We start from the raw sequence: 57671 nt of genomic DNA, 5'->3' as shown, positions 1-57671 counted from the left end.
TAGGGACAGCGCTTCCTCGGTTCACGTCAAAGCGCCGAGTCACGTGCAGCTATCTACTGTGGGTCCGAATGGGCGGTGACAATCAACACTCGAAATCTTCGGCAGATCACAGCCCTGCGGTCGCAAGCGCTTGAGGTGCTTGCAGCCAATCAGGCCCGGGCCGCCGATCAGTCTTTGAGCCCGGCAGATCGCCAAGTCGCGACGTTTGATGCCGAGGAGGCTCAGGCAGTGTTGGGCATACTCGATAGCGTGAAACTCAACCTGGGCCGAAGGAGGCAGGCAAGATCGCTGCACGCATACGCGCTCTTCTAGAGGGCGTCTCGTGGGCGCTGGCGTGTTTGGTGCCTGATCATGATTCGGTTCCCCGTCAAACCAAAACTCAGATACTACAGTGGCGTGAACCGAAAGTTGCAGCGCAAAAAAAGCGGGTTTATAACGCGGTTGCGCATCGCGCCGCCAATCACCTTAATACCCAGATCGCGAACAATGAGAGCGACACCCAGCAATATATGTTCGCTAACATCGCTTACGATATCGGCGCTTCGACGGATGACGTGCGATCTGCCCTTTCAAACGGCGGGTACAACGGCGTAACATTCATGGGCATTAGCGCAGAGGAGCGGACAGCACTGGCTCGATACAGACGAGAGGGGAGCTGAAGTGTCGCAGAAGTTTGCTAACCGGTGATTGTGATTAAATGCTTTTCAATCCGCTGGAATCGCTTCTCGCTTCTCTTCGAACATATGCCATCGCGCATAGACGCATGAACGATGGTCGCGGCTGTACGCCTGAGGTCATGGGGCGTAAAGGCTACCAGCTCATTGTCTTCCAACAAGCGCCGCACAGCCTGGCTCATACAGTGGCTCGCAAGCACCCCAACGCTTTCGAAGCGACTGGCAACGACGGGTCTGTTGCCTTGGTCCTCTCCCTTCTCTGGCTTGCCGATCTCCAAGGCCGCCTCGATCAACTTGACGGCAGTCGGGAAGAGCGGGACTGTGTGCTCCGCTTTCTTGTTCTTCGTCCGTACAGCGGGAATGATCCAGTGGGGCTTTTCCCCGTGTAGGCCGTGAAGCTCGGAACGCATCATGCTCGCGACTTCGCCCCGGCGCTGGGCTGTCAGCAATACGGACTTTCAGCGCCAAGCGCGTTCCATCCGTGATGCCCGCTTCCTCATCGTTGAGGATCGCAAAGAAGGCTTCAGTTCGTCGAGTGTTAGAACGCGGTCCTTCTCGACTTCCTTGCCACCAACTTTCTTCATGCCGTGCAGGAAATTCTCAGTCAAATCTCGCGGTCGTTCGCATACCCCGCAAATGGTGCGGATATCCGCTTAAGCAATCCCGATGAGCAAGTGCTACCAAATGAGATAGGTTCGACATGTTGCCGGTTGTGGTACTTTCCGAAGCTCTTGGTCGGATCTAGACCACGCAGCGAGCTGCGATCCTGTTTAGACGGAGAGACGTTGAATGACCGCGAGAAGTCCCGAATACGAGAAACGCGAACGGAAGACCCATCCAGAGCCCGAACGGGCCGCCCAGGCTTCAGCCTCTGAAGCGGGAGGCACCACGCACGATGTTGGAGAATCAGCGAGGGCTGCATCAAGCCATTCATTTGCGTCTCCGGAATGGAAAAAATCCCTCGAAGAGACAACAGACCTGTTCGCTGCGGCGTTGAAGGACGGGTCAAAGCTGGCTGCTTCCTCTCTGCACGCTCAGGTCAATCTTCTGAAGAATCTTGCCAATTCCAAAACTCCCTCGGACGTGATGAAGTGCCATCTGGATTTCGCGGAGCAGTTCTGGTCGAAATCGTTCAGCAAAGGCTGAGAGATAAGATCATTTAGAGCGGGCCGTCATCTGCGGCTAGCTGAGCAATTCGCCAAGCGTGAAATAGGGTCGATGGCGCTCTATTACCTCCGAGGTGAACGCACCTTTGGCAAGCCTGACAATCACCCCAGTCCAGCTTCGCTACTTGCTCGACTACCCATGCGAATGCTCCTCCTCGTGAGGCTCAGTGATTCTGAGATGGAGATGGTCGAGCTCGTGATTGCGTAGTTTTCGAGCCTCAATCGCGCACGGCGTGTTGGAGAACGGGTGCGCGTCCGAAGGGAGACGATCGATTAAAAGGCCCGCTTGCCTGCTGTTCAATACGCCAGCGAAATTTCTGTGTGCTTAGCAGGTCGGATGAATGCCGCCATCGCGTACAGGCCGGGCGTGCAAGAGAATGCGCTGGGCCGTGATGGGCAGCACGTTGTCGGGGCAATTTGGCGGCGCGAGCGTGAGCCTGCAGTCCGAAGTTCGGCGGGACCAACTGGGACGGACAGTGCCCCCGTCGGCCATCAGTTTTCAGACCAAAGCGAACACCTTGACCCTGTAGCCCGCCACGAAGCGCCTGCAGAATCTCCGATTCTCGATTCGGCACGACCCTTGCTCGGTCCTGGGCAGCATCACCGAGTCTCCAGATGCGGTAATGTTAGGGGCGGGCTCGTCGCTTCTAGCGCCTGGTCCGCCCCGCCGGTTTGCTGTGAGGCGAGGTGAGTCAGGATGTTTCAAGTGGTGGCGCTCATCTTCGCTCGCGCTCGTCGCCGCCGAGTTAGGAACGGAAAGTGCACCCGCAGCTCCGGAGTAGTAGGCGGCGATATCGAGCCGCAAGACCGTGGAACAAACATGCGCACCGGAACAGTAGTGTCGTACAGCGTTGAAAAGGGCTGGGGGTTCATTCGGCCTGACTATGGCGACGGCAAGGATTTGTTCGTGCACATATCGGACCTTCGCGGCTGCGCAGGGGCTGATCTGGTGTCCGGCACGCGCGTGACTTTCGGTATTCGTTTCAATAAACAGCGCTCGAAGTACAGAGCCGTCGAAGTCAGGCTGCGCGCTCCGGGGCATGGCGACCAGTGAATCCGATTGATGGCGACCACCATTTCCGATCGATGACGACCACCTGTTCCGGTCGATGGCGACCAGGGCAACAGGGCTGTGGACGGGCGTGATGAACGCCGTCCCAGTCGTGCAACATCCCGGATCGCCCCTAGGCTAGTCGATTCTGCTATACGAGGCTGATGGCAGCATCAGCTAAGTTCACCAAAACCGCACGACAGCTACGAGCGACCCGGATTGGGAACTTGTCGGATTCCGTCCCCGCAGAACCTAGGCCACCAAACCCGCGCCGAATGGCTCGAGGCCGAGACCTCAATGCTTTGATACTAACTTCTCCAGCCTCATTCCACCGTGACCGATTTTGCAAGATTACGCGGCTGATCCACGTCCGCCCCCCTTGCGACCGCGGTATGGTAAGCCAAGAGCTGGACCGGAATGGCATAGACCAGCGGCGTAAAGCTTGCGACCATTGCCGGCAGCACGATGGTCAGGAGCGTGTCTACCATCGCTTCAGACGCACCCTTCGCATCGGTGATCAGGATGATCTTGCCGCCCCGAGCGGCCACCTCTTGCATGTTAGAGACGGTCTTCTCGAAGACCTCGTCGTAAGGCGCGATCACCACCACAGGCACAGCCTCATCGATCAGTGCGATCGGGCCGTGCTTGAGCTCGCCGGCGGCGTAGCCCTCTGAGTGGATATAGGAAATTTCCTTCAACTTGAGCGCGCCCTCCAAGGCCAAGGGGGCCGATGTGCCACGACCGAGATAGAGTACTGTCCTCGCGCCGGCGATATAACGCGCGAGCTTCTCAATCTGGGGCTCGACCAACAGGGCCGCAGCAATCAATCGCGGCACCTCAATGAGCTCGCGCACGAGCTGCGATTCATCGATTTCAGACAGCTTACCCCGCTCCTTAGCTGCTCTGACGGCAAGCACCCCCAATACCATCAGCTGGCAGATAAATGCCTTGGTGGAAGCGACGCCGATTTCTGGCCCTGCCAGGGTAGGCAAAACGGATTCGCTCTCGCGCGCAATCGTCGACGTCGGTACATTAACCACAGATATCGTATGCAAGCCCTTGCCCTTGGCGTATCGCAAGGCAGCTAATGTGTCAGCGGTTTCGCCCGATTGCGAGATGACTATTGCGAGATCGCCTCGGCGCAAAGGCGCCTCCCTGTAGCGGAATTCAGAGGCTACATCGACGTCGCAAGGCAAACGCGCGAGCCTCTCGAACCAGTATTTGGCGATGTGCCCAGCGTAGCTAGCCGTGCCGCACGCAGTAATTGAAATGCGCTGAATGCAATTAAAGTCGAAGGGCAACGCGAGCGGCAGGGCGACGCGTTTGGCCGCAACATCGAGATAATGCGCCAATGTCTTGCCGGCCACTGTCGGCTGCTCGTGAATTTCTTTGGCCATGAAGTGGCGGTAATTCGCTTTGTCCACAAGGAGCGCTGATACGCCAGATTTTGATGTTTCCCGCTGGACGATAGAGCCGTCTGCACCATAAATCACGCACGTTGCGCGCGTAAGCACGGCCCAGTCGCCGTCTTCAAGGTAGGTGACGGTGTCGGTCAAAGGTGCGAGCGCAATTGCGTCCGAGCCTAGATACACTTCGCCGCGACCATGTCCGATCGCGAGCGGCGAGCCCTTGCAAGCACCGATCAAAAGATCGTCGTTCGCTTTGAAAAGGAATGCCAACGCGAAGGCACCACGCAGTCGCGGCAGTGACGCCTGTACCGCATCCTGCGGCGAGTAGCCATTCTTGAGATAGGAATCGACGAGATGCGCCACTACCTCGGTGTCCGTCTCCGAGTTAAAGCCGGCTCCATTCCGCTCCAACTCGGCTCGCAGCTCGCGGAAATTCTCAATGATCCCGTTATGAACGACCGCGACATTCTCCGTCGCATGCGGATGAGCATTGCTTTCGGTCGGCTTTCCATGAGTCGCCCAGCGGGTGTGACCGATGCCAGCATGCCCCGACGGCGGACAATAGCGCAGCTGCTCCTCAAGGTTCCTCAGCTTACCTTCGGCGCGGCGGCGCTCGATCCGGACTCCTTCGAGAGTTGCGAGGCCCGCGGAATCGTAGCCACGATATTCCAATCGCCTGAGCGACGCGACCAACTTATCAACGACCGGACCACGGCCCAAAATGCCAACAATTCCACACATATCAATCCATGCAGCCCAGCTTCAAGAAGTCTGACGTTCCTCCAACAGGAGCACCGTCGCAAACTTCGTTTGCCCAAAGGTAACAGGTTTAGGTTCGGGATTTTCAGCGGGCGCCGTTATCACCGCCGCATTCTCTGGCCTCATTTAGATCTCCCGGCCATCATCGCTTCGCCCAGCTAGATTCCGCTTTTGGCTGGCCGATCGAAGAAACACTGCGATGCCATCGCCATTGGCGTGACTGCCTGAAGCAGAATCAGATGCGCTAGTGCGCCTGCACGGCGCATCCAAGTCCGCCCAAACAGGCTCGCTCGACGGCCTCACTAACTGTCGCCGGCGCAACAAGCCGCTGCCAAGATGTATCAAATAGTCTCGCTCCATAGATTGAGGGCATTCGAACAGAACGGAAAGCCAATTATCCTACGGTGAAGCAGGTTATCTTGCTTGGCTCACTCTCACCGAGGAGCCATTTCAGGACGCAGTTTGTGTTCTCAGAAGAAGCGAGAAGCGATGCCAGCTTGCCGGGCACGGTCAATATGGCAACAACTGAGTCCTCGCGTCTCACTAATCATTCTCCCGGGCGAGTGACGCTTCGTCTGGGCTTCGCTCCATTTCAGACAGAAAGATGAGATCTGCCCACGTTCCGCATAGTCCCTGCTCATCTCTTTGCGCAGCTGCTCCCGACTTGCTGGAAACACACTTGCGATGAGGGTTTAAGAGACTTTTCATGATTGGACAGAGGCAACTTATGCCCGGTCAAGTTAGAGGACTGGCATCAAAGCTCCATTGTACGAACGTAAGATTTCGATATCGAAACGTTACAAAGTCTATACCAACGTTTGCCTTTCTTTCTCATTCTGTTTTGCATCAGGCCGTCCATTGCCTACCCGCAATTAGCAAAGCGGCGCTGATTATGAGCCGCGAAGGCTACGTCTTCTAGTCGGAAGTCTCACCACGTCACTCTTCCGCGCCATGAGGGACCAAACGGAAAACATACCTGCGCGCGTGGAAAGATAAGGACCCCAGAAATATCGCGAGGAGGCAAAGCGCCCCCGAGCGCGTCTAACAGGGCCTACCATCCATCCCGCCTGCTTGGGATCGTCGCCGTTGCGAGGGTTCGCTCGACTTTCATCTTTGAAGCTCATGCGCCGGCATCATTCAGTCCACCTAAATCAATGTATATGGTGTGTTTTCCTGAGTCCGGTGTATGACTTGGCTTGCCGAGCGTATCCTTTAATTGCGATGGAGCGCGCATCCGCATATCGATCTTTTCGAGAAGCGGCTTCGCAATGATTTCTCAGAGTGCAGCTCTTTCCGGTGCAACTAAGGAAGACCATGACGGTTCGCAACTCAAAGGGGCGTGTCGCTCTCATCACCGGCGTGACCGGTCAGGACGGCGCCTATCTCGCCGAATATTTGCTGTCGCTCGGCTATGTCGTGCACGGCATCAAGCGGCGCTCGTCCTCGTTCAACACCGCGCGCGTCGATCACCTCTATCAGGACCCGCATGTCGGCAACGTTCCGTTCCTGATGCACTATGGCGACATGACGGATTCGACCAATCTGATCCGCCTGGTGCAGCAGATCCGGCCGACCGAGATCTACAATCTCGCAGCTCAAAGCCACGTCGCCGTCAGCTTCGAGAGCCCGGAATACACCGCCAATGCCGACGCCATCGGCGTGCTGCGCCTGTTGGAAGCGATCCGCATCCTCGGCATGGAGAAGGAGACGCGGTTCTACCAGGCCTCGACCTCCGAGCTCTACGGCCTGGTGCAGGAGATCCCGCAGAAGGAGACGACGCCGTTCTATCCGCGCTCGCCCTACGGCGTTGCCAAGCTCTACGGCTACTGGATCACGGTGAACTACCGCGAAGCCTACGGCATGTTCGCGTCGAACGGCATCCTGTTCAACCATGAGAGCCCGATCCGCGGCGAGACCTTCGTGACCCGCAAGATCACCCGCGGCGTCGCGCGTATCGAGGTCGGGCTGGAACAGACGCTCTATCTCGGCAATCTCGAAGCCAAGCGCGACTGGGGCCATGCCAGGGACTATGTCGAGGGCATGCACAAGATCCTGCAGGCCGACAAACCCGACGACTTCGTGCTCGCCACCGGCGAGATGCGCTCGGTGCGCGAGATGGTCGAGCTGTCCTTTGCCCATGTCGGCCGTCGCATCGCCTGGCGCGGCAAGGGCGTCGAGGAGACCGGCGTCGACGAGACGAGCGGCAAGATTGTGGTGAAGATCGATCCGACCTATTTCCGTCCGACCGAGGTCGATCTTCTCGTCGGCGACGCCAGCAAGGCGCGCGAGGTGCTCGGCTGGACGCCGAAGCGCAGCTTTGCCCAGCTCGTCGAGGAGATGATGACGAGCGATCTGGCGGAGACAAAACGGGATGCGGCCAGTGGCAAACGCACCGTTTGAGCTGAGGGGCAAGAGCGTCTACGTCGCCGGCCATCGCGGCATGGTCGGAGCCGCGCTGGTGCGCCGGCTGGCACGGGAGGAGGTGCGGCTCGTCACGGTCGACCGGCGCGAGGTCGATCTCTGCAACCAGGCCGCCGTGTTCGACTGGTTCGCCAGGACGCGGCCGCAAGTGATCTTCCTCGCCGCGGCCAAGGTCGGCGGCATCGTCGCCAACAACACGCTGCGCGCCGAGTTCATCTACGACAACATCGCGATTGCGGCGAACGTGATCCAGGCCGCGCATCAGAACGGCGCCGAGAAGCTAATGTTTCTGGGCTCGTCCTGCATCTATCCGAAGCTGGCGCCGCAGCCGCTGCGCGAGGATTCCGTGCTCACCGGTCCGCTGGAGCCGACCAACGAGCCCTATGCGATCGCCAAGATCGCCGGCATCAAGATGGCGGAGGCCTATCGCAGCCAGTATGGCAGCGACTTCATCAGCGTGATGCCGACCAATCTGTACGGCCCCGGCGACAATTATCACCCCGAGCTGAGCCACGTCGTCGCCGCGCTGATCCGCCGCTTCCACGAGGCGAAGGTTTCGGGAGCGAAGCGCGTCATCGTGTGGGGCACCGGCACGCCCCGGCGCGAGTTCCTCTATGTCGACGACATGGCGGATGCCTGCGTGCACCTGATGAAGACCTATTCGTCGCCGGAACCGGTCAATATCGGCACCGGCGAGGACATCACCATCGCCGATTTAGCACTGATGGTCGCGGCCGCCGTCGGCTTTCGCGGTGAAATCAGCTTGGATACGTCGCGCCCGGACGGAACGCCGCGCAAGCTGCTGGATGTTAGTCGGCTGTCCAGACTCGGCTGGCGAGCCACCACCTCGCTCACGGAAGGCATTCAGCTGGCATACCGGGTGTTTTGCGCTGAGAGAGACGGACGGCTCCAGAGTGATCTGCTCGTTCTCGACAAGGCAGCCTGCATCACCGGCTAGATCATATCGAGCAATGTTCCGAAGGGGCTGAGCCTTGCGATGATCTGTCAGCCCTCCTTTTTGATCAAGAGAGCACCGATTCTCCTTTGGTCGAGCTTGGGCGTCAGGTCTCCGTGAATACCCGGCGCCGCTTTAACCTGGGGCGGCAGCAGCGGATCTCCGACTGTTAACCGCCGAAAAGATGCGCCCAGTTTGGCACCAAGCACGCGAAGTTCTCGATGTGTAAAGAACCGTGAAGTGGTCCTAAGCTCCTTCGCGCGTCACACTAGCAAACCTAGATGATTTGATGGTCATGCTTTGTTACCTCGGCATCAGCAGCGCTGGTGAAGTCGCGCTCGGCGAGGTTCGCGCGGACGACACCCCCATTACCACGGTGATCGGACGCGATCGCGACATAGACCGCCGGGAGCACGAATAGCGTGATCAGCGTGCCCGCAGACATGCCAGCGGCGAGAACGAGTCCGATCGAGAACCGGCTCGCGGCGCCAGCTCCGGTTGCCGTCAACAAGGGTATGAAGCCCGTGACCATTGCCGCCGTGGTCATTAAGATTGGGCGCAGTCGGACACGCGCCGCCATCTCTATAGCCGAGCGACGGTCAAATCTCTCCTTGAACTGCAGCTCATTGGCGAACTCAACCATTAGGATGCCGTGCTTTGAAATCAACCCGACCAGTGTCAACAGTCCAACCTGGGTGTAGATGTTCATGGTCGCCCAGCCGAGGAACGGCGGAATCAAGGCGCCGACCATTGCCATCGGCACGCTGATCATGATGATGAGCGGATCGCGCAGACTTTCGAACTGCGCCGAAAGCACTAAGAATATGATGATGAGGGCAAATGCAAAGGTAATCGCCAATTGATTACCCTCGTGCACGTACTGGCGGGCGTCGGCCAGGAAGTCGTAACTGAAGCCTGGGGGCAGTTTCTTCGCCTCGGCTTCTAGGAAATCCACGGCCTGTTCGATCGTGACGCCGGGCATCGGCACGGCCTGAAAGGTCGCGCAGTTGAGCTGGTTGTAGTGGGTGAGCGCATTCGGATCGGTCGCAGTCTCGGTGGAGACTACGGTAGACAGCGGAAGCATCGATCCCGTCGCAGTCTTCACATAATAGCTTCCGATTGATTGCGGCACTAGCCGTTCCTCTCGCGGCACCTGCGGGATCACCTCGTAGGAGCGGCCCTGCAGATTGAAGCGGTTGACGTAATTTCCCCCAAGTAAGGTGGCGAGCGCGTTACCGACGATCTGCATGGTGATGCCAAGCTCGTTAGCCTTCGATCGATCAACCTTGATTCGTACCACCGGCTGGTTGAACTCGAGGTCGGAGTCGCTCACCATGAAGAGGCCGCTCTTCTGCGCGGCATCCTTCAACTTTGACATCTGCTCGTGGATGGATTGAAAGCCAAGAGTCGAATTGATCACCATCTGGACTGGTAGGCCACCAGAACCGCCCGGCAGCGGAGGCAAGCTAAAGGCAAACGCGTTGATGCCTTCGATTTTGGATAGCTCGGCCTGAACAAGCGACTTTAGTACAATCGATGATCGCTTGCGTTCGTCCCAAGGCTTGAGCAACATGCCGGCCATGCCACTCTGCTGGCCGCCAATGCCATTGAACACGAAGCTCAAGTCAGTCTCTGGAACTTTTTTCAACGCGCTTTCAAGCTTGGTGCCATAATAGTCGAGGTAGTCGATATTGGCGTATTTCGGCGCCTTAGTTAGCGCGAATATGATACCTTGATCCTCCTCCGGCGCTAGTTCCTTGGAAATATGCATATAGAGAAAGCCGACAAGTCCCAACATGGTCAGCGCAAATAGGCCGGTAATTGGGCGATAGTCGAGCGAACGGTCGAGCTTGCGGCCGTACCATCGTGTTACGGCACTGAACCCGCGGTTCACAAGCCTTGCAAATCGTCCCCCCTTGGCGCGCCTCAGGAAGAGAGAGCACATCATGGGCGACAGCGTCAAAGCGACCACACCGGACACGATCACCGCTCCTGCCAGCGTGAACGCGAATTCGCGGAACAGGCCACCGGTGAGGCCGCCAAGGAATCCGATCGGGGCATATACCGCAGCCAAGGTAATCGTCATGGAGATAACCGGACCGACGATCTCGCGCGCGCCCCTTGTAGCAGCCTGTAGCGGAGCCGCTCCTTCTTCTAAATGGCGATGAATATTCTCCACCACCACGATTGCGTCGTCGACCACGAGGCCGATCGCGAGAACCATCGCAAGGAGCGTCAGGAGGTTGAATGAGAACCCCAGCGCCAGCATCATGCTGCAGACACCAACGAGAGACAACGGAATAGTAACCACAGGAATGATGACGGACCGCAGCGAGGCCAGGAAAAGAAAGATCACGACGACCACAACCACGACGGCCTCAATGAGCGTCTTCTTCACTTCGTCGATCGATGATTGAATAAACTTGGATGAGTCGTAGGCCACTTTCATCTTCAGCGGCGGCGGCAGGTTACGCTCCATTTCAGGAAACAGCGCCCGAACGCCTCGCACTATGTTTAGCGGATTGCCTTCCGGGCTCGCTTGCACGCCGACAAAGACCGCGTGGTCGCCGTTCATCGTGACGGTAGTGTCCGTCATCTGCGCGGCAAGTTCGACTACCGCAATGTCTTCCATGCGCACAAAGCCACCGTCATTCGCCTTGACAATCATACGCTTGAAATCGTCAACACTCCGCAAATCCGTATTTGCTGTGACATCGGAGATAGTGAAATAGCCCTTGGTCTGGCCTGCCGCAGCCTGGAAGTTGTTAGCTGCGATTGCAGCCGAAACTTCAGCCGGCGATATGCCATGCCCAGCCATTTTCGCAGGGTCTAGCCATAGCCGCATCGCAAAACTCTGGCCGCCTAGGATGTCAGCCGCTGAAACGCCGTCGACGGTTGAGATAACCGGTTGCACGACGCGCGTGAGGTAGTCGGTGATCGCACTGGCCGCTAGCTCATCGCTGGAGAAAGCGATATACATGACAGCATTCGTCTGACCGCTCGACTTCGTGACGACTGGATCGTTTGATTCCTTCGGGATCAGGTATTTGACTGAGTTGACCTTGGAGAGCACCTCCGTGAGCGCTTCGTTTGGATTGAAGTTCAGCTTGATGTAAACTTGAATAGTCGAGACACCAAGCATAGACGAGGAACTGATGTAGTCGACGCCTTCGGCGGACGCGACTGCTTGCTCCAGGGGAGTGGTGATGAACCCCTGGATCATGTCGGCCGAGGCGCCAGGATAGGCAGTCGTGATATTGATGACCGTATTGGTTAGCTTCGGATATTGCCGGATCGGCAGTAGGACCGCGGCGCGCAAGCCGATCAGCAAGATCAGGAAACTCACGACGATTGACAATACCGGACGTTTGATGAAAAGCGCGGTAAATGTCATGTCAACTCGTATTCGGGATTGGGATGTAAATCTGCCACCAACTTTAAGGCAATGGTCAGCAATGCGGCGACTGTGCTAGAGCCCCCGCTGTAGAGCTCGTGCCCTTTTTGCGTTTATCGGCGAAAGGCCCGACAAGAATAGTTGATTAGAACGCAACGACTTCTAGCCGGGCATTAGTTCAGGCTTCGCACTTCGACATCGGAATTACAAACGACCTGACCGGTACTCAACTCTACAAAGGTAAGTGAGTGATATAGCATCGGCTGCAAAGCACTATACCAAGGTTTATCGAGTTCGCCGCTGATCACCGTCGCAAGACTTGCGGAGTTGCTAAACACAAATTCTTAGCCCCGCATATTCAGTGCGCGCCCGCTATCGCTTCGCTAACTCGCCGAACAAAGCCGTCTCGGGGCTTGCCCTCTGCTGCCAGTTCGATATGCCTCTCGGAACAGTGCTTTGAGCGTTTCTGTCAGCTCAATAAGCTGCGCTCTGGCTTGTCCACGCCTTGCGCTACCGAGTTGGCAACGCCAATACCACTTTGTCGATCCGACGCGTTGAGCCAACGTAGGCGGCCGTACATAGCGCCGCGGGGAGTCGCAGTGGACTATCGGCGGTTTTGGGCGTGTCACCGTCGATAAGTCAAGATACTGCAATGTGTCAACCGCCTCCAAATGCCTTGGCAGCCGCAATCAGCTTTTGTACGTTGCACTCTCCAGACCGAAAATCATCGAGCGCCGCGGGCAGCCCCTGGTTGATTGCAAGGGCCTGCTGCGCGCTTCCTAGCTGAGATAGCGATTGCGACTACTCATGGCGGGCCCATCCTTTTCACGAACCGTCGGTACGGTGACGATCTCGATCGGGACATTGAGATCAACCACCATGCGACGCACGACTACGCATTAATGAACATCCTTCTGGCCAAAAAAGCGACGTGGGGCTGCACCATGTTGAACAACTTGCAGACGACAGTCGCCACACCGCGAAAATGTCCGGGCCTGAAAGCGCCGCATAGAGGTTTCGCGAGGTCGCCAGGTCCAACAAAGGTTTCGAAATTGCTCGGATAGACTTCCTGTGCATCGGGCGCGAAGAGGATCGCAACACCAGATCCCGGCACAGTTCTTCATCGCGCAAGAAGTCGCGCAGATAGGTGCTGAGATCTTCATTTGCTCCGAACTGAGTGGGGTTAACGAAGATGCTGACGACGGTCACATCGCATTTTGCTTGGCTCGCTGCGATCAGCGCCAGGTGGCCATCGTGGAGATAGCCCACCGTCGGCACAATCCGGCCCTTTGATTGGCACTGCGGGATTTTGCGAGAGTGCGGCGAAGTTCAGCGACGCTCGTGATAATTTGAGGTGGATGGCGCCCAGTTGGCAATTGCCTCCCCAACGCCTTCGGGAAGCCGATAGGACTCTTGCGGGCCGGGGAACGCGCCACGGCGGACATCCGCTGCCCCGCGCGAAAGCGCATCATGGAACTGCTGAAAGCCTTCCGTATAGGCGGGAACGAATTTGGGGCGATGACCTTCGGTTTGGCCCAGCACGTCATGAAACAGAGCACCTGCTCTGAACAGTCTGGGCCCGAGCCGATTCCGATCGTCGGTATTGTCAAGGAATCGCTTACTCGAGCAGTAAGCTCAGCCGGAGTGCCCTCCAATACCAAAGCGAAACAGCTGGCCTCCTGCAGACGATGAGCATCATCGAGCAAACGCAGCGCTTCATCCACTTTGCGGCCCTGCACTTTGAAGCCGCCCATGACATTAACGCTCTGCGGAACAAGACCGAGATGACCCATCACGGGAATCTCGCAATCGACAATGGCACGCACCATCTCGATTCTTTTGCCACCGCCCTCGAGTCTCGCCGCAGCTGCTCCTCGCTGCAGAAATCCGCCAGCATTTCGTATGGTCTCCTCAACGCTGACGTGGAAGCTAAGAAAGGACATATCGGCGACGAGCAAGGCACGCGGTTTGCTGCGTACGGCGGCTTCGAGGTGATGGTTCATCATCGCAACACTTACTGGAGGCGTGTTTTCGAATCCAAGGCAGACGTTACCCCCGCTGTCACCGACGAGACTGATATCGATGGAAGGATCCGGGATAGGCGCCGCAACCGCGTCGTAGGCAGTCGTCATGACTAGACGCCGGCCGTCCTGCTTCCACCGCTGCAGGAGGGGAATTGTGATGCGGTCGACCGGTTGCTCCGAAACGCGACTCATTTGAACTCAGTTCGATTTTTAGCTGCGAACTGACAAAGCTTTGAACTTCAACCAACTCGCCGCCTATTGCAAAGTTATAGCGATCCCCAGCGCTCGAGTTGATCGAGTATCCCACGCGATCAGCAGTCTGGTTGCTACAATTCTTCAGCGTCAATCCGCTCTTCGTCGCTGTCCAAGAAGGACAAAGGGCAAAAAGTGAGTTGCGTATGGGCTTGGTGGATCCGCGCACCAGCGCCGTTGAGAACACACCATCGCGAGGCACGTGCGCGAGAATGACATAGGTCGAAGTCGCCCATAGGAGTTCTTGTTCCATATCTCCACAAGCCCATCGGTGGAATGGCCACTTCGAAATAAGGATGTGGATCGAGGGTGGCGGAACCGCGACAATGAAGATTGGCCTCCAGCACATCCTTCGCAGCGACTACTTTTCTCGCCAAGTGTTTTGCGCACCCGCGACTTCCCTGTGAGAGCGGAAGAAATCTGTCGACCCGCCAAGAAGAAAGGAAAGACCCTCTCGGAAATCACCCGCAGATGGTGAAAATTCCTTTTGGTTGCGTCATCAACGCCAGAAGGCTTCCTTCGCTTGCTGTAGGTCTTGCGGGCGTGTTCGGCTTCGGCCGATTCGCGGGCCGGCTGTCGCGTCGGACCGATCGGGTTTACTTCTACAGCGCACTTTTGATGCATCGATTTTTTCCAGTGTTAAATCCACCGAGGTGAGCATAAGGCGGCATGCAACAGATTGTATTTCTGAGCCGATTGATCGGTAAAGAGCTCCTATAGAGTTTTGTACCGATGTGCTTGAGACCGAGGCGTCCGTCTCGGCAGTCCTCCCCCGCAGGCTGCTCTGTCCTGTCCGGTCCATTAACCGCTGGCCTATATGGTCACCTTGCCGAGCTTTTTGATACCGACCCGGATCGGGTCCGCCGGAATGCTCACGTTCATAGCGTCGCTCCGGCTCAGCCGGGCCCAGGTTGCGCAATCGGTTTAATCCCAGCCGGCGCCGGATAGGGCTGAAGGTCGCCGGCGACACTACCGGCCTCGATTGAGATCTGTTTGACCTGTGGCGCTGTCGTCCCAACGTTCCGGCTTCTGCGCATGGGAAGGCAGGATTTGGCTTGGATAAAAGAGGTCTTGTGGAGCGATCACGGTCCATCCACTCCTTCCTCGCCGAACGCTTAAACTTGGCGACCGTCCTCGCCGAAAACGGCGAGTTGCAGCGCACTGCAGCCTTCGTTAGGCCAGCCTCGATCAAGATTGGCGCCATGGCCTTTCGGCGTCAATGGCGCATTCTTGGGGGCGTTCATCCGATCCTTAAGGGGTAGGCTAAAGCTTCGGCAGGTTGCTTCCTCGTTCAGGACCGGATGGACAACCTACTGAAAGCTCACACCTCATGGTCTCACAGACATCCTACCCGAACTGGTTGCCCCCCCATGCGGCCCCTCTAGAGGCGCGCGTATGCGCGCAGCGATCTGTCGCGCTTTTCGGCCGCAGGTTGGGTTCCACGCAATCGAGTATGGCCAGCATCGCCAGAACTTCGTCGACGTTAAATGTGGCCGCCCTGCGATCTGATAGTCCCAGAGACCGATGGGGGGCGCGGACCCGATTGGCTGCAAGCACCGCAAGCGCTTGCGGCCGCAAGGACGTAATATGCCGCTCGAATATATGCATTCGTTGGCCTGTAGCTGCCCTGTGGGCATGATGTCGCGAGCGCTGGTGGCCAACCCGGTCGCAAAGACTGGGGCTGGCCACCTTTGCTCCCAAGAGGCTCCAATTCTAAAGGGCTACAAAGTTGTATCTTCGAGAAGTACCAAGGGGCACCTACCAAAATCGGTGGCTCCCAGAGCTGGCCCCGCAAATTCGGACAGTAGCTTGAGTGGATTTTCTGCCTGACAGCGGCGAGGATTCTTGCTGCGAATCAGGAGCGAAGATGACGAAGAAGAGCCGCCGGACGCATTCTCCGGCATTCAAGGCGAAGGTTGCTTTGGCTGCGGTCAAAGGAGACAAGACACTGGCGGAGCTGGCGCAACTGTTTGATGTTCATCCGAACCAGATCACGATCTGGAAAAACCAGCTCCTGGAAGGCGCCGCCGGCGTGTTTGGGCATGACAAGACATCGGCCGAGACGCCGGTCGATTTGAAGGCGTTGCATGCCAAGATCGGCGAGCTGGCGTTGGAAAACGATTTTTTGTCCGGCGCGCTCACCAAGGCGGGCCTGCTGAGCGCAAAGCGATGATCGACCGCGGTCATGATCTTTCTATCGTGCGCCAGGCGAAGGTCCTGAAGCTGGCTCGCAGCACGGTCTACTATGAACCTCGGCCAGTTTCGGCCGAGGACCTTGCCTTGATGCGTCGGCTCGATGAGCTGCATCTCGATTATCCCTTCGCGGGAGCGCGTATGCTGCGATCGTTGCTGCGGCGGGAGGGGGTATACGCCGGTCGCCGCCACATCGCGACGCTGATGAAGCGCATGGGGATCGAGGCGGTCTATCGTCGCCCGAACACGAGCAAGCCGGCTCCGGGTCACAAGATCTACCCGTACCTGTTGCGCGGATTGAAGATCGAGCGGCCCGACCATGCGTGGGCAATGGACATCACCTACATTCCGATGCGGCGTGGCTTCGTCTATCTCGCGGCGGTCGTCGATGTGTTCAGCCGACGGGTCCTGGCCCATCGCGTCTCGATCACAATGGAGGCGGCCTTCTGCGTCGAAGCGGTCCAGGAGGCGTTGGCGAAGCACGGCAGGCCCGCGATTTTCAACACGGACCAGGGCAGCCAGTTCACCAGCCTCGAGTTCACCGATGTGCTGCTGGACGCGAAGATCGCCATCAGCATGGATGGCAAGGGCGCCTGGCGCGACAACGTGTTTGTCGAGCGGCTCTGGCGCACGGTCAAATACGAAGAAGTTTATCTCCGCGCCTACGACAGCGTGTCCGAGGCGCGAGCGTCAATTGCCAAGTATCTGGCCTTCTACAATCAGGGACGCCCTCACTCGAGCCTTGACGGGCGCACGCCCGACGAGGCTTACTTCGGCACGCAAGCTATGGTGATGGCCGCATGACCGTCGCCGACGATTTTGTCGTCGCTCTGGTCGGGCTACGCCCTCCCGACGCAACGACAAAATCGTAAAGCCCCGCGTTCAGCATAACCCGGCAGGAATCCACTTAAATCCAGCGGGGCGCTGTCCAAACAACCGGGGCCAGCTCTTTCCTCGTTCTGTTCGAGCATGATCCGCAGTTGAGGTGCACGATGGCGTCTTCATTGGGAAAGATGGCGTCCCCCCTCGGTCCGACGAAGTGCATCTCTACCCCTTCGCGGGTCTCGAACTTCTTGCAGCGGCGGGTCCTTCCGGGCCCCCCTACGCGGGTGACCCGCGACCACTCGACTTTGCTAGATATAAAATTTCAAAAGGCACTTTCTGTTCTCGGATCGGCGTGGAACCCAGGGGTGGGCCTGCTCAGGAAAAAAATCCGGTCGGCTATTTTTGAGCCTGAAATTGATGTCTTCGTCCGTTCGTCATCGGGCGGCGCCAAGTGCGACCGAAACACGCTCGAAAGCATCTATACCAATTGAGACCGTATGGCTCCCAATCGGAGCCTCTATCCATGATCGTTATCGGCCTCAAGGGCCTTATCGGGGCGGCAAGACCACCGTGACCCGCATCGAAAGCCACGGGTTTGTACGCGGCCGGTTCGCTGGCGCGCTGAAGCGACATGCTGCGCGCCTACCCACATTACCGGCGCTGCGACGAAGCCACCATCGAACGCATGATCGACGGCGACCTGAAGGAACAGCCGTTGCCCTAGCTCAGCGGCAAGTCGCCCCGGCCGGCTGCCCGCTGACGGCCCAAGAGCTGCGAAGCTACGCAAATACGCCAACGCACGTCGTCGAGATAGCGCTGGCAAAAAAGCTGACTGAGGCGCCGTGGGCAACGCAGTCGACGAGGATGTCGGCGAGACGCTCCAATCGCTTATCGACTTCGTCGGCGCCGATGCGCCGTACCAGACCTTGTTGCGGGTGGCCAGTCTAAGATCCGAGCTGTTACAGCGGCGTTGGCGATTAAGCTACGCGTTTCGTCTTTCATCTGATCCAACGAATATGACCGTTTTTGTGCCATGAATGATAGAGCCGCGACGAAGAGGGCCCGACTACCGCCAGTCGCCTGAAGCTCATTTTTCAACACTGGCCATACGATGATGCGACCGGGACCATGACGTCATCTAGCGAAGCTCTATCCGTTCTCTACGAGCCGCCGAGTCTGCCGCCGCGACTTCAGGAAGCCGCGGTCGGTTGCCATGAACTTGAAGAGCATGGGCGAGATAAGCTTCGCTGGGTCAACCATCTGTCCACTTTGGGCGGATAGTAAATCCGCATAAGCAAGCAGATCGCGATGTACGCTTGCGGGTAGCTCCGCAGTGATCTTTACCGGTTTGTCATCTGGAACGGCAGCAATTTTCAACTTCGACACAACATCTACCTCGCGTAAGGCTGAAGGATCAGATCGCGATTCACGATCACGCGGATCGGGAAGCCAGGACGTACCGTCAGCGTGGGCTGGATATTGAGACCGCGCCGAACTACCTGCTGTCCAGTTTGGTTTAGAGAGTCCGAGGCGCCGTGACGCAACGCCTGGATAATTGCGCTGTCGTTGCTGTTAGTGTCCGAGCCGGCACCCAGTTCCGTTCCGACGGCGAGAAACGTCGATAGTGCCGCAGCCTTGAAGAGTTCGCCCCAGTGATTGTCCACCTGGTCTTCTAGGCCAGCATAGCCAGCGGTGTCAGCGCCAGGCTGCCGCTCGAGAACTATAGAACGTCCATTCGGCATGATTAGCCGGGTCCAGACGAGCAGAACGCGAGACTGGCCGAAAGTGACCTGGCTGTCGTAGATGCCGATTAGACGCGCTCCCTGAGGCACGAGCAGAAAGCGACCGGTCGGCGTGTCAAAAACATTCTCGGTTACCTGCGCGGTAATTTGGCCTGGCAGGTCCGATCGGATCCCGGTGATCAGCGCCCCTGGAATCACCGTCCCGGCCTGCACGATGTATGGTGAAGCGGGCCTGATGACACGGTCAGGGCTTACCATGCGACGGTCCACGGAGGCATTCACGAAGGCAAGCTTGCGGTCCTGGCCGTTTTGCGCAGATCTATCCTCGCCAGTGCTCGTTGCGCTTGGTGATGCGAGGCGGTCGCCTCCAACCGCCGCAGCGGTGGGCGGACGCGCTCCTTCATTGGTCGCAGCGAACAAATGGCTGATGCGGGCTGCCTCAGTCTCTTGATCCCGGCGCTGCTGGTCTGGATCAGTGCCGATCGTCGGCGACTGGCCTTGAGCAGCAAGTATTGGTCGACCGAGGTCGCCGGGAAGCGGCGGACCAAGCTGCGGGATTGGCTGGCGCGGAACGCCAGCATAGTCCTTCGGCAGCGTCGTAATACCGTCGGCAACATTGTGGTGGTCGGTACTGTAAAGCTCATCGGCCGCTTGATTGCGGGAGCGATTGTTCTGCAGCGACCACAGCACCGCTCCGCCGATGACAAGCAGGGCAACCGCGCTCCCGCCGGCCAAGACCTTCCGCGACAACCGCGTCACGCGCGTGTGCTCTGCTCTCAAGCGGAAGCTCTCGGATGGCTCCACTTGTGTCTCCGGCGGAATAGCTTGCTCGTTTACATTCCGAGAGTTCATGACGACGGCCTCCCGCCGGTTCTGACAATCCTGACCTTCTTCTGGTGCTCACCACCAAGCCGCAGTTCGGCGGCAGCAAACAGCCGATCGACGATCAATACATTGCCGTCAGCGCGATAGTTGACGAGTTCGGTCTTGCCGTCTGGACCGATGACAAAGAGCGGAGGCATCTCGCCCTGCACGATGCCTTGCGGGAATTCGACATAGACCTTGCGGCCATCGTCATATGCGGCGAGCGGTCGCCAGGGAGGACTGTCCCCTTCGATGGCATAGCGGGAGATGCGCTGCGCCGGGTTCGGAAGAGCGGGTTTCAGAGCGACCGAACGCCATCGTTCCCGTGCGGTTTCAGGATAGTACCAGGCAACAGACGGCATGTATGGCCGTTCGCGGGATCGGAGTTCGATCAGGTAGGTGCGCCGGTCAGTGTTGACCACTAGGTTGGTTTCGATCGAAGCTCGGGTCGGCTTGACCAAGACATGGACGCGCCGTGTATCGCCGCTGCCGCTCTCGGTATCGCCCACGACCCAGCGTACAGTATCTCCGGCCGCGATCGGCCCTGATCCCGTCAACTGTTCTCCCTCCTCGAGCGCGATATCTGTGATCTGCCCCGGCGCGGCGTAAATCTGATAGAGAGCCCCGGGACTGTAGGCGTAGATTTGCGCCGCATTGAAATACCCCCGCTTGCGCGGTTCGACCCTGGCCGCATTGTTTGCCGTCTCAACCCGGCTCACCGGTTCGACCTCTTCCTTCCCGGCCGACTTGCCTCCGAGAGCCGGCTTCCAGAGCGGCGGAACGTGAAGCGGTCGCAATCTGTCGTCGAGAGCCACGGGCGTCGCCGGCAGCGGAGGAACTTCAGTGTCATAGCTGATCTCCGGCGGAATGTATGTCGCGCACCCACCGAGCACGGACGAGCAAAGCATAAGAGCGGACAGAAGTGCACGCTTCGCGCTCACGAACCCGCGCCAAGTCGAATTGAGTCCGTTTTGCTGAATGGAACATTTCGAATGAACGTCAGACGGCGTCTTGGTCACTGACCCAACTCCTTTGACCAGTTGATGGCGCGGACATAGACGCCAAGAGGATTCTTGCGTAGGCGCTCGGCTTCGCGCGGCGTCTCGATCACGATTGTAAGAATTGCAGTCCAGCGCTCGGTCGAGTTCAAGGCGCCATTGTCGTAGATGCGCTGGGTCCATGCGACCCGAAAGCTTTCCGACGACGCACGAATGACGCTCGAGACCTCGACAGAGATTTGCGCCTTACCCAGCTTGGCAAAGGGGTCGTTGCTGCGCGCGTAGTCGTTGAGCGCAGCGGCGCCGCGATCAGTCGTAAAATCATAGGCCCGCAGCCAGTTTTGGCGCAGAACGATCCCGTCGGCCGGTAGGCCTCTGACATCCTCGATAAAGCGTGCCAGATGATAAGCGATCTGCGCATCAGTGGGCTGATATTCAATGTTAGCCGGCGCAATCCGCTGAGCCTGACCGAGATGATCGACTTCGACCACCCACGGCGTGATCGAGCCCTGACTCGATTGCCAGACAAGGCCACCTGCGAGACCGGCTGACAGCATCAGGCAGCCAAAAGCCATCAGGCGCCAGCTCTTGGCTTGCACGCGCGCTGATCCAATGCGTTCGTCCCAAACCTGCGCGGCCTTTTGATAAGGCGTAATCGGCTCGGGCATGCGCCCGTAGTGAACTGATGGCCGTTTGAACATCGATGGTTGCCCCTGATATCGAGTGATCGGTTTCAAGTCGTGCGATGGAAGGGTTTGAGGCGCTGGTGTGCGGCAGAGATGCGGGGTGCGTCTCAACGTTCTCCCTCGGACAAATCGACGGAGGAACCGCTACCACCATGATCGCCCGAGCGGACGGCGTGGCCAGCGGCCGAGGCACCATGCCGGATGGTCTGAGCACGCTTCATGCGGCGAGCCCAATCGGGCTGCCCTTCGGCCGGTGCGCTCGCGCCCTGCTCGCCCGCTTGACTACCTCCGAAGGCGGCCGCTGCTCGACGCAAAGGACTCGTCGCAGCCGAAGCGCCAGCCTCCGCGACGCCGGCAAGGCCGCCGCTTCGATAGGCGGCTGTTGCTCCGCTGATGACAGCGCCGCCACCGCGCGCGCCGCCAGCAATCGCACCACCAGCGAGACCGGCACCGCCAGCGGCAAGTCCCGCGCCAGCCGCAACAATGCCGCCAGCAGCAAGGCCTGTTCCAATCGTGGCGCCGGCGCCGAGTTGGGGGCCGCCCGACACCAGGCCGTTTGCGATACCCGGACCGAAGATACCGAGGCCCAGCAAGGAAAGCGCCGCGAGCACCAGCGTCATCGCGTTTTCGATGGTTGGCTGTGCACCGCCGAAACCTGCGGTGAACTGCGAGAACAGGGTGGAGCCGATGCCGACGATGACGGCCAGGACCAGGATCTTAATGCCGGAAGATATGACGTTGCCCAGAACGCGCTCCGCCGCGAAGGTGGTCTTGCCAAACAAGCCAAAGGGAATGAGCACGAACCCGGCCAGTGTCGTGAGCTTGAACTCGATCAGGGTGACGAAGAGCTGGATCGCCAAAATGAAGAAGGCGAGCAGCACCACGACCCACGCGAACAGAAGAACCACGATCTGGACGAAATTTTCGAAAAAGCTGATGTAGCCCATCAGGTTGGAGATCGAATCGAGGAGCGGTCGGCCGGCATCAAGTCCGACTTGAGCGATCTTTCCAGGTCTCAGGAAATCCGATGCGGAGAGGCTTGCGCCTGATGCTTTCAGGCCAAGACCGGCAAAGCTCTCGAAGACGATGCGCGCCAGACTGTTCCAGTTACCGATGAGGTAGGCGAAGACCCCTACGAAGAGCGTCTTCTTGACGAGACGCGCGGTGATGTCCTCATCAGTTCCCCAACTCCAGAACAACGCTGCGAGCGTAATGTCGATCGCAGCAAGGGTCGTTGCGAGATATCCGACATCGCTCCCCAGCAGCCCAAAGCCGTTGTCGATGTAACGCGTGAACGTTTCCAGGAACTGGTCAATGATCCCCGTACCAGTCATGGCTTGCTTGCCTCAGGTGTCACCAGGTTCGGATATCCCTGCGGGATCCGGCTTTGATCCTTTGGAGCGAGCGCCACGCCGGGGGCGGAAGCGTCGTGAACAGGAGTTGCGGCACGGTCTTTCTTGCCAAAGAAGCGACGGCGGTTTTCGGCCCAAACTTGCTTGCAACGCTCAAAACCCTCTGCTTGCTCCGCAGCGACGCTGCGGCAGCGCGCGAGGTCTGAGCTGGTTGCGTCTGTCATCTGCTCCGCTTTCGGCGGCGCGGGCGACTCGACACCACCACGAAGCTGAATCGTGCAGGCAGCGACGGCCACTAGGCCGATTGTCGTAAGCAGCGACAGCGCCTTGAATGCCTTTAGGTCGGTCATCAGTGGAACATCTGCACGTTGAAGGATTGATAGCCCTCTCCTGGCGTCAGGAATCGCCTGAGTTGCTCTCGTCCTTGATCCTGAGCCGAGCCGCGCTGAGCCGCTTCGAGGCTCTGCGCCCTGCCCTGCGCCGTCACGACAGCGGTGAGGTCGGCGAGTTGCTGCGCGTTCAATGCCAGAATCTGATTGCCAGCTTGGGTTGCCTGCAGAGCGCCGCTTGCGCCTTGGCTAGACGCTACGAGCGCGGACGTCTGGATGCGATTGGTGTCGAGATTGCCAACGATGCCCGCCTGAACTCGCAGCGCGTCTTGCGTTGCCGCATAGGAATTCTGCCAACGTGTTTGGGCGTTGAAGATCAGCAACTGGTTCGACTGGCTGACTGTAGCTGGCGCATAGCTCGTCGAAAACGCGCGATCGATCTGCTGGACGTCATAGGCGATGCGCTGGGCCTGGGCCAGTAATTGCTGAGTCCGCTGGATCGAGGATTGCAGTTGCTGCAGCGACGAGTACGGCAGGTTTGCTAGGTTTTTCGCCTGATTGATCAGCATCTGCGCCTCGTTCTGCAACGAGGTGATCTGATTATTGATCTGCTGGAGCTCCCGCGCAGCTGTTAGGACGTTCTGCACGTAGTTGTTGGGATCAAAGACGATCCACTGCGCTCGCGCGGACACCGTGACGCTGAGCATCAGCGCGACCGTGGCAGCGGCCGCCAATAGGCCAAGATGCCTCATAGGGATTTCTCCAGATTGACGAGATTGGGGATGACGTCTAGGGCCCAGGCGACACCGCGGTGCCGGAGCCAGGCCGGCACGAAGCCGTCAGGTCCATGTTCGGCGAGGAGTTGCGTGATCGCGGCTTGGTCTGCCTTGGAAGAGGCTGCGGTAAAGGCGAGCGCGACTTCACCGAGCCCAAGTTCGAACATCCGATTGCCCCGACGCGACTGGCAGTAGTAGTCGCGCTTTGGCGTTGCTCGGCTCAGAAGTTCGATTTGGCGATCATTGAGTCCGAAGCGGCGGTAGATCGTGGTGATCTGGGGTTCGATCGCCCGTTCGTTCGGCAGCAGCAGGCGCGTTGGGCAGCTTTCGATGATCGCTGGCGCGATCGCGGAGCCATCGATGTCCGACAGTGACTGGGTGGCGAAGATGACGGACGCATTCTTCTTCCGGAGCGTCTTCAGCCATTCCCGGAGTTGACCGGCAAAATCTTCATCGTCGAGGGCAAGCCAGCCTTCGTCGACAATGAGAAGTGTCGGCCGGCCGTCGAGACGGTCTCCGATCCGATGAAAGAGGTAAGCCAGAACCGCTGGGGCAGCGCTCGTTCCGATCAACCCTTCAGTCTCAAACGCCTGAACCGAAGCTTCGCCAAGGCGCTCGAATTCGGCGTCAAGCCGGCGCCCGGAGGGACCGCCCAGGCAATAGGGCTGCAGGGCCCTTTTCAGGGAATTGGATTGCAGCAAGACCGAGAGGCCCGTGAGGGTGCGCTCCTCCCTCGGCGCCGAAGCGAGAGAGGTGAGCGCCGACCACAGATGATCCTTGACCTCCGGCGTGATCTCGACCTTTTCCCGCGCCAGGATCGCGCAGATCCATTCCGTGGCCCATCCGCGCTCGGCGGAATCGTCGATCCAGGCCAAAGGTTGCAGCGCGACGGGGTTTTCGTCCCCTTCAGACAGCGCACCGCCGAGATCATGCCAGTCGCCGCCCATGGCGAGCGCGGCCGCCCGGATCGAACCGCCGAAATCAAACGCAAAGACCTGCGAGTTCGGATAGCGCCGGAATTGCAGCGCCATCAGAGCGAGCAACACCGACTTTCCGGCACCGGTCGGTCCCACCACAAGGGTATGGCCGACATCTCCGACGTGGAGCGAAAACCGGAACGGCGTTGATCCCTCGGTCTTACCAAACAGGAGCGGCGGGCCCCTGAAATGCAGGTCCCTGCCTTCGCCCGCCCAGACGGCCGACATCGGAATCATATGGGCGAGGTTGAGTGTCGATACCGGTGGCTGCCTCACATTCGCATAGACATGCCCCGGCAGACTGCTGAGCCAGGCTTCGACGGCGTTCACCGTCTCGATCATGCAGGTGAAATCGCGCCCCTGAATGACCTTCTCGACCAGGCGGAGCTTTTCATCGGCGGCATTAGGATCGCGGTCCCAGACAGTGATGGTCGCCGTGACAAAGGCTTGTCCGATCTGGTCGGACCCCAGTTCCTGCAACGCCGCATCGGCATCAAGCGCCTTGTTGTGGGCGTCGGTATCGAGCAGCGCCGACACCTCGTTCGTCATGACCTCCTTGAGGATGGCGCCAATCGACTTTCGCTTGGCGAACCACTGCCGCCGAATCTTTGTCAGCAGCTTGGTGGCATCGGTCTTGTCGAGCATGATCGCGCGGGTCGACCAGCGATACGAAAACGCCAGGCGATTCAGGTCGTCCAGGATTCCCGGGGTCGTCGCGCCAGGAAAGCCGACGATTGTCAGGACCCGAAGATTGGCTGAGCCCAACATCGGCTCGAGTCCGCCGGTCAGCGGCTGGTCGGCCAGCAGAGCATCGATGTACATGGGAATCTCAGGTGCTCGAACTCGATGACGCTTGGTCGAGATCGTCGAGTGCAGATAAGTCAGCGTGTCCTGATCATCGAGCCAGGTGCATTCCGGCATGAACCCTTCAAGCAGGCCGAGCACGCGGTTGGTTTGGTCGATAAATCCGCGCAGCACCTCCCGGGCATCTGCTCCAACGGTGCGGTCGCGACCTTCATAGAGCAATCTCTCCGCCATAGCCGCTCCCTCCTCCGGAGGCAGATAGAGGAAGGTCAGGAAGTAGCTGGACTCGTAATGGGCACCTGCCTCTTCGAACTGAGCCCTGCGTTCCGCGTCGACCAGCGCGGACGCGACGTCCGGAAAGGAGTTAGGCGGGTACGCCCCCGCAAAGTGACGTTGCGCCTCAACGAACACGGCCCAACCCGATCCCAGGCGACGCACGGCGTTGTTCAAACGGCCGGCGACGGCGACAAGTTCAGCCGGCACTGCGCTATCGAGATCGGGGCCGCGGAATTTCGCGGTTCGTTGGAACGAGCCGTCCTTGTTCAGGATGATTCCCTCGTCGACCAAGGCGGCCCAAGGCAGAAAGTCGGCGAGACGAGCATTAGAATGGCGATATTCGGCAAGGTTCATCATGGACATGAGCTCAGGCGTTGAGATGGCTGGGGATGCGCAGATGCCGGCGCACCACATCGACAAAGGCAGCGTCGCGCTTGGCGGCCCAGACGGCGGCCATGTGGCCGATGAACCAGAGGACGAGACCGGCGATCCAGAGCCGAAGTCCGAGCCCAAGGGCTGCCGCAAGCGTGCCGTTCACGATCGCAACCGACCGCGGCGCGCCGCCCATCAGGATTGGCTCAGTAAGCGCGCGGTGAACGGGCACCAAAAAGCCTTTGACCGGTTCATCCATCAGATCACCACGCCGCCGCCGAAGGAGAAGAACGACAGGAAGAAGCTCGAGGCGGCAAACGCGATCGACAGACCAAACACGATCTGGATCAGCCTGCGGAAACCACCTGACGAGTCCCCGAACGCGAGCGTGAGCCCGGTCACGACGATGATGATGACGGCGATGATCTTGGCGACTGGACCTTCAACCGACTGCAGAATCTGATTGAGTGGCTGCTCCCACGGCATGTTCGAGCCAGCCGCCCACGCCGATGCCGACGCCAAAAGCACCGTGCCGAAAGCGGCCAACGATGCACCTCGAAGAAAGCGAAATTGCTGACGCATGTCAGTCTCCTGCTGTTGAAATGCTGTAGTCGCCCGTGGCACCGAGGCATGAGACGGTGGCGAGTTCGGCGAGGCGGCGGTCGGCGCCGCGTCCCGCCAGCACGGCGACGAGGTCGATGGTCTCGGCGATCAAGGCGCGCGGAACCGAGATGACGGCTTCCTGGATGAGCTGCTCGAGCCGTCGCAGCGCGCCGAGCGCCGTCCCCGCATGAATGGTACCGATGCCGCCGGGATGGCCGGTGCCCCAGGCCTTGAGGAGGTCGAGTGCTTCGGCACCTCGGACTTCGCCGATCGGGATGCGATCAGGACGCAGTCGGAGGGCCGAGCGAACAAGATCCGACAGTGTGGCCACACCGTCCTTGGTCCGAAGCGCAACGAGATTGGGCGCCCTGCACTGTAGCTCGCGCGTATCTTCGATCAGCACGACCCGATCGGAGCTCTTCGCGACCTCGGCCAGGAGCGCGTTCGTCAAGGTTGTCTTGCCGGTCGATGTTCCGCCGGCGACGAGGATGTTCTTCCGTGCGTCGACCGCGCCCCTCAGGATCTTGGCCTGCTCCGAGGTCATGATGCGCCTTACGACGTAGTCGTCGAGCGTAAACACGGCGACGGCGGGCTTACGGATAGCAAAGGCCGGTGCTGCAACGACCGGAGGCAAGAAACCTTCGAAGCGCTCGCCGGTCCCAGGCAATTCGGCCGAGACCCGTGGCGAACCGGCATGCACCTCGGCACCGACGTGATGCGCGACTAGGCGAACAATGCGCTCGCCATCGGCAGCGGACAGAGTTTCGCCTGTGTCCATGAGGCCATTCGACAGCCGGTCGATCCATAGCCGGCCATCCGGGTTGAGCATCACCTCGATGATCGCTTCGTCTTCGAGATAGCCGGCAATCGCGGCCCCAAGCGCGCTGCGCAGCATTCGCGCACCGCGCGAGCTCGCGTCTGATTGAATAGAATGGATTGCCATCGTTCGCCCCACCGAATGAGGGCACCCAAAGGGCGCCCTCAGATGGGGATCATTAAAAAAGGCCCCACGGACTTGGCGCAACAAGCGGCTTCAGTGATCGTAGACTGGCGTAGAAAAAGAAACACTGAAAACTGATGTTTGAGGTCTACTCATTCGTATCGTACTCGGCGAGCTACCGCTCACCACTCCGCATCGTCATCCGCGGGCACGAGTAAGACCGAATCCTCATACGACTCGACAACGTACGAAACATCAGCCGGCTTGAAGAATAGGAGTGAACTCATCCAGGAAACGATAGATCGGCGCCAAGGCAGCATGAACCAGATCAACGCCGCGATCTGCACTGCTACGTTGACGCCGAACGCTACTTGATAGGCATGGACGGCCCTATGGCCATCATTCGCGGGCCATTGCTCCAAGATAAGACCTGTCCCGCATTGTGCCAGAAACGCCCAACCAAAGTGCAAGACGTTCAAGGCGCCGTTGGCACGACCGGCAAGCGCCGGCGGAAAGTAATCTACTATTACCGCGAAGCTGACCACGGTTGCCGTTCCGGCAATTGCGACAACAGACCAGGGCAAGATGGACGGCACAGGCACTCGCAGGATCAAAGCTAGCTCGGCTGCGAAAAAGAGCACCGCAACCGTCGCCAGTACCGTCTCCGCCCCTATTCCCCTTCGTTTGACGTAATGGACAGTCATCCCGAACAACAACGCGCCGAAGCTCAAGACGATCGACATGGTGAACAGCTGTCTTACGAGACTTGCGCGATCAAGCCCCTCCACGTCGGTCAGCCACGGTGATGCCCACAGTCCCTGCAGAGACCAAGCCGATCCAACACAAGTCGCCGACAGTGGGGCCATTCGCCAGAAGCGCCGATCGCTGAAAACGGAGCCAAGGGTGGCGCGCGCCGTTGATGGAACAATGCCTCGTTCGGGCACCGCGACATAGATGAGAATGGCCGTCGCACCGGTAGCGACTGCCAGGATCCCAAAGAGCAGCCGCCAGCCCATCCAAGCGAGCAGGTATTCGACAGGAGCCGTAGCCGTTACCGCTCCTAGCGACCCCAGCATAATCATGTAGCCGTTAAGCAAAACGACGCGTTCGCTAGGGAACCAGAGGATGATGGACTTCAGTCCGGCCGTCAGCGCCGCCGCGACACCAAGCCCGATCATTGCACGCGCTATCAAGAGTGACGGGAAACCGCTCGATACCGCGAAGAGTCCGGCGCCCACTGCTGCGAGCAAGAGCAGAGCACTCTGGACGCGCCGCGGACCAAAGCGGTCCAACAATATGCCGACGGGGATCTGCGCCGCCGCAAAGACGAGGAAATAGACCGAGGTAAGCAACCCGAGGTCGGCAGGCCCAAGCCCAGCATCCGAGCTGAGATGACTGGCGATCAAAGCGTTGATCGTTCGAAACAGATACGAAAGATAGTATCCAACCGCAAACGGGAGAAATACGCGCGCTGTGAGGCGCCATGCCCCTGAAATCTGCATGCTGGCCCCTCTTGCTGTCAGCTCGTACGAGCCGATAGCGCGACCAGCTTTTCGTCAGTTCAGCTAAATCGCTGCGGGCGTAGGTTAGCGAAGAAAAAGAAGGGACCGGCGAAACGGTCTTGCTACATGGTTCAATCAAGATTCTTCGGCCGCTTCCTGGCGGCGGATATCTTCTGGAATCTCGCGCAGAAAGCTTTGCCCTTTCTGCAAACGGCGCCCGAGCACCTCGACAAATCCTTCAAAGCGCTCCCGACCCTTTGCCTGGGCGGCCGTCTGCGCGTCATTGGGCAATGGCGGCGTTATTGTCAGCCAGAAGCGGATGAATAGGGCCAAGGTCTCTGCCGTTAGACCGATATCACGCTCCATCCGCTGCATTTGTCGCGAGAGGCGATCGAGACGACGGGTAAACGCTGCCTCTCGCCTGTCCGCTCCGTCCGGTGACAAAAACGAGGCAACGGCTGCCTCCACGATCGCAGACCGGGAAAGGTTTTTGCGATCCGCGAGGTCCGAGATCTGTTTCAGAAGCTCGGGCGGGAAATAGACGTTCATCCGATCGCGCATATTGCCTCAGAGCTCCATGCCGTCATTCGGATCCATGGCAACCTGGCGGGCGGCGCCACGCATCTGCTGACGAAGCAGTCGAGATTGGCGGACCGCGTCCTCATCGTCGTCAAGAACCACGGCGAATTCCTCGGCTGGGGCCGGCTCGGTTGTTTCCTTGGCTATCGCGACGTGATCGGGGAGTTCGGGCTCGCGACGGAGACCACTGTTCGCGGCGTCTTCCTCTGCTTGCCCCCTGTCGGTTGGATGCGGCGCAGGCTTCAGCGTTTCAAGCGTTGACCATCCGTCCGTTCCTGATGATGGACCGGATACCGTCGGATCGGGCGGTGGCAAGATCCGCTCGGTAAGCCGCCGATCCTCATAATAGCGAACCTTCTTCGCCCGGATCGGCGGTGTGCCCGCTACCATAACAATCTCGTCCATCGGCGATAGCTGCATGACCTCGCCCGGGGTTAGCAGCGGTCTCGCCGTCTCCTGGCGCGAGACCATCAGGTGTCCAAGCCAGGGGTTCAACCTGTGACCGGCATAGTTCTTCATCGCACGCATCTCCGTCGCCGTACCCAACGCGTCGGACACCCGCTTGGCGGTCCGCTCGTCATTTGTCGCGAAGCTGACGCGCACGTGACAATTGTCGAGAATCGCATTGTTGGGCCCATAGGCCTTCTCGATCTGATTGAGCGATTGCGCGATCAAGAAGCTCTTGATGCCGTACCCCGCCATGAAGGCGAGCGCGGACTCGAAGAAATCAAGACGTCCCAGCGCCGGGAACTCGTCGAGCATCATCAGGACTCGATGCCGGCGGTCGCGGGCGTGCAGATCTTCGGTCAGCCGCCTGCCGATCTGGTTTAGCACCAGGCGGATCAAAGGCTTGGTCCGCGAGATATCGGAGGGTGGCACCACGAGGTAAAGCGTCGTAGGGCGGCTGTTTGCGATCAGATCGGCTATCCTCCAGTCGCAGCGGCAGGTCACCTGGGCTACGACGGGATCGCGGTAAAGACCTAGGAACGACATCGCGGTGGACAGAACGCCCGACCGCTCATTCTCGGATTTGTTGAGGAGTTCACGCGCCGTCGAGGCGACCACGGGATGGGAGCCCTTCGCGTCAAGATGCGCGGTGGTCATCATCGCCTTCAGCGTCGCCTCGATCGGCCGCTTCGGATCGGACAGGAAAGCTGCGACGCCAGCCAAGGTCTTGTCTGCCTCGGCATAGAGAACATGGAGTATGGCGCCGACCAGGAGCGAATGACTGGTCTTCTCCCAATGGTTCCGCTTGTCGAGCGAGCCCTCGGGGTCGACCAGGACATCGGCGACGTTCTGGACGTCACGAACCTCCCATTCCCCGCGCCGCACCTCGAGCAGCGGATTGTACGCAGTGGACTTTGGATTGGTTGGGTCGAACAAGAGAACTCGACCATGCCGCGAGCGAAAACCGGCCGTCAGTTGCCAATTCTCACCTTTGATGTCGTGCACGATGGCCGAGCCCGGCCAGGCCAGCAACGAAGGAACGACCAAGCCAACACCCTTACCGGACCGAGTGGGGGCAAAGCACAAGACGTGCTCCGGCCCGTCATGGCGCAGGTAAACGTGGTCGAGCTTGCCAAGCACCACACCATCCGGACCGAGAAGCCCGGCCGCTCGAACCTCTTCCGCATCAGCCCAGCGCGCCGAGCCATAAGTCTCAACGTCCTTGGCCTCGCGCGCCCGCCACACCGACATGCCGATCGCCACCGCGATCGAAACGACGGTCCCTGATGCTGCGATGAAGGCCCCCTCGACAAAGACCTGCGGCGCATAGGCATCGTAGACGAACCACCACCAGAAGAAGATCGGCGGATAATAGATCTTGAAACCCCACAGTTCGAACCAGGGCCGCCCAAGCTCGGGCTGATAGCCAAGTCGCCAGGCCGTCCACTCGGTTGCTCCCCAGATGGCCAGCAAGACGATCAGGCCGACAACGATCACCTGCCCCCAGAGTATTTTGGTTCCGGACATTCCGAGCGTCCTTCCGCAACTGAATTGGTGAGATAGCTAGAGGCCGAGGTCGCGCTTGCGACCAAAGCCCCATTCAATACCACCGCCGTCCTTCACGAACCCGGTGACGTGTTGGCCGAGCCTCTTTTCTAGTTCGCGCGACCAGGGCACGAGCTGGAAGCCGAGACCATTATCGATCATGGCGAAGCGTCCCGAGGTGAGCGTCAGCCGCTGGCGATACGTGCCCGCCACATGCTCCCCGGAGGCAGCGTTCATATGAGGCAGGCCGATGTCGGCCGAGACTTTTGCGGCAACCTCGTCCAGTTCGCGTCGACGCAACGTCTTCAGGAGGTCTCGCTGCAGGGTGATGCGTTGGCCCTGCCGCCGCGCCAAGCCCTCCTGGATCAGATGCTCGGTCCGGGCCTCCATGGCGTCGCGGGTCTCGCGGCCAAATCCACCCATGGCAAGCGGCATGGGGTCGCGTTCGACCAGCCTGTGGTCGAGCCAAGTTGCCCCTCTTGCCTTGACCTGACCACCAAGATCGAGATCGGAACGGGCCGCGAGCACCACGGTGGGGCGCGGATCGCCGGGTGGACCGAAACTCCGGACTTCGACGATGCCGCCCATTGGCGGTGCATATTCGAACGCCTCGAGCCCTCGGAAGCGCACGTGGTGAGCGCGTCCGTCTGTTCCGTCGATCAGGGCATAGGCCTCCCCGGTCAGTTCGTCATGCAATCCGCGGTCGACCAGCCGTCCGATAATCTGGGCCGTCGGCCGTCCACTCTCAATGACGAAGTCGGCAACGCCGCGCGCTTCCCCACGCTCGGTGAAGGCGCGGTGCATGGTCTTGATGATGTCGCCGCGCATGCCGAGATCGCGCAAGCTGCGCTCGGCCTCGAGCCCGACTATCCATTCGCCTGGTGCAGCGGAGGTAGCAAGGCCCATCCTCTCTAGATGTTGAAGACGACCGATCATCAGGCGCCGGATCTCGGGATCGGACTTGCTCGGGTTCTCGGGGCGAAGATCGATAGTGCCGGTCTCATCGGCTGCCAACCGGATCTCCCGATCTAGCCGCGTCCATCGTTCCGCCGTGACTTCCCTCTCCAGCGAATTGCGGATCTCGTGCTCCGGTTTTGGACCCAGTTCTATGGCGACCAGTTCCTCGGCGCGTGACCGCAGGCCCTGGCTGATGTAGTCGCGGGAGATCACGAGATCTGCCCCTTCCTCGTCTACTCCCCGAACGAGAAGATGGACGTGGGGATTGTCGGTATTCCAATGATCGACAGCAACCCAATCGAGCCGCGTGCCGAGATCAATCTCCATTTGCTTGGTGAGGTCGCAGGTGAAAGTCCTGAGGTCGGTCATCTCGCCGGCATCCTCAGGCGAGACGATGAACCTAAAATGATGCCGGTCGTCCTTGCATCGTTCAGCGAAAGCCGCGCTATCGGCACCGTCACTGCCGGCATCGAACATCACGGCACGCTCACCGCTTCGGGTCACGCCATCGCGCTTCAGATATGAAAGATGGGCCGTCAGAGGCGCCGAGCGGAATGCTCGTCCTTTGTGCCGGACAACACGTGCCTTCACCACGACGCGCCGCGTCGGGCTGAACAACCGGCTGCGGCTGAACGCAAGCCTGCCGCGGCCAAACGTCGAGCGGCCATAAGCCGTGGAACTCCTGCCAGCCGCAGACTGACCAGAGGTGTGCCCGGCCTTCTTTGCCGCCCGCAGCACCTGGTTGATGAAGCTCTTCTGCTTCGGCGAGCGGGTATTGCGGATGCGCCCAGGCCGAATACGCAGGTCGCTATCGCCCACGCTCACGGGGCTTCCAAACGATTAAAAGCACGCACAGTGCCGAAAACGCCTTTGATTGCATTCGTAAAAATGCGAGGCGCGGCACGCGCCCCGACCGACCGGCACGCCAGAACCCAAGCCATGCCAATGGCTTGCGGTTCGACCGGCGAGCCCCTTTTATCTCGCCTTCCTAATCGGGCGGGCAACGTCAACTCATTCCTGCGCTTTTCTTCGACTCTTCGAACTCCAACCATGACCGACTCCCTGCACCAACAACGTGCAACTTCACCACAGCCGCGTACGCCACGTGCCTTCACCAGGCGGGGTCCATGCGTTCCTTCGCGTTCAGCACTTGGGCCGTCGCATGCTCTTCATCAGGTTCGTAAACAGGGCTGTCCAAGCAGTCCGGCGCTCTCGTCCCTGAAGGGCGGCAGCAGGCAAGAGATAGCGGACATTCCCCGTTTCGCGGCCCCGCCAGGGGACGCTCACCGCGCGCGCGGATCTCTAATTTCGCTCCTCCTCAACGTGCTGGGCGCAAACCCAGTGCTAATCCGTCGTTATCTGCACCGCGGCTACTGTGCAGGTCTCAACCGCAGCCGCTGCTTGATCTGGCGCCGAATCCGACGTGCAAGTCGGTCTCGCTGATCCACATTCGGTGCAGAATGCTTGCGAGCTTCCGCGCGACCGCGGTGATTGCGCACAACATGCTCGATCGTTTGGCGATCCGCAGGCCCCACGCTCGCAATGCCGACCATTTCCTGACCCCCAGCAAGCAGGCTTGCGGCCGCCTCGCAAAGCGCTTCGCGCACGGCTACGTCGCCCTGTTTGCTGATGCGCCCTTCGTAATCGATCGACGTGCCGGACTGGTGCCGCCTCGGCACCAAGCCGAAATGCGCGCCGACCGTTCGCGATCTGGTAAAGCGCCGGGGATCGTCGACGCCGACCTTGAACGACAGGGCCGCAACGGGACCGACGCCTGGAACCGTCATCAGGCGTCGGCAGATAGCATCATGCTTGACCACCTGCAGCAGCGCACGATGGAGCCGATCGTATCCCTCTAGGATGGCTCGGCGCGCATCCAGCATGGCCTCGATGGTCATAATTAAGATCGGATCGCTGCGCTCGAGCAGCTCGCGGACGCGGGCCTCGTAGGCACCGCGGGCGACGGCTCCGACGAGCGAACCACAGGCCCGCAGTGCTCCACGAATGTGGTTTTCGATGTCGATCAGTTTGCGCTTGAGTAGCTTCCGGCTGGCCAGCAGCGTGCGCATCTTCTGCACGTCGATGTTCTTGACATGAACGGTGCGATACCAGCCCAACCGCATCATCTGCACGAGGCCGCGCGCGTCATCCGGTCGTTCTTGTTCCGCATTGTCGACAGCGAAACGCGCATGTGACGCGCTTCGACGACAATGATCGGAAGCCCCGCGGGCTGTAGTTCGCGACACAGCCAGATGCCAAGCGATGACGCCTCGACTCCCACTCTCTCTAGGCGATCCGCGTAGCCCTCTACTGCGGAGCGGATCGCCCCTGGCTCGGTCATAACCTTGACCTCGCGAACGGTGAGACCCTCGCCATCGACGGCGCAAAGACTGGTTTCCTCAAGAACGACGTCCAATCCAACGTAGAATTTCATCGGAGCTCTCCTGTGTGGCAACGACCACCTAAGTCGTTGCAGCGAGCTCCGGATTCGACCACACGGGCAGCTATCCCCGTGCACTGGTTTCTCGAAGCCCGATTTGAAGAGCCGTCCTGCCGTCGTGGTTCCCCGGCCGCTGATTCCCGCGGTCCAACTTCCAAGCCAACTCGGTGCTCGTGGCGATTTGCGACAAAATGCAGCTCGGGTCATTGCGGTAGATCCTTCCATCCCGCCTGCCCGAATACGTCGGCTGGCGGCCGATTCATTGCGAAAGAGCCACCGCGACTCGGCAGCCAACTTGAAAAGCCCACGCTGTTTGCCCGCGTTTGCGATAGCGATCGCTCCCCGAACGGTCGAGGCACCCGCAGGGTGGCTTGGTGAGGGGCGGAGCGACGAGTAGAGCGCGGGCCGAAGGCATCGCCCGTGTGCCATCAGCACGTTATTGTCCCACTCCCCCGCGCACTCTTGCCCGCGTGACCAAGGGTTCTTCAGTAGCAAACTCGAAAGTCTTAGCGTCATGATCGTGTTGCAGCGTCTCGAATGCAAACCGAATGTCCGTCACAGGGCGCCAGCGAACCTGGAAACTAACGGCTGATAGCACGAGCTGCCCGATGTGCAGCCGGCGAAGGCTTACGTCGTGTTTGCCAACTGCTCTCCCTCTTCCGCCATTTGCTCGGTGAAGCACGCCAAGGCCTGCGAACCCGCACACTTGGTCATTGCGATAATTCTGAATGCGATCGAGGGATGAACACGCCAATATGCTGGGGGACCATGGGCGAAACATCGGACGCCGAGATTGCGGTCGTGACACCGCTCGACGGCATGACCGCCAGCAACCGATCGCGCGTTTTCATGAGATCGGATCGCGTGACGAAAAGCGTCGCGGCTGCTGATGACTGTCCCCTGGACGTCCACCTCGGCGGCAGTTCAATGGCAAGCAGATTTGCAAGCTTTGCGACGTATGCTCGCGTCTCGTCTGGCAGAGAGCCGCCTGCGAGATGCTCTTCATAGCGAGATGGTCCCGCGTTGTACGCGGCAAACACGCCAGGCGAGCCATAGCGATCGAGCAGTTTGCGCAGATAGGCCGTGCCAGCCAGAATGTTGTCGTGCGGGTCGTAGGGGTCGTTCCCCAGATTGTAGCGCTCGCGAAGTTCCGCCCAAGTCGCCGGCATGATTTGCATCAGGCCCATTGCGCCTTTTGACGATCTGGCGTGCACGTCACCAGCACTCTCGATGCTTTGGACTGATCGGATCCAGTTCGGGGCAATCGCAAAGCGTTGCGAGGCTTCATTGATGAAGCCGGCAAACGAACGAGGGGCCTGACTGATCGCCGGCTGGGCGGTTGATCCGCTCTGGGCCAAACCAACACTGTCGAACGCGGTCAGCAGAAGCATCAGGGGCAAGGCAGCACAAACGCGCGTGCCCAACCGACCCAAGCACCCGGTCGGGCTCGCGCCAGCCTTGCAGACACCGATCGAGATGGAGGTATGATCCCGCAATCGATCGAATAACAGAATGGCAAGGAGAACACGTCGAATACGCACGATTACTCCTCCCACGTCCACACCGGCATCGCACGGCCTATCACGCTAGATGCCGGAAGACATCCAAAATAGCGGCCATCAAGAGAGTCGTCCGACTGCCAGTTCATCAGAAACAGCTCGCCGTCTCCGACGACGCGGCAGCCCTGCCATTTCGGCAGCGGCCTGCCTCGTCTGTCGTGATCCTTCGCCTCGCCCACCGCGACGTCGTCGACCGAAATCGTGAGACCGGTTCTGCAAACACTCTGCCCCGGAAGGGCAAGCACGCGCTTCAGCATGGGGACGCCAATGGGCAAATAGCCGTTAAGGTCGAGGAAGGTCGCGAGCGGCTCGGGCAGCTGCACGGCGACCAATTCAGTGACTTGGAATTGGTCCGCCGGTAAAAGGCGGTAGAGACCAATCGGCACGCTCGCGGATGCGTTCCAGATGTAAAGCGGAAGCGGCTCCAGGACGATCGTCCCGATGAGCGCAGCAGCCACGCCAATCGTCACGGCCAGCATCATTAGGCGGCCCGTCATCGGATCACCTTTTGGCGACGAAGCCAGGCCTGATGGCGCGCTTCCGTATATTGACGCGGGTTTTCGTTGACGGACAGGCGGTTATGAACGTGATGCCAATGATCAGGCGCGACAACAGCTGGATCGATGCCGAGTGCCTCAACGGCCTCGGTTATTTGTAGTACTCGCTCGACCTTCGGCCAGCCGGACAGACGCAGCAAAATCTCCCCGCCGGGTGTCACATAAGGGACGGTCGAGCAGCGCTGTCCCGGAGCGACCGCGCGCAAGATGTCGATGCGCGAAATGATTGTCCCAAAGTCGTTGGAGGTCCATCGGACGAAGCCAAAGATGCTGCCGGGCGCAAATGAGAGGACGCGCCGATGGCGATCAAGCTTCCGTTCCTTGACGATACGACCGAACCGAATCCGGTTTTCGATGCGCTTCTCGAGCCACAGCACTTCCACTTCGGTGAGATCGCTCATGCCGCCGGTCCCCAAGACTGAAAAAGGGCGACGTAAGCTTTGGCGACGGCGAAACACCTGTGCGGCTTCTTCGCACAAGCAGGATTGGCGGCGCGCCGTTGCCAGTTGGCTGCGATGCGGCTTGGGGTTTGTTCCGTTAGAGGGAATCCGAAAGATTTCTGGTTAGCCGGGGTACTGACCGGTGCCCCCTCGCCGGCCGTGCCGCTGCGAAAATGCCTCACAACGATTCGCGAACGGGACGCGCGGTGCGTCCCGGCGATCGGCAGCGGAGGCACATGATGGACTTCTTTGCAGGGCTCGACGTGTCGCTGGAGGCGACGAATATTTGCGTGGTGGACGGCGACGGCAAGGTCGTCCGGGAGACGAAACTCGAGACCGATCCGGACGCGATCGAGCTGTTTTTGGCCGAATGGGGCATTCACCTCAAGCGCGTCGGGCTGGAGGCGTTCTCGTACTCGGCCTGGCTGTTCACGGCGCTCGCCGAAAAGGGCCTCCCGGTGATCTGCATCGAGACCCGGCACGCCAAGGCGGCGCTGAACGCCATGCTGAACAAGACCGACCGCAACGATGCCAAAGGCATTGCGCAGATGATGCGGACCGGCTGCTTCCGTGCGGTCCATGTCAAGTCGGAAGCCGCGCAAACGCTGCGGGCGCTGCTGGTCGGGCGCAAGGCGCTGCTTGGCAAGGTGCTCGACATGGAGAACATGATCCGGGGCCTGTTGCGCCCCTTCGGCCTCAAAGTCGGCGAGATCTCGGTCGGCCGTTTTGATGCGCGGGTACGCGAGATCATGGCCGGGAAGAAGGAATTGGAGGCGATCGTCGCGCCGCTGTTGGACGCGCGAGCTGCGATGCGGCTGCAGCTGGCCAAACTGCATCGCCTGGCCCTCGCGGCGGCGCGCAGCGACAGCGCGGTTAGACGGATGATGACCGTGCCTGGCGTCGGCGCACTCGTGGCGCTGACGTTCCGCGCCACCGTCGATGATCCGACGCGATTCAAGAGATCGACCAATGTTGGTGCCCATTTTGGGTTGACACCGCGGCGCTACCAATCTGGGCAAACCGATCGCATTGGCAGCATCTCCAAATGCGGCGATGAGCTGACAAGGGCAATGTTGTACGAGGCAGCGATCGCGATCCTGACGCGCATTCCAAAGAACTTTAAGCTGCGGCTGTGGGGCCTGCGGCTGGCCAGGAAGAAGGGTCTGAAGCGCGCCGCGACGGCCGTGGCGCGCGCCCTCGCCGTGCTGCTGCACAAGATCTGGATCGATGGCACGACCTTCCGGTTCGGTGCCGGCGGCAAGCGCGGCCGGGTCGCTGCGGCGAAGTAAGGGCCTCCGCGACCCGGCCGCTTCCACGCGCGCCTTTTCCTTCCGCCACGGCGGAGCGGCGTCTCCTGAGGAGACGGGGTTTTGGGTGAGATCGCAACTTTTCTTGCCGGCGACTTCATGACGAATTTTGAAGCCATCACGCACGGCGCTGGTTAGCCTGACCGCCCATTCCTCAGATTCCGGCTTGTGGTGGCCATCGTGCCAACCACGGATGTTAGCGAGTTCTCCTCGACGAGCGAGCTGCCGCAAAGGAAAGCAACGATCGTGATGCGGTGACCCCGACTCCGACGATCGCGCAGATTTGCGCGCGATCGCGTGCGCGCGCGTGCGTTGGAGGAAAGAATCGCATTGCGGAGAAGTTTTGCGCGTGAGAGAGTGAGCACACGAGGCATTCTCGTTGCACGCGCGGCCGACTTGTTCACAACGTACTGATTCACAACAAGAAGTTAGTGTCAGTATGTTAGTAAAGTTACAGCGGCTGGAAAGCTCGGAGAAACAAGCTCTTAAGGTCGATTCCAATCCCCGATAGCACGAGGATTGGGTCCCCGATAGCACGGGGGTTGCGGTCCCCGATAGCACGAGCTGATTCACAGGTTGTCCTCCGAATTTGTAATGAGACCGCGCCGGCGAAGGCGAGCCGTCAGGGGCATCAATAGGCGTGGTCCGAAGTTCAGTCGCTCGGTGCCATCAGGACCGCGCGCGAGCACGAGCTGGTAGCCGGGCAATGTCTGACACTGAACGATCTTACGTACGTCGTAAGCAAAGTGCTTGAGCGGCGAGAGGATGCCGTACTTGGCATGGAGATGCACAAGGTCAAAACTTCGGCCGCCATCCTGGCGTCCACCATGCTTTCGCACGAGCCGGTAGAGCCACCGCACAAGTCCGCCCGTCAGATGGAAATAAGCGCGATCAATCGTCAGTACGAGCGCGTCATCGATTACGCCCGCGTAGAACCAGTCCGGCAGGATTAGCTCGAGCCCAAATGCGCGACCATTTGCATCGGCCGTTTCCTTCCACTCGTTGATCCAGGAGAAGCGATGCCCTCGTCGTTTCGTTGGCTGGCGGATCGACGTCAGCACCGTCGTTGACTGAAGTCTATCTAGGCCCGCCTTGATCCGGTCATAGTCGCGTGCGCTGCTGCCGCGGCCGACGAACGTCAAGTTCTCGTAAGGCGTTGCAGCCATCAGACGCGACGTCTTGAGACCTGCGTCACGAGCTTCGACGATCTGAGAAGCAGCGCAGATCAGAACGTCTGCATCCCAGATGGTTGCCATGCCGTGTTCCGGCACGGCCTCGGCACGAATTGCGATCGCCCCGGCACGGAAATCGATCGGCACAGTTCGCTTTGTTTTTGCAAGCGAGAAGAACGGATATGCCATCAGATCCTGCGCATCGCGCGGCGCGAGATCGCCGGGCAACGCCCGAAAGAGCTCAAGCTGGTCGCGCTCGGAATGGCGATTGCGCCGCATGATTATTGCTCTCGCGCGGCAATCAGCGACGTTCCTGGCCCGCATACGGGCGCAGCGCCGGGTGCTTCTTGGCAGGCAGCACGGTCCCCTTGCCGGGGTCGGACGTTGACGTCTTAGCACCGAGGTCGGCCCACGCTTTCAGATCATCCAATGCGTAGACGACACGTCCGCCAATCTTCCGATACGTTGGACCGGTGCCGTATGTGCGGTGTTTCTCAAGCGTGCGTCCCGAGAGGCCAAGATAACGCGCGGCTTCCGGTGTACGCAGGAATCGCGAGGGTAGACCGGCCATCAGATCGGGCATTTGGGATCTCCAGAATGACGGTGCACCGCGTATGGCGGCGCCTGCGTGTGTGCGGTCATCATGGAGGAGCAAGTTCTCGGAGGGGGATGCCGAATATTGGGGGTACGATTTGCGGCACCCTAGGGGACTGCGCTACTCGTCCTCGCGACTGGCCGCAGGAGTTTGCGGTAACAACCGCGTATCCACGCGAGGCCGCCTTGCACCAAGGCGGACGTTCTATTAGGCACTTCATGCGTCTTCCAGGTGCGGGCGTGAGTGCGCTTTTGCCGAAGAGCGCTGCAGTAATAACGCGGTAACAGCCGCCAGCGCTGTGCGCATCAAGGGCGCGCCTCGCGGCGCTCAGACGGTTGCGCCGCCGGTTGATTAATGTGTGGAAATGCAGGGCTAGGCGCGCGTCCATTCATGGCGCGCCACGGCCGTCGGACTTGATGCGCACGTGCATCGAAATGGTTATCAAACAGCAATTTGGGTGCGTATGAGGCGCCCAGTACCGGACTTTGGACCAGACACGGGAATCTACGGCCCTGCTGCGCAGCACCGCATACAAGCCGTCGATGGCCATGGCGGACCTGGCTGGTTGAGAGAATCCAGCAGCGGACGTCGAACTGCCATCGACCGTCGAGGCGACCGTGACCCGAATGACCGCTGCTAGAACCTCGGGCGCCCCCAAAAATCGCCTGCTCGTCGAAGGAGCTCTACGGGTCACCGGCGAAAGCAGATGCCCCACCTCTCCTTGTTCCTCAGTCACTTTGCCATCTGACTACTGGCGATCATCACCTCATATTCGCGTCAATAGTCCGCATTGCAGCGAGGACATTCCCGAGCGATGCCCATGATGTCTTGTAGGCTCCTGTAGGATTCCGGGACCGCCCGTCGAATTCAGGCATTGCTTCCGCCCTATTGCACACAGCCAACAAAGGATTGCGCCGGTGAACGACGCGGTTGTAGGAAGCCCCTAGTTTGGCACACGTGGAGCACCGGAATGACTACTGGTTAGAAAGAGAGAATGGTTCTGTCTGCAAGTCGGCAGCCGACGCCTTTCTTCTATTTCGAGCCGGTGCACACAAGTGTCGCCCGTAAGCGCCGGCCATTCGGCGCACTGTCCGCCATTTCTGGATCGAGGGATGGCTACAGCATCACACCCGGTTTGAAATGCGAAGAATCTACGCCATGGTCTGGTCGCAACCTAGACCCGCGTTGTCCGGTAGAATTGCGGATTTCTTTTGAATCCGTTCGGTAAGGTACGCCACCAAGATCGGCCGCGCACGGCATCACCACCATTAGTACATTTGGATGCGAATTGGATCCTAGAACGATCGTTCCGGCTCAGTTCCCCTATCGCCATGGATATCAAAGAGATCATGGCCCTCAGCCTGCGTCGGAAACACCACGATCTACAAATGACGCAGGAGGAACTGGCCGAGCGCGCGGGTTTAAGCGCCTGTTACGTCGGCGCAATCGAGCGCGGCGATGTATCAGCAAGCGTCACGGTGCTCGGGCAAATTGCTGAAGCATTGGGAGTCGACCCCGGGGACCTGCTCAAAAAGGCCTCGCCGCTTAGCAAATCGAAAGCCGCCTGAAGCCTGCCGCGAAGGGCCCCGCCCGGCGTACCGGACGGGGCTTGGTCAGGCGCTCTCACTCACTCTTGCGAGGCCGGGACCAGAGCAGCGTGTAGCCTTCGCCGCCTTCGTCATCGAACAGGTTCGCGTAGATCGGCGCGTTGAAGGAGGGATCGTCGAGCTTGAGCGAAAGGTAGTCGCGGCCTTCCTCGGAGCGCTTCGACCAGGCTGCCCCAATCTCGGCTCGGCCCACATAGACGCGGTGGCTCGGCGCATTGTCGTTTGAGCGGTTGGCGTCGGTGACGATGCGGACGCCCTTGGCCTGCAAGCTCAGGGTGATAATCTCGCCCTGGAAATCGTTGCCGACCTTCTTGAAAGAACCGATGTTAGCCATGTCACTTCTCCTGTTGTGTTTCGAGCCCGCGACCACCGCGGCCTCGATGGCGACCTGAAGGCCGGGGACGATCGGCGACGCACCCTCGCTTTGAGGGCCGTAGCGCAGCGGAGGACGCCTTGGTTGAGACTTTCTTGTCTCGCGAGGAATGGGCGCAAGCCCAGGGGAAGAAAGTCTCAATCCAGGGCGTTGCGGCTCAGACGATCGAGGCGAAGCCGGTCTCGGCCAGACCGAGCCATCAACGAGGCCACGTGAGTCCGCGTGCTGAACCGCAATGCAGAGATGACGTTGCGTATCCCGGTTCTCCTGAACAAGAGGTCCCAATGATTGGGCGTGCAAAGAGAAGCAATCTGCTGCAAGGGGCGGTTTCGTCTCCAAGCAACTGATAAAGGAGCCGTCCGCCGCCGCAACATGCCCGATGATCCGCATGGCCGGTTGACGACGCCCGCGACGTGCGGCAACTACGTCTCGCACAAGCCCGGCGATCGCCCTGTCAGCGGGCCGATCTATGCGAGCCCAACCGGTGATGAAGGGCATAACCGGCTATCGTTTGTGCCCGGCCGTTGCAGGCGCTGGTTGCGACAGCTTGGCAGCTTGCCCATTCGGCTCGAGCGGGCAGGTTTCCGCCAATGCCATCAAGCGGGCCCACGCCGTGCAGCACGTGCAAACTGCGCCCATGCAGGCAAAGACCTGACGCCAGGCTGGCGATGGCACGCCGATATGAGACAGTGCGAGCGCTACCTGATAGCCGGCGACCGCGGCTGGGATAGAGAATGCCGTCGCGATGAGGATACGCAGTATCAGAGATCGGCCGGCGGCAAGGGTGAACTGGCCAACCACAAGCATGAGCGCTCCGCTTCCGGTCCCCACAAGAAGCGCGCCAAGGAGGCCGGCACCGCCTTGGAATGTGATCATCCCGACATTCAACGCGATGAAAAACGGCAAAGCATGGACCGCCAGCGCAAAGATCGCCCAGCAGAACAAGCCGATGCCAAGCGTATTGAGAACAAGCCCAAGCGCGAGCATGGTGGTGGCTCCCTCCATAGGTTTATGGGTTGCGCCTTCCACCACCACCGCGGCGCACACGAATCGTTGGACGCAAACAAGGCGGAGTTGCGGCACGCACAACTCCGTTTCGTGGTTCGGGCGTCATCAGGACGGCGCTCACGCGCCGCCGAACTTCCAGACGGGAATGCCGAAGCGCTTTGCTTTGTCGGCGAGATTAGAGCTGGCCCCGGTTGTTTGGACAGCGCCCCGCTGGATTTAAGTGGATTCCTGCCGGGTTATGCTGAACGCGGGGCTTTACGATTTTGTCGTTGCGTCGGGAGGGCGTAGCCCGACCAGAGCGACGACAAAATCGTCGGCGACGGTCATGCGGCCATCACCATAGCTTGCGTGCCGAAGTAAGCCTCGTCGGGCGTGCGCCCGTCAAGGCTCGAGTGAGGGCGTCCCTGATTGTAGAAGGCCAGATACTTGGCAATTGACGCTCGCGCCTCGGACACGCTGTCGTAGGCGCGGAGATAAACTTCTTCGTATTTGACCGTGCGCCAGAGCCGCTCGACAAACACGTTGTCGCGCCAGGCGCCCTTGCCATCCATGCTGATGGCGATCTTCGCGTCCAGCAGCACATCGGTGAACTCGAGGCTGGTGAACTGGCTGCCCTGGTCCGTGTTGAAAATCGCGGGCCTGCCGTGCTTCGCCAACGCCTCCTGGACCGCTTCGACGCAGAAGGCCGCCTCCATTGTGATCGAGACGCGATGGGCCAGGACCCGTCGGCTGAACACATCGACGACCGCCGCGAGATAGACGAAGCCACGCCGCATCGGAATGTAGGTGATGTCCATTGCCCACGCATGGTCGGGCCGCTCGATCTTCAATCCGCGCAACAGGTACGGGTAGATCTTGTGACCCGGAGCCGGCTTGCTCGTGTTCGGGCGACGATAGACCGCCTCGATCCCCATGCGCTTCATCAGCGTCGCGATGTGGCGGCGACCGGCGTATACCCCCTCCCGCCGCAGCAACGATCGCAGCATACGCGCTCCCGCGAAGGGATAATCGAGATGCAGCTCATCGAGCCGACGCATCAAGGCAAGGTCCTCGGCCGAAACTGGCCGAGGTTCATAGTAGACCGTGCTGCGAGCCAGCTTCAGGACCTTCGCCTGGCGCACGATAGAAAGATCATGACCGCGGTCGATCATCGCTTTGCGCTCAGCAGGCCCGCCTTGGTGAGCGCGCCGGACAAAAAATCGTTTTCCAACGCCAGCTCGCCGATCTTGGCATGCAACGCCTTCAAATCGACCGGCGTCTCGGCCGATGTCTTGTCATGCCCAAACACGCCGGCGGCGCCTTCCAGGAGCTGGTTTTTCCAGATCGTGATCTGGTTCGGATGAACATCAAACAGTTGCGCCAGCTCCGCCAGTGTCTTGTCTCCTTTGACCGCAGCCAAAGCAACCTTCGCCTTGAATGCCGGAGAATGCGTCCGGCGGCTCTTCTTCGTCATCTTCGCTCCTGATTCGCAGCAAGAATCCTCGCCGCTGTCAGGCAGAAAATCCACTCAAGCTACTGTCCGAATTTGCGGGGCCAGCTCTATTGTCCTGGATACCCGTGCCCGGAAAGTGCATCACCCCGATCGGGAGGAGCTCCAGCATGGCATCGTTACGCTTGAACGGTGCCGCCTTGGCGTGCTTGGTCCAGTCGGGCTTGAAGGCGATCTGAGGCACCTTGCGATTGGTCGCCCATTTCGAAGCGATCAGTTCGGCGCCTTTCGGCGAGCCGCCATGAAGCAGGACCATGTCGGGATGCTTGGCGCAGACCTTGTCGAGGCGATCCCAGATCAGATGGTGATCATTGAAGTCAAGCCCGCCGGTGAGTACGATTTTTGGTCCGGGTGGTAACATGACCTCGGTTTCTGCGCGACGCTTGGCTGCAATGAAGTCGCGGGAGTCGATCATGGCTGCGGTGAGGGTGCGATGGTTCACCAGGGATCCCGATCGGGGTCGCCAGGATGAGCCCGTATGTATCTCGAAACGCTCGATCGCCTGATCGCGGAAGAGCTCAAGGCAATGGCGCCGTTCGATCAGGGTGATGCCTTCCGCCACGAGGCGCTCGAGTTCGACCGATCGGACCTCCGAGCCGTTCTGCTCGCGCGAGCTCTTCTGCTGCGCCTGTTCGTTGTCATCGAGTTGGCGCCCAATGCGGTCTACTGCACGATGGAACAGATTGACGGTCGACCAGAGGAGATCGCCAAGGTCCGGCTCGAGTCGCGTGTCGCTCAAGGTCGCAACGAGGGCATCGAAGATGTCGGCCACGGCGCCGGTGATGAGCTTGCCCTCGGGAAGCGGCCGCGGATCGGGCTCATCGTCGAAGGGGCGATAGCCGAAAAGCTGGAGTTCAGTGAGAAAGTGATTGATCGGAGATGCAGTGGATTGCGGTTCGCTGTCGTGATGGTCGGTCATGTCTGGGATCCTTTGCCGGAACGGCCGCGCCCATCGCGGCCTTCGTGGCGATCACTCAGACGGCAGGCGGAACGGGCCAGAACCCGAAAGGGCCGGAGCGACAGCGGAGGATGGCGAAGGCCGGCTATTTTGCTTCGCGATGCAAAGCGCGCAGCTCCACATGTATATTGTGTCTCTCATCGCGGGCGCGGCGGAAAATAGCCGGGCGCAGCCATTGCCGGCCCGGTTCGCTTGCCGTCCGATCGCCCTCTAGAAGGGCCGTGGTCGCGTCCTCTTTTCCGGACTGGATTCGCAGCAGCCGGCCTAGTGGGACTGATCGAAGTACCAGGGCTATCGTGCGGGCACGTTCGAGCAGTGCAGGAAGCGGACGACGTCCTCTGGGACGAGTTGAAGATGTAAGACCGCCTGCAGGGCCTCAAGGCCGAAAACGTGAAGATCTTCGTTGAAATCGCCCAGCCGCGGCGACAACGCAATCGCTTCAACGCCGGCGGCTTCCGCTCGCTGGGTGAGCGTAGCCTGCACGGCATCTCCGGCGGCATCGGCGTCACGTGCGATATAGAGCCGACGCAGACCAGACGGTAGCATCATGGCTGAGAGGTGATTGGCCGAGAGCGCCGCTGCCATAGGCATAGTCGGCAGCACACAGCGCAATGAAAGCATGGTCTCGATCCCCTCACCGGCGGCGAGCACGTCGTCCACCGCGCCGAAGCGAACGGCGTTGCCAAGGAGGTCGCCCATGGCCCGTCGTGGCGTGTCGATGGGAGCCTTGCCGAGACGAATGCGATCAAAGCCGTCTGGATCGAGCCAGGTTCGGTGCGCCCCGGTGATCCGCCCCTCAAGGTTCGTGACGCGGGCGATCATCGCCGGCCAGGTTTCGGTCGGCGAATGCTCATCCGGCCGACAGTAGCAACGAGGGTGGAAGCGCAGGCTGCCACCATGGTGGGCAACAGCAATTCCGCGACGCTGCAAATATTTTTCGACTACCGTCCCCTCGATCGGGCTGGATATCGCAAAGAGCCGGCGGGCGGCTTCCTGCGACCCAGCCGGCGCCATCGAACGACCGAGGTTCGAGACCGGCTGCGGATCAGGACGAGGAAGCTTCAGAAACCGCCTCGCTTCCTCGGCGACCTCGCTGAAGTCTCGCAACCCCCGGCATTCGCGGATGATGTCGAGAAGGTCACCATGCTCGCCGGTCGCAGCGTCGGTCCACTTGCCGGCGGGGCCCTTAGGTGATTCCTGGAGCCGCACGAACATCGAGCGGCCGGGCGTGTTGTGGACGTCGCCGACCACCCAGTACCGCCCCGCCCGCTTGCCATTGGATAGATAGTATCGGCACACTGCCTCGGCCTCGCGCGCGAGGCGGCGTGCCAGTTCGGAAGGCGCGGGGGACATCACGCGGCCTCCCGCTCACTGACGCGCGCGACCGGGTAGGTGTCGAGCACCTTTGTCAGGATCCCGACGCCGCTTGCGTCCGTGGGCACGAACATCCGCAGCTTCCAGGATATGATTTCACCAAAGAGGCCGTAAGCGCGGAGGCGATCGCGCATCGTGTCGTCGAATCCCCACAGCTCGATGCGATTCGCGCCCATGACACGGACGCGGCCAAGCTGGAGCCCCTCTGCGAGGTCGAGGACGGTACGTCCCTCCATCACCGCAGCAAAGGCAGCATCCGGCGTTACCGTGGGCGCGTCCTCCGAGACGACGTTTGCGACCCACGCGGCTGAAACCTTGCGGCCGATGATGCGTTCGCCCGCATCGGTCTGGAGCCGATAGACGCGGGTCGATTCGTTCGGCAATCGTTTCCAGATGGGTAACAGCAAGCCGGCCACGACGTGGATCGTGCTTTCCGTGAACTCAGGTACCTCGGCAAGCTCCGCCAGCCAGGCCGCGGCAAAACGTTCGCGATCCGCTTCAACCCAATGGCTCTCCGCCATCATGTTCAAGGGGACCTGGTGCTGCTCCATAGGCCGGATCAGGCGGACGCGGCGCTCGATCTCGCCATCCTCGAGCATGATGCTCGGGGCCGGAACCTGCACGGCGGCCCGGCCCGAGCGCTCGTTGATCAGCAGGACAGCATGATTGGAAAGGCGGGCAAGGGCGTTGTCCAAACCAACAGGATGGTTACGCTGGCGCTGGACAATGGTGAGCAGCCGCGTCTCGGCGCCTGTGCGCGGATGGACATAGATCATCCTCCGGCCGCTGACGACAAAGCTTTCGGCACGGAGCGTTTCCAGCCCGAGGTCATAGGTGCCGGACGCAACAGCGCCCTCGATCCGGGCGGTCAAGAGCTGCTCGAAGGCAGTGAACAGGATATTCTGCAGGTCGATGGTGAGCGCTAACAACCTGTTCAGAAAGGTCGTGATCGGCGGCAGGTCATCCCTGAGCCCATTGGCATCCGTCAGCTTCAGGCCGGTCGCAGCCTCGAACTTCTCAAGCGAACATCCGTCGACCTTGCCTCGCGCTAGCAACGTGTAGAGTTGACGCAATGCGTCACGCCCGTACTGGCTTTCGAGATTGTCCTCGGGCCGGAACAGCCCTTGCCCTCCGGTCTGGCGCTGGCCGCGCGTGATGGCTCCCAATGTGTCGAGCCGGCGGGCGATGGTGCTGAGGAAACGCTTTTCGGCCTTCACGTCGGTCGCGATGGGACGAAACAGCGGCGGTTGCGCCTGATTGGTCCGGTTTGTCCGGCCGAGCCCCTGTATCGCAGCATCCGCCTTCCAGCCGGGCTCGAGCAGATAGTGGACCCGCAAGCGGCGATTCCGCGCCGACAACTCGGCATGGTAACTCCTCCCGGTGCCTCCCGCGTCGGAGAACACGAGGATGCGGTTGACGTCGTCCATGAAGGCCGAGGTTTCAGCGAGATTGGCCGAACCGGCGCGGTTTTCGACCACCAACCGGTCGCCCTTACGAATGATACGGCGCGAGCGGCCGGTCACTTCGGCGACCATGTCGGTGCCGAAGCGCTGCACGATCTGATCCAGCGCGCCAGGTACCGGAGGCAGCGAGGCGAGTTTCTCGATGAGGCGGCCGCGTCGTGCTACGGCTTCCCGGCTCTCAACCGGCTGGCCATCGCGATAGACAGGCCGAGAGCCGAGGTTGCCCTCAGAGTCGGTGAACGGCTCGTAGAGCTGGACCGGGAAGGAATGGGCGAGATAGTCGAGCACATACTCGCGCGGGGTGATGTCGACCTGGACGTCGCCCCAATCTTCGGTCGGGATCTCGGCGAGCCGGCGCTCCATCAGCGCTTCGGCCGTTGAAACAATCTGGATGACAGCGGCATGGCCGGCGTCGAGATCGCGGTCGATCGATCGGATGAGCGACGGCGTCTTCATCGAGGTCAGCAGATGACCGAAGAAGCGCTGTTTGGCGCTCTCGAAGGCGGACCGGGCCGCGGACTTCGCCTGCCCGTTCAGCGTTCCGGTTTCGCCGGTGATGTTGGCGGCCCGCATCGCCGCGTCGAGGTTGTTATGGATGATGCTGAACGCATCTGCATAGGCGTCGTAGATGCGAACCTGCTCCGGCGTAAGCTGGTGTTCAACGAGCTCGTACTCGACGCCCTCATAGGACAATGAGCGGGCGGCGTAGAGTCCGAGCGCCTTGAGGTCGCGCGCCAGCACCTCCATCGCCGCGACCCCACCCTGCTCGATTGCCTCGACGAATTCGGCACGTGTGGCGAATGGAAAGTCGGCACCGCCCCAAAGGCCGAGGCGTTGGGCATAAGCGAGGTTGTGGACGGTGGTGGCGCCCGTCGCCGACACATAGACCACGCGAGCATTGGGCAAAGCGTGCTGGAGCCTCAGGCCTGCGCGCCCCTGCTGAGAGGCCGCCTGGTCGCCGCGCTCGCCCTCGCCCCCGACCGCATTCTGCATGGCATGGCTCTCGTCGAATACGATCACTCCGTCGAAGTCGGAGCCCAACCATTCAACGATCTGCCTGACACGCGAAAGCTTCTCGCCACGCTCGTCGGTGCGTAGCGTGGCATAGGTGGCAAAAAGTATGCCTTCCGAAAGCCGAATCGGCGTGCCCTGGCGAAACCGAGACAGGGGCGTGACGAGCAGTCGCTCCATGCCGAGTGCGGACCAGTCGCGCTGGGCATCTTCGATCAGCTTGTCGGATTTGCTAATCCAGACGGCCCGGCGGCGGCCCTTGAGCCAATTGTCGAGCAGGATCCCAGCGACCTGCCGTCCCTTGCCCGCACCGGTGCCATCGCCCAAGAACCAGCCGCGGCGAAAGCGGACGGCAGTCTCTGCGTCGTCGCGCGCGGCGGCCACAACATCAAAGGTCGCATCGACCGTCCAGGAGCCCGCGAGAAACTCGGAATGCGCCTCGCCGGCATAGATGATGCTCTCGATCTGTGCGTCTGACAGAACCCCATCTGGCACCAGGGTCGAATGCAGGTGCGGACGGTAAGACGGCTTCGGCGGCGCAACGGACGCCATCGCCGCCGACTGCACGAGCTTGGTCGGATGTGCACACGATCCGGGAATACGGATCGACTGCAATCCGAACTCCTCATAGAGCGCATCGGTGAGGCGGGCGCTTTCCGGCGGCGACCATTCGACGATCTTGTACGCAAGCTCCACACCTTCTGGCGCGCTCCCCGAAGTGGATGAGGGGCTGGGTGCAATGGCGCCGGCCGATCGGGAGATTGCAGGGCGCCTAATGACGTCGGCTACGACCGGCGCAGTGACGGGCAACCTCGGGGGCGCATGCTGGGTGACCCACTCGAGCAAGGCGGGGACATCGCCGGCCATGCCTTGCGAGGTGGGAAATGCCTTCGGATCGGCAGCGGGTAACTTGTCGATGACGAGCAGCCTCGTGTCCGTCTGAGTGCCGTGCTTGGCGTAGACGGCGCCGTCGATCGCGGCAGAAAACACGACCCGTCCGCGCTCCTGGAGGCGAACAAAGGCCTCTAGCCACGCCGGGTTATCCGGCGCAAGGCCCGCGCCAGCGATGGCGACGAGGCGTCCGCCATCGCGAAGACGCGCGAGCGCCGAAGCGATGTGCCGGAAGGCGGCGTCCGCCATTCGTCGATCGACATTCGCCACCGCGGAGAACGGCGGGTTCATCAGAACGACGCTCGGCACAACGCTCGCGTCGAGGTGGTCATCGATCTGAGCAGCATCGAACCGCGTGACGTTAACATCCGCGAATAGATGCTCGAGCAATCCCGCCCGGCTCTCGGCCAACTCGTTCAACACCAAGTCGCCGCCGGCGAGCTCGGCAAAGATGGCGAGCAAACCGGTCCCGGCAGACGGCTCCAGAACGCGATCGGCGGATGTAATGGCGGCTGCGGTGCATGCAATCAGCCCAAGCGGGATCGGCGTCGAGAATTGCTGAAGCGCCTGACTGTCCTCGGAACGCCGCGTGTGGGTCGGCAGACGGTTCGCGACTTTCGCCAGCATCGGCAGCATGGCGGCCGTCGAGCCAGCCCTGGCCCGTATGGCCGGTCCGAACTTACGAAGGAACAGAACGGTTGCCGCCTCGCAGACGTCATAGGCGGTCTTCCAGTTCCAGGCGCCGGCCGCGTCGGAGGCGCCGAACGCAGCCTCCATGGCGCTACGCAGAACAGCGGCATCGATGCCCCTACCGCGTTCGAACTCGGTCAGGAGCTGTCGCGCTGCCCTGACGGCGGCGGAGGTGAAAGTTGCAGCGGCGCGCAACGAAAGCGGCGCGGCGGCAGCGCCGCCGACGAGAGATTCGGTCATGGCAGGAATTCTTTCGGAGAGCAGGAAGGGGTCGAACCGCCAGGCGCTCTCCTCTGACCTGGACGGCTCAAACCCTTCCCGGCCCGCTCTCCCTCTCAGACCTCGGGCATAAAAATAGGGACCGGCGCCGCACGCCGGTCCCCCGCGCTACTGCGGGACGGCCGTGCCATCCCGCTCCTTAATTTCATTCAGCCGCGTCGAGCTGTGCGGATCATCGTCGCTGGCGTTTTCCTGATCCTCATCGTCGGCGAGGAATTCGGGCAGCCGGCCCGCTTCGCCCTCCTGCCCCACTGGCGCTGCATCGGGATCGACGAGACGCAGCGGCTCCGGCAACCAGCCTGAGCCATCCAGAAGGCGCTCGGCCTCCTTGGCCATGTCGGCCTTCTTAAGATGGTCGATCAGTTGAGCCGACGACTCGCCCTTAGCCTCCCGTACGGCCTCCAGAATGCGCGGCTTGGTGACCCGGCCGAGATAGTTGTCGACGGAGGGCTTCCACCCTGCCTGCACCATGTCTAGCCCGACCGCCCGCGCCAGCACATCAGCGCGGTCGAGACGCGTGCGGACGCCGTGTGCTGAGACGCGAGCCTGATTGTAGCGATTGGCCGGCTCATAGACGGCATTGACCGCAAAAGATGCACAGTGGGCGAACAGCGATGCTTGTGCACCACCATCGAGAGCCGTTAGCGCATCCCAAAGATCGTTCTCCCTCTTCGGCAACCGCGCCTTCCAGGCCTCGTGCCGCGCCTCGACAGCCTTGGCGGAGGCGCTTTCCCTCAGCCCCGGAGCTTGGGCAGGAAAGTTCGGCGTGCGAAGGCCGATCTCTAGACAGCTTCCGGATGACGCGAACCGGTAAAAGGCCGTCAGCACGAAGTTGTGCAGCACCGCTGGAACGCGATCGCAGGATTTTCTGCCAGCGCGTCGCGCAATGCCAACGTGCGATGCGCCGTCAGCTCGGTGATCAACCGATCCGGCAGAGGCCTGGCCGCGTCGTCATCTTCTTCTTCGGCATCAGGCGCACTACCCGCGACTGCGATGACCGTGCGCTGGACTGAAGTGCTGGGCTCCTTCCCTTCGTTCGACGACGGATCGGCGGCCTGCGCGATATCAGGATCGGTTGCCGGCACTTCGTCCTCAGGCCGGACGTAACCACGATACACGCAGAGCCGTCCTTCGGAATCGATGCTGATGAAGACACCAGCCCGGGCGATCTCCGCCGGATCGTAAAGCATCGGCCGGTTCTCGAACGCCGCCAGCGCCGACTCGATTTCGCCGAGGCGCTGATCGACTTCTTCGGGCAATTCGTCGGCATCCTGGTATTCGGTTTCAAGCTTGGCTTGCTCGGTGTTCAGGGCATCGATGGTGGCCCGCTCCCCAGGCGAGAGATCGACAGATTTTCCTTCGATTTTCCGGAGGCCTTGTGTGTGACCGTAGGAGAACTCTACGGCGACTGAGATCCACTTCCAGCCCTCGGCAGCAATCGTCTCAGCTTCGGCTTTGAGTTTTCGATCACGAGGCGGTCGAGCAACACGATATCCTGAAGCCAACCGCCGTCGTCGTGCTCGAACAGATCCCGCAGAACGCCGCCACCCGCCTGCTGATAGGCGTCGAGGCCCACGAATTGCGCCCGGCGATCGGACCCGCGCACTGTGTTCTCGGTGAGCATGCGGCGGATCTGGTATGGCTCGTCATAACCGGAACGGCTGAGGTTCTCCCAGACTTGCTCCTGGCGGGCGTGATCCGCAGTAACTGAGAACGCCATGAGCTGCTCGAGCGTCATGCCGTCTTCGGCATAGACGTCATGCAACTTCGGCGAGACCGACGCCAGGCGCAGGCGCTGCTTGACGATCGCAGGGTTCACGAAATGGCGCGCGGCAATGTCTTCCTCGCTCATGCCGAGATCGCGGAGCGTCTGGAAGGCCCGAAACTGATCAAGCGGATGCAGGCCGACCCGCTCATCGTTCTCCGCCATCGAATCGTCCTCGGCAAGGCCCCCTTCGCGAACGACGCACGGCACCGCCTGCGTCCTCGACATCCGCTTTTGTTTCACCAGGAGCTCGAGAGCGCGATAGCGCCTGCCTCCCGCTGGTACCTCGAACATGCCGGTCTCGTTGCCATCAGGATCAACGACGGCCCGGACACTTAGACTTTGCAGAAGCGTACGCTGCGCGATGCTCTCGGCTAGCTGCTCGATCGAAACGCCGGCCTTGACGCGGCGAACGTTCGATTGGCTGAGCACGAGCTTGTTGAAGGGGATGTCCCTTGAAGGCGACAGCGTGATCTTTTGTACGGCTTTCGTCATTTTGGCTCTCCACGACGGGCGGCCGTGAGACTCTCTCTCGGCTTCCAACCCGTCGCGAATAGCGCCCCCTCCTCTCACTCTTGCGCGGCGACAGGAGGCCAAGCATCAAGCCGTCTCGTGATCGGCAACAGCCGAATCCAGCGACGCGTGCTCAATGGGCTCGGGAATGAAGCCGAGCAAATAGTCCGCGGCCTTGCTCGCCTGTCAGGCGGCACGCACGATAGCCCGATTGTCTTCGCGCAGGACTTCGAGCCAGGAGCCAATATAGTCGGCATGGCGCACGGTCGGGACGATCCCGAGCGACGCGCAGCTGAACGCGGAGCTCAACTCGGCGACCAGTTCTTCGAAGGCATATTTCTTGGTGCCATAGGATCCGCTAAGATCGCGGTTGAGGCGCGAGCGATGTCCGGTCGCGTGGCCGAGTTCATGCAGCGCGGTGCGGTGCCAATTGATCGGCTCGAAATAGGCCTGCGGCGGCGGGACCTGCACGAAGTCTTCGGCCGGCGCGTAGAATGCGCGATCGCCACCAATCCGAAATGTGATCCCGGTGGCCCTGATCAAAGTTTCCACGGTAGGCTCGATCAGACCTGGCGGCGGTGGCGGAGCCGCGGTCGCGATCTCGCCGGGGAGTCCGTCGCATTGGTCCGTGTTGAAAACGGTAAATCGCTTGAGAAATGGAATGGCCTGCGCTTCGTCGCCGGTCTCGGCGGCGCGCTGTTTCTCATCGCGCGGCACGAAACGGTCGGCGTAGACCACCGCGGTGCCACGCTCCCCCTTGCGCACATAGCCTCCAAGCGACAGCGCCTGCCGAAACGTGAGCCAGCTTTGACCGCTGTAACCATGCTCGATCGTGCTTCCCCAGAGCAGAAGGACGTTGATCCCGCTGTAGGACCGATCGGTCGAAGCATTTTTCGGGATGGCCAACGGCGCTTTCGCCGCGGCCGTACCCCACGGCTGAACCCAGGGGACGCGTCCGGCCTCAAGCTCGACAATGATCTTGTCGGTAATTTCGTTATAGAGGTTCGCCCGGTCCTGGCCGGCGCGCGCGCGAACAGTAGGATTTGACATCGCGGTTCTCCGCGACGGGCGCCGCGAGCCTCTCTCGCAGCTTCTAACCCGTCACGAAAACCCAGCCTGCACTCTTACTCTCAGACTCTTCGCAATCTGCCAGGCTGCAGGCCTGATCAGGCGTGCGCCAGGGGCGCATCGCCTTCGAGAGATGGCACCCGCAGGAGCGTGAGCATAGCGACGCCGAAGGCGGCACGCGAGACCGAGTGCGGCGACGAGACCGGTTCAATAGCGGCACCCGGGAACGGGGCAGTGATAGCGATCGCCGCAGGCGAGCCCCTTTCCCGAGTGCCCCCGGCGAGGAGCTCCAAAGCCTAGCGCGAGATGCTCGGTCAGCTCAACCACACAATGCAGGGCTGCATCGTTTATCCGAAGAAACGCAGGCATGAGCCGGAGCCCCTGCAACTCTCGCATCGCTGATGGACTTTAGTCGTTCATTTCGGAAGTCCACCGCAGCTTCCTGCAGTTAAGCAACTGGTTGCTGTGTGCATGGCACGCAATGCGCTCCGTTCGGGCTTGTCTCGCATTCTGCAGGAGCCGCCAACAGCCGGCGCAGCCACTTCTGGTCTGCCTCCCGCCGGGCGTTGAAGCGATCGACGCATTTCCTGGAGCAAAGGGCCGTTCGCCACCAGTAATGGCGGATCAGCCCGAACCTTCCACCACACACCGCACAGCACCCTCGGTTTTCGGAGCTATGAGAGCTATTCTGCATTTTCGCCTCCTTTGGCGGACGCTCGTGCGGCAACATCGTGCCCGCACGTAAAGAGCGGCACCGTTTCTGCTAAATGTGGCTGCATTTTCGGGCACCGGGCGCACGAGCTCGGCTCTTTGTGCGCCCTCGTGGCGAAGCGATACGCTCGATCGCGTTGCGTCGCCCGATTAATCGGCGACTGTAGCCAGGTTTTGATCTCGAATGATGCAATGAGCAGCGCTGGAGAGACAAAATCCTGCGCAGATGCATACAATGCCGGCGTTTTTCGCCGGATACCTCCTCGGGGTAGCAGCATCCCACTGTACCCGCGAGTCCAGTTCCGGCGCGGTCGACTCAGGAGGGGCGACGTGTGATCGCCCTATTGACGTTCGCGATCCGCTCCCATCTCGACCATAGTCACGAAGGTGTGCGGCTGCTCTCCGGCGCCGCCAATCTGCAGCCGTCGCGCACAGATCACACGCCGTCCGCGAACGGGGCTGTCGATAGTATCGACAATGGGTTCGAACTGTTGCTTCTGGGCAAGCAACTGCCGGTCGCGCCGTTCGATCAAGTCGGCCGCCTCCGGGGAGAACAATTCGCGCGCGGTCCTGCCGACGATTTCGGCCCGCGACATGCCGATCATCTTCTCCGCCGCCTTGTTGACGAAGAGGTAACGCAAGGTGCGCGCGTCCTTGGCGATGATGCCTTCGTGAACGTTCTCGACAATGGTGGCCAGCAGACGCTCAGTCCTCTCCAACATCCGCTGGCCATGTCGCAGGTCGGTGACGTCCTCATGCACGGACACCCACCCGCCGCCATCCATCGGACGCTCGTAGATATTGATGGTGCGGCCGTCATTTAGCGCGATCTCATAGGCGGTCGGCTCGCGCCGGGCGATTCGATCGACAATCGCCGCGAGATGTTTCGCGATGTCGTCGCTGAAGAGCCCGCTCTTGATACGATGCTGCAGGATTTTCTCCAGCGTAGAGCCAGCCCTGATCGTCTCTGGCAGATTGTAGATCCGCCGATAGTTATTGTTCATCGCGACGACATTGGCCCTGCCGTCAAGCATGATGAGGCCTTGCGGCATGCTGTTGATCGCCGCCGATAACTGCCACTTCTTGGCCTGGTACTTGTCGTTGAACTGGTCGCGCTGGGTTATAGCGGCGTCGCGTTGCTGCGCCGTGTTGAACTCGAGCTGCTCCAGCTCTAGAATCTTTTGCATGGCATCACGGAAGTGCTGCATGTTGGGCCAGATGCCCGATCTCGTCGTGCCGCATCAGATGCGGCACCTCGCTCTTGATGTCTCCTGCGGCGATCCGGTCGGTTGCTTGCGCGATATCGGAGAGCCGCCCGACCACGGAGTCGCGCATGACGAGGACGTTGATCGCGGCAAGGACCAGCGCCGCGAGTCCAAGCATGAACAGGTACCAGGCCGCATAGCGGTTCTCGTCAGCAAGCTGGTCGGCTTCGCGGGCTCGCTTATCGTAGGATCGCTGCAGTGCCTCGAGGTCAGCATTGAGCTTGCTGCGCACGGTGCGATTGGCCTGGTTATCGTCCCATTCAC

General features: G+C 60.5%; 44 protein-coding genes and 4 pseudogenes. 9 read left to right on the top strand and 39 right to left on the bottom strand.

What is annotated here, in order from left to right; all coding sequences use genetic code 11:
* Positions 1 to 341: 341 nt before the first annotated feature.
* The gene (locus ABIA42_RS00240; protein ID WP_011084451.1) at positions 342 to 659 is read left to right on the top strand and encodes a hypothetical protein; all 318 of its coding nucleotides are present in this window, start codon (positions 342 to 344) and stop codon (positions 657 to 659) included.
* A 17-nt stretch (positions 660 to 676) separates the two neighbouring features.
* Here ABIA42_RS00240 and ABIA42_RS00235 read toward each other — a convergent pair whose 3' ends face one another.
* Complete coding sequence (locus tag ABIA42_RS00235; RefSeq protein ID WP_018647864.1) at positions 677 to 1123, bottom strand: tyrosine-type recombinase/integrase; 447 nt, start codon at positions 1121 to 1123, stop codon at positions 677 to 679.
* A gap of 340 nt (positions 1124 to 1463) precedes the next feature.
* Here ABIA42_RS00235 and ABIA42_RS00230 point away from each other — a divergent pair, with 340 nt between their 5' ends.
* Both ABIA42_RS00230 and ABIA42_RS00225 read left to right on the top strand, forming a co-directional pair.
* Positions 1464 to 1820 (top strand): hypothetical protein, encoded by a 357-nt coding sequence (locus ABIA42_RS00230; protein WP_028182256.1) that lies wholly within the window; start codon positions 1464 to 1466, stop codon positions 1818 to 1820.
* Positions 1821 to 2660: 840 nt separating this feature from the next.
* The gene (locus tag ABIA42_RS00225; protein WP_018647867.1) at positions 2661 to 2894 is read left to right on the top strand and encodes a cold-shock protein; all 234 of its coding nucleotides are present in this window, start codon (positions 2661 to 2663) and stop codon (positions 2892 to 2894) included.
* A 320-nt stretch (positions 2895 to 3214) separates the two neighbouring features.
* On the opposite strand, the gene glmS is transcribed toward ABIA42_RS00225, so the two are convergent.
* On the bottom strand, positions 3215 to 5041 hold the full coding sequence (gene glmS, locus ABIA42_RS00220; protein WP_011084447.1) for a glutamine--fructose-6-phosphate transaminase (isomerizing): 1827 nt from the start codon (positions 5039 to 5041) through the stop codon (positions 3215 to 3217).
* 1332 nt (positions 5042 to 6373) lie between these two features.
* Here glmS and gmd point away from each other — a divergent pair.
* Positions 6374 to 7459 carry a GDP-mannose 4,6-dehydratase gene (gene gmd / locus ABIA42_RS00215; RefSeq protein ID WP_014498053.1) on the top strand — a complete coding sequence of 362 codons (1086 nt, stop codon included), beginning with the start codon at positions 6374 to 6376 and terminating at the stop codon, positions 7457 to 7459.
* The gene (locus ABIA42_RS00210) at positions 7431 to 8438 is read left to right on the top strand and encodes a GDP-L-fucose synthase (protein WP_011084445.1); all 1008 of its coding nucleotides are present in this window, start codon (positions 7431 to 7433) and stop codon (positions 8436 to 8438) included. Before gmd ends, ABIA42_RS00210 begins: the two co-directional genes overlap by 29 nt.
* Positions 8439 to 8712: 274 nt before the next feature.
* Here the strand turns inward: ABIA42_RS00210 and ABIA42_RS00205 are convergent, their stop codons facing one another.
* The 4 genes and pseudogenes from ABIA42_RS00205 to panB all read right to left on the bottom strand — a co-directional run bounded on the left by ABIA42_RS00205 (position 8713) and on the right by panB (position 14045).
* Positions 8713 to 11829, bottom strand: coding sequence for an efflux RND transporter permease subunit (locus ABIA42_RS00205; protein ID WP_028153850.1), 3117 nt, complete (start codon positions 11827 to 11829; stop codon positions 8713 to 8715).
* A gap of 779 nt (positions 11830 to 12608) precedes the next feature.
* Complete coding sequence (locus ABIA42_RS00200; protein WP_231166596.1) at positions 12609 to 12710, bottom strand: pantoate--beta-alanine ligase; 102 nt, start codon at positions 12708 to 12710, stop codon at positions 12609 to 12611.
* Between the two features lie 11 nt (positions 12711 to 12721).
* Positions 12722 to 13098 (bottom strand): annotated as a pseudogene (locus tag ABIA42_RS00195) (pantoate--beta-alanine ligase).
* Positions 13099 to 13158: 60 nt separating this feature from the next.
* Positions 13159 to 14045 (bottom strand): annotated as a pseudogene (gene panB / locus ABIA42_RS00190) (3-methyl-2-oxobutanoate hydroxymethyltransferase).
* 1927 nt (positions 14046 to 15972) lie between these two features.
* On the opposite strand from panB, the gene ABIA42_RS00185 reads away from it, so the two are divergent.
* Positions 15973 to 17102, top strand: a protein-coding gene (locus tag ABIA42_RS00185) for an IS3-like element ISRj2 family transposase (protein ID WP_109866565.1) whose coding sequence is annotated in 2 segments (ribosomal slippage) — positions 15973 to 16225 and positions 16225 to 17102 — 1131 coding nt in all. Because the reading frame shifts where the segments join, the coding sequence is not laid out codon by codon here.
* An 863-nt stretch (positions 17103 to 17965) separates the two neighbouring features.
* Positions 17966 to 18160, top strand: coding sequence for a hypothetical protein (locus ABIA42_RS00180; protein WP_162131539.1), 195 nt, complete (start codon positions 17966 to 17968; stop codon positions 18158 to 18160).
* Positions 18161 to 18272: 112 nt separating this feature from the next.
* Here the strand turns inward: ABIA42_RS00180 and ABIA42_RS00175 are convergent, their stop codons facing one another.
* From ABIA42_RS00175 to ABIA42_RS00080, 20 genes are all read right to left on the bottom strand, one after another.
* The gene (locus ABIA42_RS00175) at positions 18273 to 18509 is read right to left on the bottom strand and encodes a DUF2274 domain-containing protein (RefSeq protein ID WP_011084436.1); all 237 of its coding nucleotides are present in this window, start codon (positions 18507 to 18509) and stop codon (positions 18273 to 18275) included.
* A gap of 5 nt (positions 18510 to 18514) precedes the next feature.
* Positions 18515 to 19717: a TrbI/VirB10 family protein gene (locus tag ABIA42_RS00170; RefSeq protein WP_011084435.1), complete on the bottom strand. Its 1203-nt coding sequence runs from the start codon at positions 19715 to 19717 to the stop codon at positions 18515 to 18517.
* Entirely contained in the window at positions 19714 to 20748 is a 1035-nt protein-coding gene (gene trbG / locus ABIA42_RS00165; RefSeq protein WP_014498060.1) for a P-type conjugative transfer protein TrbG, read from the bottom strand. The genes ABIA42_RS00170 and trbG overlap by 4 nt, the downstream gene beginning before the upstream one ends.
* Entirely contained in the window at positions 20745 to 21428 is a 684-nt protein-coding gene (gene trbF / locus ABIA42_RS00160; RefSeq protein ID WP_011084433.1) for a conjugal transfer protein TrbF, read from the bottom strand. The genes trbG and trbF overlap by 4 nt, the downstream gene beginning before the upstream one ends.
* Positions 21429 to 21520: 92 nt before the next feature.
* The gene (trbL, locus tag ABIA42_RS00155) at positions 21521 to 22747 is read right to left on the bottom strand and encodes a P-type conjugative transfer protein TrbL (protein WP_041957456.1); all 1227 of its coding nucleotides are present in this window, start codon (positions 22745 to 22747) and stop codon (positions 21521 to 21523) included.
* A complete protein-coding gene (trbK-alt, locus tag ABIA42_RS00150; RefSeq protein WP_041957458.1) occupies positions 22744 to 23115 on the bottom strand; it encodes a putative entry exclusion protein TrbK-alt in 372 nt (123 codons plus the stop codon). Before trbK-alt ends, trbL begins: the two co-directional genes overlap by 4 nt.
* Complete coding sequence (trbJ, locus tag ABIA42_RS00145; protein ID WP_041957460.1) at positions 23115 to 23846, bottom strand: P-type conjugative transfer protein TrbJ; 732 nt, start codon at positions 23844 to 23846, stop codon at positions 23115 to 23117. The genes trbK-alt and trbJ overlap by 1 nt, the downstream gene beginning before the upstream one ends.
* Positions 23843 to 26284: a conjugal transfer protein TrbE gene (gene trbE / locus ABIA42_RS00140; RefSeq protein WP_145832029.1), complete on the bottom strand. Its 2442-nt coding sequence runs from the start codon at positions 26282 to 26284 to the stop codon at positions 23843 to 23845. Before trbE ends, trbJ begins: the two co-directional genes overlap by 4 nt.
* Positions 26285 to 26294: 10 nt before the next feature.
* Positions 26295 to 26558 carry a VirB3 family type IV secretion system protein gene (locus ABIA42_RS00135; protein WP_041957462.1) on the bottom strand — a complete coding sequence of 88 codons (264 nt, stop codon included), beginning with the start codon at positions 26556 to 26558 and terminating at the stop codon, positions 26295 to 26297.
* On the bottom strand, positions 26558 to 26881 hold the full coding sequence (locus tag ABIA42_RS00130) for a TrbC/VirB2 family protein (RefSeq protein WP_038936972.1): 324 nt from the start codon (positions 26879 to 26881) through the stop codon (positions 26558 to 26560). The genes ABIA42_RS00135 and ABIA42_RS00130 overlap by 1 nt, the downstream gene beginning before the upstream one ends.
* 1 nt (position 26882) lies before the next feature.
* A complete protein-coding gene (trbB, locus tag ABIA42_RS00125) occupies positions 26883 to 27797 on the bottom strand; it encodes a P-type conjugative transfer ATPase TrbB (protein WP_041957465.1) in 915 nt (304 codons plus the stop codon).
* A 227-nt stretch (positions 27798 to 28024) separates the two neighbouring features.
* Positions 28025 to 29344, bottom strand: coding sequence for a nitrate/nitrite transporter (locus ABIA42_RS00120; protein ID WP_041957467.1), 1320 nt, complete (start codon positions 29342 to 29344; stop codon positions 28025 to 28027).
* A gap of 135 nt (positions 29345 to 29479) precedes the next feature.
* Positions 29480 to 29905 (bottom strand): CopG family transcriptional regulator, encoded by a 426-nt coding sequence (locus tag ABIA42_RS00115; protein ID WP_041957469.1) that lies wholly within the window; start codon positions 29903 to 29905, stop codon positions 29480 to 29482.
* A gap of 6 nt (positions 29906 to 29911) precedes the next feature.
* A complete protein-coding gene (locus ABIA42_RS00110) occupies positions 29912 to 31897 on the bottom strand; it encodes a conjugal transfer protein TraG (RefSeq protein ID WP_041957470.1) in 1986 nt (661 codons plus the stop codon).
* A gap of 36 nt (positions 31898 to 31933) precedes the next feature.
* Positions 31934 to 33697: a DUF3363 domain-containing protein gene (locus ABIA42_RS00105; protein ID WP_041957472.1), complete on the bottom strand. Its 1764-nt coding sequence runs from the start codon at positions 33695 to 33697 to the stop codon at positions 31934 to 31936.
* A 545-nt stretch (positions 33698 to 34242) separates the two neighbouring features.
* Positions 34243 to 34998, bottom strand: a complete 756-nt coding sequence (locus ABIA42_RS00100; protein ID WP_244464104.1) for a transposase — start codon at positions 34996 to 34998, stop codon at positions 34243 to 34245.
* Positions 34995 to 35306 carry a hypothetical protein gene (locus tag ABIA42_RS00095; RefSeq protein ID WP_370115821.1) on the bottom strand — a complete coding sequence of 104 codons (312 nt, stop codon included), beginning with the start codon at positions 35304 to 35306 and terminating at the stop codon, positions 34995 to 34997. The genes ABIA42_RS00100 and ABIA42_RS00095 overlap by 4 nt, the downstream gene beginning before the upstream one ends.
* Positions 35307 to 36022: 716 nt before the next feature.
* Positions 36023 to 36853, bottom strand: a complete 831-nt coding sequence (locus ABIA42_RS00090) for a lytic transglycosylase domain-containing protein (protein WP_052435617.1) — start codon at positions 36851 to 36853, stop codon at positions 36023 to 36025.
* A gap of 2 nt (positions 36854 to 36855) precedes the next feature.
* Complete coding sequence (locus ABIA42_RS00085; protein WP_052435618.1) at positions 36856 to 37368, bottom strand: S26 family signal peptidase; 513 nt, start codon at positions 37366 to 37368, stop codon at positions 36856 to 36858.
* Entirely contained in the window at positions 37365 to 37829 is a 465-nt protein-coding gene (locus ABIA42_RS00080) for a DUF2840 domain-containing protein (RefSeq protein ID WP_041957475.1), read from the bottom strand. The genes ABIA42_RS00085 and ABIA42_RS00080 overlap by 4 nt, the downstream gene beginning before the upstream one ends.
* A gap of 278 nt (positions 37830 to 38107) precedes the next feature.
* Here ABIA42_RS00080 and ABIA42_RS00075 point away from each other — a divergent pair, with 278 nt between their 5' ends.
* Complete coding sequence (locus tag ABIA42_RS00075; protein WP_041957501.1) at positions 38108 to 39157, top strand: IS110 family transposase; 1050 nt, start codon at positions 38108 to 38110, stop codon at positions 39155 to 39157.
* 587 nt (positions 39158 to 39744) lie between these two features.
* Here the strand turns inward: ABIA42_RS00075 and ABIA42_RS00070 are convergent.
* The 3 genes from ABIA42_RS00070 to ABIA42_RS00060 all read right to left on the bottom strand — a co-directional run bounded on the left by ABIA42_RS00070 (position 39745) and on the right by ABIA42_RS00060 (position 41157).
* Positions 39745 to 40626: a replication initiator protein A gene (locus ABIA42_RS00070; RefSeq protein ID WP_145832030.1), complete on the bottom strand. Its 882-nt coding sequence runs from the start codon at positions 40624 to 40626 to the stop codon at positions 39745 to 39747.
* 22 nt (positions 40627 to 40648) lie between these two features.
* Positions 40649 to 40930: an AlpA family transcriptional regulator gene (locus ABIA42_RS00065; protein WP_041957479.1), complete on the bottom strand. Its 282-nt coding sequence runs from the start codon at positions 40928 to 40930 to the stop codon at positions 40649 to 40651.
* A 119-nt stretch (positions 40931 to 41049) separates the two neighbouring features.
* Positions 41050 to 41157 carry a hypothetical protein gene (locus ABIA42_RS00060; protein ID WP_368731196.1) on the bottom strand — a complete coding sequence of 36 codons (108 nt, stop codon included), beginning with the start codon at positions 41155 to 41157 and terminating at the stop codon, positions 41050 to 41052.
* Positions 41158 to 42273: 1116 nt separating this feature from the next.
* Between ABIA42_RS00060 and ABIA42_RS00055 the strand changes: the two genes are divergently transcribed.
* Positions 42274 to 42510: a helix-turn-helix domain-containing protein gene (locus ABIA42_RS00055; RefSeq protein ID WP_041957481.1), complete on the top strand. Its 237-nt coding sequence runs from the start codon at positions 42274 to 42276 to the stop codon at positions 42508 to 42510.
* A 55-nt stretch (positions 42511 to 42565) separates the two neighbouring features.
* Here ABIA42_RS00055 and ABIA42_RS00050 read toward each other — a convergent pair whose 3' ends face one another.
* The 10 genes and pseudogenes from ABIA42_RS00050 to ABIA42_RS00005 all read right to left on the bottom strand — a co-directional run.
* The gene (locus ABIA42_RS00050; RefSeq protein WP_041957482.1) at positions 42566 to 42883 is read right to left on the bottom strand and encodes a DUF736 domain-containing protein; all 318 of its coding nucleotides are present in this window, start codon (positions 42881 to 42883) and stop codon (positions 42566 to 42568) included.
* 543 nt (positions 42884 to 43426) lie between these two features.
* Positions 43427 to 44005 carry a hypothetical protein gene (locus ABIA42_RS00045; RefSeq protein WP_244464103.1) on the bottom strand — a complete coding sequence of 193 codons (579 nt, stop codon included), beginning with the start codon at positions 44003 to 44005 and terminating at the stop codon, positions 43427 to 43429.
* Positions 44006 to 44253: 248 nt separating this feature from the next.
* A protein-coding gene (locus ABIA42_RS00040; protein WP_109866565.1) for an IS3-like element ISRj2 family transposase occupies positions 44254 to 45383 on the bottom strand; the annotation gives its coding sequence in 2 pieces (ribosomal slippage) (positions 44254 to 45131 and positions 45131 to 45383; 1131 coding nt in all).
* A gap of 37 nt (positions 45384 to 45420) precedes the next feature.
* Positions 45421 to 46338, bottom strand: coding sequence for a DUF2493 domain-containing protein (locus tag ABIA42_RS00035; protein ID WP_370115823.1), 918 nt, complete (start codon positions 46336 to 46338; stop codon positions 45421 to 45423).
* 330 nt (positions 46339 to 46668) lie between these two features.
* Positions 46669 to 47730, bottom strand: coding sequence for a toprim domain-containing protein (locus tag ABIA42_RS00030; protein ID WP_038936984.1), 1062 nt, complete (start codon positions 47728 to 47730; stop codon positions 46669 to 46671).
* Positions 47730 to 52046, bottom strand: a complete 4317-nt coding sequence (locus ABIA42_RS00025; protein ID WP_370115825.1) for a strawberry notch-like NTP hydrolase domain-containing protein — start codon at positions 52044 to 52046, stop codon at positions 47730 to 47732. Before ABIA42_RS00025 ends, ABIA42_RS00030 begins: the two co-directional genes overlap by 1 nt.
* A gap of 184 nt (positions 52047 to 52230) precedes the next feature.
* Positions 52231 to 54345, bottom strand: a pseudogene (locus ABIA42_RS00020) (ParB/RepB/Spo0J family partition protein).
* Positions 54346 to 54450: 105 nt separating this feature from the next.
* Positions 54451 to 55413, bottom strand: a pseudogene (locus tag ABIA42_RS00015) (ArdC family protein).
* A gap of 1070 nt (positions 55414 to 56483) precedes the next feature.
* Positions 56484 to 57350: a PAS-domain containing protein gene (locus ABIA42_RS00010; RefSeq protein ID WP_011084426.1), complete on the bottom strand. Its 867-nt coding sequence runs from the start codon at positions 57348 to 57350 to the stop codon at positions 56484 to 56486.
* Positions 57334 to 57671 (bottom strand): HAMP domain-containing protein (locus ABIA42_RS00005; protein WP_370157106.1); only part of this gene is annotated, 338 nt, incomplete at its 5' end. The genes ABIA42_RS00010 and ABIA42_RS00005, both read right to left, overlap by 17 nt.

The sequence above is a fragment of the Bradyrhizobium sp. USDA 327 genome, from assembly GCF_041262065.1.
Lineage (GTDB): Bacteria > Pseudomonadota > Alphaproteobacteria > Rhizobiales > Xanthobacteraceae > Bradyrhizobium > Bradyrhizobium liaoningense.
Note: the sequence above shows the minus strand (reverse complement) of the source record. Positions and strands in the feature narration are given on the sequence as shown.

What these genes read in the sequence shown, in the direction of transcription:
- trbK-alt (WP_041957458.1), bottom strand. Translation starts at nt 23,115, where the DNA reads ATGACCGACCTAAAGGCATTCAAGGCGCTGTCGCTGCTTACGACAATC.
- ABIA42_RS00085 (WP_052435618.1), bottom strand. Translation starts at nt 37,368, where the DNA reads ATGACGGGCCGCCTAATGATGCTGGCCGTGACGATTGGCGTGGCTGCT.
- ABIA42_RS00055 (WP_041957481.1), top strand. Translation starts at nt 42,274, where the DNA reads ATGGATATCAAAGAGATCATGGCCCTCAGCCTGCGTCGGAAACACCAC.
- gmd (WP_014498053.1), top strand. Translation starts at nt 6,374, where the DNA reads ATGACGGTTCGCAACTCAAAGGGGCGTGTCGCTCTCATCACCGGCGTG.
- ABIA42_RS00170 (WP_011084435.1), bottom strand. Translation starts at nt 19,717, where the DNA reads ATGAACTCTCGGAATGTAAACGAGCAAGCTATTCCGCCGGAGACACAA.
- trbB (WP_041957465.1), bottom strand. Translation starts at nt 27,797, where the DNA reads ATGCTGCGCAGCGCGCTTGGGGCCGCGATTGCCGGCTATCTCGAAGAC.
- ABIA42_RS00025 (WP_370115825.1), bottom strand. Translation starts at nt 52,046, where the DNA reads ATGACCGAATCTCTCGTCGGCGGCGCTGCCGCCGCGCCGCTTTCGTTG.
- ABIA42_RS00100 (WP_244464104.1), bottom strand. Translation starts at nt 34,998, where the DNA reads ATGATGCGGTTGGGCTGGTATCGCACCGTTCATGTCAAGAACATCGAC.
- ABIA42_RS00135 (WP_041957462.1), bottom strand. Translation starts at nt 26,558, where the DNA reads ATGGATGAACCGGTCAAAGGCTTTTTGGTGCCCGTTCACCGCGCGCTT.
- trbF (WP_011084433.1), bottom strand. Translation starts at nt 21,428, where the DNA reads ATGTTCAAACGGCCATCAGTTCACTACGGGCGCATGCCCGAGCCGATT.
- ABIA42_RS00095 (WP_370115821.1), bottom strand. Translation starts at nt 35,306, where the DNA reads ATGAAATTCTACGTTGGATTGGACGTCGTTCTTGAGGAAACCAGTCTT.
- ABIA42_RS00075 (WP_041957501.1), top strand. Translation starts at nt 38,108, where the DNA reads ATGGACTTCTTTGCAGGGCTCGACGTGTCGCTGGAGGCGACGAATATT.
- ABIA42_RS00010 (WP_011084426.1), bottom strand. Translation starts at nt 57,350, where the DNA reads ATGCAGCACTTCCGTGATGCCATGCAAAAGATTCTAGAGCTGGAGCAG.
- ABIA42_RS00230 (WP_028182256.1), top strand. Translation starts at nt 1,464, where the DNA reads ATGACCGCGAGAAGTCCCGAATACGAGAAACGCGAACGGAAGACCCAT.
- ABIA42_RS00070 (WP_145832030.1), bottom strand. Translation starts at nt 40,626, where the DNA reads ATGCGGCGCAATCGCCATTCCGAGCGCGACCAGCTTGAGCTCTTTCGG.
- ABIA42_RS00225 (WP_018647867.1), top strand. Translation starts at nt 2,661, where the DNA reads ATGCGCACCGGAACAGTAGTGTCGTACAGCGTTGAAAAGGGCTGGGGG.
- ABIA42_RS00205 (WP_028153850.1), bottom strand. Translation starts at nt 11,829, where the DNA reads ATGACATTTACCGCGCTTTTCATCAAACGTCCGGTATTGTCAATCGTC.
- ABIA42_RS00200 (WP_231166596.1), bottom strand. Translation starts at nt 12,710, where the DNA reads ATGGTGGTTGATCTCAATGTCCCGATCGAGATCGTCACCGTACCGACG.
- ABIA42_RS00030 (WP_038936984.1), bottom strand. Translation starts at nt 47,730, where the DNA reads ATGTCCCCCGCGCCTTCCGAACTGGCACGCCGCCTCGCGCGCGAGGCC.
- ABIA42_RS00120 (WP_041957467.1), bottom strand. Translation starts at nt 29,344, where the DNA reads ATGCAGATTTCAGGGGCATGGCGCCTCACAGCGCGCGTATTTCTCCCG.
- ABIA42_RS00110 (WP_041957470.1), bottom strand. Translation starts at nt 31,897, where the DNA reads ATGTCCGGAACCAAAATACTCTGGGGGCAGGTGATCGTTGTCGGCCTG.
- ABIA42_RS00115 (WP_041957469.1), bottom strand. Translation starts at nt 29,905, where the DNA reads ATGCGCGATCGGATGAACGTCTATTTCCCGCCCGAGCTTCTGAAACAG.
- ABIA42_RS00050 (WP_041957482.1), bottom strand. Translation starts at nt 42,883, where the DNA reads ATGGCTAACATCGGTTCTTTCAAGAAGGTCGGCAACGATTTCCAGGGC.
- ABIA42_RS00130 (WP_038936972.1), bottom strand. Translation starts at nt 26,881, where the DNA reads ATGCGTCAGCAATTTCGCTTTCTTCGAGGTGCATCGTTGGCCGCTTTC.
- ABIA42_RS00080 (WP_041957475.1), bottom strand. Translation starts at nt 37,829, where the DNA reads ATGAGCGATCTCACCGAAGTGGAAGTGCTGTGGCTCGAGAAGCGCATC.
- glmS (WP_011084447.1), bottom strand. Translation starts at nt 5,041, where the DNA reads ATGTGTGGAATTGTTGGCATTTTGGGCCGTGGTCCGGTCGTTGATAAG.
- trbE (WP_145832029.1), bottom strand. Translation starts at nt 26,284, where the DNA reads ATGATGAACCTTGCCGAATATCGCCATTCTAATGCTCGTCTCGCCGAC.
- ABIA42_RS00035 (WP_370115823.1), bottom strand. Translation starts at nt 46,338, where the DNA reads ATGACCGACCATCACGACAGCGAACCGCAATCCACTGCATCTCCGATC.
- trbL (WP_041957456.1), bottom strand. Translation starts at nt 22,747, where the DNA reads ATGACTGGTACGGGGATCATTGACCAGTTCCTGGAAACGTTCACGCGT.
- trbJ (WP_041957460.1), bottom strand. Translation starts at nt 23,846, where the DNA reads ATGAGGCATCTTGGCCTATTGGCGGCCGCTGCCACGGTCGCGCTGATG.
- ABIA42_RS00065 (WP_041957479.1), bottom strand. Translation starts at nt 40,930, where the DNA reads ATGCCCGATCTGATGGCCGGTCTACCCTCGCGATTCCTGCGTACACCG.
- ABIA42_RS00210 (WP_011084445.1), top strand. Translation starts at nt 7,431, where the DNA reads ATGCGGCCAGTGGCAAACGCACCGTTTGAGCTGAGGGGCAAGAGCGTC.